General features: G+C 37.4%; 47 protein-coding genes (1 of these 47 running past the window's edge). 36 read left to right on the forward strand and 11 right to left on the reverse strand.

From position 1 onward, the window contains the following. The first annotated feature begins 32 nt into the window (after positions 1–32). The 9 genes from ACE3RB_RS11500 (at position 33) to ACE3RB_RS11540 (ending at position 13,984) form a co-directional block, all read left to right on the forward strand. On the forward strand, positions 33–1,013 hold the full coding sequence (locus ACE3RB_RS11500) for a glycosyltransferase family 2 protein (protein WP_374464341.1): 981 nt from the start codon (positions 33–35) through the stop codon (positions 1,011–1,013). Between the two features lie 7 nt (positions 1,014–1,020). Further along, the gene (locus ACE3RB_RS11505) at positions 1,021–2,166 is read left to right on the forward strand and encodes a glycosyltransferase (protein ID WP_374464342.1); all 1,146 of its coding nucleotides are present in this window, start codon (positions 1,021–1,023) and stop codon (positions 2,164–2,166) included. 11 nt (positions 2,167–2,177) lie between these two features. Then, on the forward strand, positions 2,178–2,732 hold the full coding sequence (locus ACE3RB_RS11510) for a serine O-acetyltransferase (protein WP_374464343.1): 555 nt from the start codon (positions 2,178–2,180) through the stop codon (positions 2,730–2,732). A 405-nt stretch (positions 2,733–3,137) separates the two neighbouring features. Then, positions 3,138–8,177, forward strand: a complete 5,040-nt coding sequence (locus ACE3RB_RS11515) for a T9SS type A sorting domain-containing protein (protein ID WP_374464344.1) — start codon at positions 3,138–3,140, stop codon at positions 8,175–8,177. Positions 8,178–8,764: 587 nt separating this feature from the next. Further along, the gene (locus ACE3RB_RS11520) at positions 8,765–10,255 is read left to right on the forward strand and encodes a phosphoethanolamine transferase (RefSeq protein ID WP_374464345.1); all 1,491 of its coding nucleotides are present in this window, start codon (positions 8,765–8,767) and stop codon (positions 10,253–10,255) included. Positions 10,256–10,570: 315 nt separating this feature from the next. Next, complete coding sequence (locus ACE3RB_RS11525) at positions 10,571–11,239, forward strand: carbonic anhydrase (RefSeq protein ID WP_374464346.1); 669 nt, start codon at positions 10,571–10,573, stop codon at positions 11,237–11,239. Positions 11,240–11,261: 22 nt separating this feature from the next. Continuing rightward, on the forward strand, positions 11,262–11,561 hold the full coding sequence (locus tag ACE3RB_RS11530; protein WP_374464347.1) for a hypothetical protein: 300 nt from the start codon (positions 11,262–11,264) through the stop codon (positions 11,559–11,561). A gap of 144 nt (positions 11,562–11,705) precedes the next feature. After that, the gene (locus ACE3RB_RS11535) at positions 11,706–13,298 is read left to right on the forward strand and encodes a SulP family inorganic anion transporter (RefSeq protein WP_374464348.1); all 1,593 of its coding nucleotides are present in this window, start codon (positions 11,706–11,708) and stop codon (positions 13,296–13,298) included. Positions 13,299–13,348: 50 nt separating this feature from the next. Then, positions 13,349–13,984 (forward strand): carbonic anhydrase, encoded by a 636-nt coding sequence (locus ACE3RB_RS11540; RefSeq protein ID WP_142725240.1) that lies wholly within the window; start codon positions 13,349–13,351, stop codon positions 13,982–13,984. A gap of 93 nt (positions 13,985–14,077) precedes the next feature. On the opposite strand, the gene pth is transcribed toward ACE3RB_RS11540, so the two are convergent. The 7 genes from pth to mfd all read right to left on the reverse strand — a co-directional run bounded on the left by pth (position 14,078) and on the right by mfd (position 22,916). After that, on the reverse strand, positions 14,078–14,641 hold the full coding sequence (gene pth, locus ACE3RB_RS11545; protein WP_374464349.1) for an aminoacyl-tRNA hydrolase: 564 nt from the start codon (positions 14,639–14,641) through the stop codon (positions 14,078–14,080). A gap of 85 nt (positions 14,642–14,726) precedes the next feature. Beyond that, positions 14,727–15,659 (reverse strand): hypothetical protein, encoded by a 933-nt coding sequence (locus ACE3RB_RS11550; RefSeq protein WP_374464350.1) that lies wholly within the window; start codon positions 15,657–15,659, stop codon positions 14,727–14,729. A gap of 99 nt (positions 15,660–15,758) precedes the next feature. Continuing rightward, positions 15,759–16,634, reverse strand: a complete 876-nt coding sequence (locus tag ACE3RB_RS11555; RefSeq protein WP_374464351.1) for a hypothetical protein — start codon at positions 16,632–16,634, stop codon at positions 15,759–15,761. A gap of 152 nt (positions 16,635–16,786) precedes the next feature. After that, positions 16,787–17,524 (reverse strand): hypothetical protein, encoded by a 738-nt coding sequence (locus ACE3RB_RS11560; RefSeq protein ID WP_374464352.1) that lies wholly within the window; start codon positions 17,522–17,524, stop codon positions 16,787–16,789. 8 nt (positions 17,525–17,532) lie between these two features. Then, positions 17,533–18,354 (reverse strand): hypothetical protein, encoded by an 822-nt coding sequence (locus ACE3RB_RS11565; RefSeq protein ID WP_374464353.1) that lies wholly within the window; start codon positions 18,352–18,354, stop codon positions 17,533–17,535. Continuing rightward, entirely contained in the window at positions 18,354–19,175 is an 822-nt protein-coding gene (locus ACE3RB_RS11570) for a hypothetical protein (RefSeq protein ID WP_374464354.1), read from the reverse strand. The genes ACE3RB_RS11565 and ACE3RB_RS11570 overlap by 1 nt, the downstream gene beginning before the upstream one ends. Positions 19,176–19,547: 372 nt before the next feature. Beyond that, positions 19,548–22,916, reverse strand: coding sequence for a transcription-repair coupling factor (gene mfd, locus ACE3RB_RS11575; protein ID WP_374464355.1), 3,369 nt, complete (start codon positions 22,914–22,916; stop codon positions 19,548–19,550). Positions 22,917–23,166: 250 nt separating this feature from the next. Here mfd and ACE3RB_RS11580 point away from each other — a divergent pair, with 250 nt between their 5' ends. The 21 genes from ACE3RB_RS11580 to ACE3RB_RS11680 all read left to right on the forward strand — a co-directional run bounded on the left by ACE3RB_RS11580 (position 23,167) and on the right by ACE3RB_RS11680 (position 49,439). Further along, the gene (locus ACE3RB_RS11580) at positions 23,167–23,562 is read left to right on the forward strand and encodes a hypothetical protein (protein WP_374464356.1); all 396 of its coding nucleotides are present in this window, start codon (positions 23,167–23,169) and stop codon (positions 23,560–23,562) included. Positions 23,563–23,742: 180 nt separating this feature from the next. After that, the gene (locus tag ACE3RB_RS11585) at positions 23,743–23,994 is read left to right on the forward strand and encodes a hypothetical protein (protein ID WP_374464357.1); all 252 of its coding nucleotides are present in this window, start codon (positions 23,743–23,745) and stop codon (positions 23,992–23,994) included. Positions 23,995–24,129: 135 nt separating this feature from the next. Continuing rightward, a complete protein-coding gene (locus ACE3RB_RS11590; protein ID WP_374464358.1) occupies positions 24,130–25,629 on the forward strand; it encodes a GH3 auxin-responsive promoter family protein in 1,500 nt (499 codons plus the stop codon). A gap of 69 nt (positions 25,630–25,698) precedes the next feature. Next, positions 25,699–26,061, forward strand: a complete 363-nt coding sequence (locus ACE3RB_RS11595) for a hypothetical protein (protein WP_374464359.1) — start codon at positions 25,699–25,701, stop codon at positions 26,059–26,061. A gap of 92 nt (positions 26,062–26,153) precedes the next feature. Next, positions 26,154–27,389 carry an MFS transporter gene (locus tag ACE3RB_RS11600; RefSeq protein ID WP_374464360.1) on the forward strand — a complete coding sequence of 412 codons (1,236 nt, stop codon included), beginning with the start codon at positions 26,154–26,156 and terminating at the stop codon, positions 27,387–27,389. A gap of 303 nt (positions 27,390–27,692) precedes the next feature. Then, complete coding sequence (locus tag ACE3RB_RS11605) at positions 27,693–28,298, forward strand: tetratricopeptide repeat protein (protein WP_374464361.1); 606 nt, start codon at positions 27,693–27,695, stop codon at positions 28,296–28,298. A gap of 121 nt (positions 28,299–28,419) precedes the next feature. Continuing rightward, positions 28,420–30,492, forward strand: coding sequence for a T9SS type B sorting domain-containing protein (locus tag ACE3RB_RS11610; RefSeq protein ID WP_374464362.1), 2,073 nt, complete (start codon positions 28,420–28,422; stop codon positions 30,490–30,492). A 99-nt stretch (positions 30,493–30,591) separates the two neighbouring features. Further along, the gene (locus tag ACE3RB_RS11615; protein WP_374464363.1) at positions 30,592–32,739 is read left to right on the forward strand and encodes a T9SS type B sorting domain-containing protein; all 2,148 of its coding nucleotides are present in this window, start codon (positions 30,592–30,594) and stop codon (positions 32,737–32,739) included. A gap of 154 nt (positions 32,740–32,893) precedes the next feature. Then, positions 32,894–34,480 (forward strand): replicative DNA helicase, encoded by a 1,587-nt coding sequence (gene dnaB, locus ACE3RB_RS11620; protein ID WP_002982805.1) that lies wholly within the window; start codon positions 32,894–32,896, stop codon positions 34,478–34,480. Between the two features lie 18 nt (positions 34,481–34,498). Continuing rightward, positions 34,499–34,798, forward strand: coding sequence for a hypothetical protein (locus ACE3RB_RS11625; RefSeq protein WP_374464364.1), 300 nt, complete (start codon positions 34,499–34,501; stop codon positions 34,796–34,798). A gap of 2 nt (positions 34,799–34,800) precedes the next feature. Beyond that, positions 34,801–35,277 (forward strand): ribonuclease HI, encoded by a 477-nt coding sequence (gene rnhA / locus ACE3RB_RS11630; protein ID WP_374464365.1) that lies wholly within the window; start codon positions 34,801–34,803, stop codon positions 35,275–35,277. A 168-nt stretch (positions 35,278–35,445) separates the two neighbouring features. Beyond that, positions 35,446–37,704, forward strand: coding sequence for a T9SS type B sorting domain-containing protein (locus ACE3RB_RS11635; protein ID WP_374464366.1), 2,259 nt, complete (start codon positions 35,446–35,448; stop codon positions 37,702–37,704). A 157-nt stretch (positions 37,705–37,861) separates the two neighbouring features. Next, a complete protein-coding gene (locus tag ACE3RB_RS11640; RefSeq protein WP_374464367.1) occupies positions 37,862–40,120 on the forward strand; it encodes a gliding motility-associated C-terminal domain-containing protein in 2,259 nt (752 codons plus the stop codon). 121 nt (positions 40,121–40,241) lie between these two features. Then, positions 40,242–40,868, forward strand: coding sequence for an NAD(P)H-dependent oxidoreductase (locus tag ACE3RB_RS11645; RefSeq protein ID WP_374464368.1), 627 nt, complete (start codon positions 40,242–40,244; stop codon positions 40,866–40,868). 31 nt (positions 40,869–40,899) lie between these two features. After that, positions 40,900–42,471 carry an L-aspartate oxidase gene (nadB, locus tag ACE3RB_RS11650; protein ID WP_374464369.1) on the forward strand — a complete coding sequence of 524 codons (1,572 nt, stop codon included), beginning with the start codon at positions 40,900–40,902 and terminating at the stop codon, positions 42,469–42,471. Positions 42,472–42,485: 14 nt separating this feature from the next. Continuing rightward, a complete protein-coding gene (locus ACE3RB_RS11655; protein WP_374464370.1) occupies positions 42,486–43,118 on the forward strand; it encodes a hypothetical protein in 633 nt (210 codons plus the stop codon). Between the two features lie 10 nt (positions 43,119–43,128). Next, positions 43,129–43,989, forward strand: coding sequence for a carboxylating nicotinate-nucleotide diphosphorylase (nadC, locus tag ACE3RB_RS11660; RefSeq protein WP_374464371.1), 861 nt, complete (start codon positions 43,129–43,131; stop codon positions 43,987–43,989). Between the two features lie 208 nt (positions 43,990–44,197). Beyond that, on the forward strand, positions 44,198–46,795 hold the full coding sequence (locus ACE3RB_RS11665) for a TonB-dependent receptor (protein ID WP_374464372.1): 2,598 nt from the start codon (positions 44,198–44,200) through the stop codon (positions 46,793–46,795). A gap of 86 nt (positions 46,796–46,881) precedes the next feature. Continuing rightward, complete coding sequence (locus ACE3RB_RS11670) at positions 46,882–47,313, forward strand: hypothetical protein (RefSeq protein WP_374464373.1); 432 nt, start codon at positions 46,882–46,884, stop codon at positions 47,311–47,313. Between the two features lie 66 nt (positions 47,314–47,379). Continuing rightward, a complete protein-coding gene (locus tag ACE3RB_RS11675) occupies positions 47,380–48,372 on the forward strand; it encodes an aspartate-semialdehyde dehydrogenase (RefSeq protein WP_374464374.1) in 993 nt (330 codons plus the stop codon). Positions 48,373–48,431: 59 nt separating this feature from the next. Next, a complete protein-coding gene (locus tag ACE3RB_RS11680; protein WP_131437252.1) occupies positions 48,432–49,439 on the forward strand; it encodes a cation diffusion facilitator family transporter in 1,008 nt (335 codons plus the stop codon). 18 nt (positions 49,440–49,457) lie between these two features. On the opposite strand, the gene ACE3RB_RS11685 is transcribed toward ACE3RB_RS11680, so the two are convergent. Then, a complete protein-coding gene (locus ACE3RB_RS11685) occupies positions 49,458–49,895 on the reverse strand; it encodes an exosortase F system-associated protein (RefSeq protein ID WP_131437250.1) in 438 nt (145 codons plus the stop codon). Then, positions 49,882–50,412 carry an exosortase family protein XrtF gene (gene xrtF, locus ACE3RB_RS11690; protein WP_002982771.1) on the reverse strand — a complete coding sequence of 177 codons (531 nt, stop codon included), beginning with the start codon at positions 50,410–50,412 and terminating at the stop codon, positions 49,882–49,884. The genes ACE3RB_RS11685 and xrtF overlap by 14 nt, the downstream gene beginning before the upstream one ends. Before the next feature lie 226 nt (positions 50,413–50,638). Here xrtF and ACE3RB_RS11695 point away from each other — a divergent pair, with 226 nt between their 5' ends. From ACE3RB_RS11695 to ACE3RB_RS11720, 6 genes are all read left to right on the forward strand, one after another. Beyond that, positions 50,639–51,664, forward strand: a complete 1,026-nt coding sequence (locus ACE3RB_RS11695) for an aminoglycoside phosphotransferase family protein (protein ID WP_374464375.1) — start codon at positions 50,639–50,641, stop codon at positions 51,662–51,664. 53 nt (positions 51,665–51,717) lie between these two features. Further along, positions 51,718–52,134 (forward strand): RNase adapter RapZ, encoded by a 417-nt coding sequence (locus tag ACE3RB_RS11700; protein WP_332388530.1) that lies wholly within the window; start codon positions 51,718–51,720, stop codon positions 52,132–52,134. 70 nt (positions 52,135–52,204) lie between these two features. After that, on the forward strand, positions 52,205–52,918 hold the full coding sequence (locus ACE3RB_RS11705; RefSeq protein ID WP_374464376.1) for an NDP-sugar synthase: 714 nt from the start codon (positions 52,205–52,207) through the stop codon (positions 52,916–52,918). 8 nt (positions 52,919–52,926) lie between these two features. After that, on the forward strand, positions 52,927–53,679 hold the full coding sequence (locus ACE3RB_RS11710) for a TIGR00730 family Rossman fold protein (RefSeq protein WP_185146574.1): 753 nt from the start codon (positions 52,927–52,929) through the stop codon (positions 53,677–53,679). 58 nt (positions 53,680–53,737) lie between these two features. Beyond that, positions 53,738–54,208 (forward strand): DUF6702 family protein, encoded by a 471-nt coding sequence (locus tag ACE3RB_RS11715; RefSeq protein WP_374464377.1) that lies wholly within the window; start codon positions 53,738–53,740, stop codon positions 54,206–54,208. Between the two features lie 182 nt (positions 54,209–54,390). Beyond that, positions 54,391–54,849: a hypothetical protein gene (locus ACE3RB_RS11720; RefSeq protein ID WP_374464378.1), complete on the forward strand. Its 459-nt coding sequence runs from the start codon at positions 54,391–54,393 to the stop codon at positions 54,847–54,849. A 117-nt stretch (positions 54,850–54,966) separates the two neighbouring features. On the opposite strand, the gene ACE3RB_RS11725 is transcribed toward ACE3RB_RS11720, so the two are convergent. Together ACE3RB_RS11725 and ACE3RB_RS11730 are read right to left on the reverse strand one after the other, a co-directional pair. Next, positions 54,967–56,373, reverse strand: a complete 1,407-nt coding sequence (locus tag ACE3RB_RS11725) for a DUF5689 domain-containing protein (RefSeq protein WP_374464379.1) — start codon at positions 56,371–56,373, stop codon at positions 54,967–54,969. A gap of 26 nt (positions 56,374–56,399) precedes the next feature. Then, positions 56,400–57,671 carry the end of a carboxypeptidase regulatory-like domain-containing protein gene (locus tag ACE3RB_RS11730; protein WP_374464380.1) on the reverse strand. 1,605 nt of this gene lie beyond the right edge of the window, so 1,272 of the gene's 2,877 nt are visible here — the last part of the coding sequence; its start codon lies beyond the right edge, outside the window; the stop codon is at positions 56,400–56,402.

Below are 57,671 nucleotides of genomic sequence, written 5' to 3' on the forward strand. Positions count from 1 at the left end.
GAAAAATGGAGTAAAGAAAAAATACTACTGCAATGGGAAAAGATACTTTAGAACAGGATATGCTTATATCTGTCATTATTCCGGTTTACAATTCTGCAAATAGTCTGTCTCAATGTATTCATTCTATATTAGAGCAGAATTATAAAAATTTTGAACTGCTGTTAATAAATGATGGTTCTGCAGATCGTTCTTTAGAAATCATGAACTCATTTGCCGGAAAAGATCAAAGAGTTACAGTCATTGATAAAATTAAGAACAGCGGAGTAAGTGATACAAGGAATATGGGTATTTCTCATGCAAAAGGAAAAATAATCTGTTTTATAGATTCTGATGACTGGGTTGAAAAAAATTATCTCCAGGTTTTCGTTGACCATTATACATCATCGGATACTTTACTTCTTCAGAACATAATACGGGGTAAAGCCAGGGATCTTCATTATAAAACGTATCAAATACAGGCAGATTTTACAGAATTACTGGTGAGAAATAATCTGTTATATTTCGGAGGGCCCGTTGCAAAATTTTTTGAAAGGGAAATCATCACAGAAAATAAGATTACTTTTAACAAAGAAGTAAGTTATGGTGAAGATCTGATGTTCTTTCTGGAATATATGAAACACATTAATGCCATAAAGATCATTGATGCCTCCCTGTATCATTATGAGTTTACTGAAAGCTCACTGAGCAGGTCAAAGCATTCCTTTGAATCTTTATTCAAATTGCATACTGCCATAAAAGATTTTATTTCCTTACACCGGCAGCAATCCGGCAAAAAACTAAAAAAATATGTTTATCAGGTAGACTGGGATATTATTGAATCCGGCATCGACCAGGGCATTATCGGTAAAAACTTAAACAGAAAAGAAGCATATAAAAATTTGGGCTGCATAGCATCATCAATAAACATCAGTCATTTCATATATACAGGGTTTTACAGAAAAGCTTTATTTTTACTTCTTAAAACCAGACAATTTAAGCTGCTTTTGAAACTTAAAAGAACTCTAAATAAATAATTCTCCTTTGAAAAAAAAAATTCTTATACGTATTGGTTCCCTTCGCCATGGTGGTGCAGAAAAAGTCCTTGTTAATTTTCTTAAAAATCTTCCTGAGGACAAATATGAAATAGACCTGCTCATCAACCTGTATACAGGAATGTATATCAAGGAAATCCCGTCATGGGTTAATCTGCATTATTTGCTTAAAGGAGAAATGATTACCACTAACAAGCCTCATGAAATACCGGTAAAGGCATTCAGAGTACTGTACCAGAAAATGTTTTTATGGTTTCCGTCACTTCTTTACAGGTTTGTTTTGAAAAATAAAAAATATGACGTAGAGATAGCGGCCATCCATGGAATGTACAAAGAGCTGCTTTCCAGCCCGCAAAAAGATTCAAAAAAAATAATCTGGATTCAGAATGATATTTTTAATCTGAAAGAATATACACCGGATGTTATAAGAGAGCTTTTTAAATTTGACAGGATACTGGTAATTTCCGAGAAACTGAAAGAGGAAATGCTGAAGGTTGCACAAAATGACCAGGAGAAACAGAATGTGATTAAGATTTTCAATCCGATAGACAAAAATGATACTTTAAGAAAAGCAGATATTGAAATCAACGACTATCCTTTCAGTGATGATCTTCCCACTTTTGTGACCGTAGGAACTGTATATCCTCAGAAAGGGTATGACAGGTTGTTGAATGTTCATAAAAAACTGATTGATGAAGGATTAAAGCACCAGCTGCTGATCATCGGTGACGGCTATGACTTTAATGCTATCCAGGAGCTACTTAATACGTTAAGGCTTCAGGATACTGCAAAAATGCTTGGTTTCAGCAGCAATCCTTACCCTTACATGAAAAAGGCGGATTTTTATATTATGTCTTCGCGACATGAAGGGTTTCCTACAATTATTGCTGAGGCCCTTATTCTTAACAAACCTATTTCGGCAACAGACATTTCCGGAATCAGGGACCTTCTGCAGGACGGAAAACTGGGAAATATCACTCCGAATTCCGAAGAAGGAATATACGAAGGAATGAAAAAGTTCCTTACTGATAAAAATGCCACTGAAGAATACCGGAAACGGATCTCTGAAACAGATCTTCCCTTTGTTTTGGAAAAATCCGTAGAACATCTTCAGAAAATAATTGACGAAGCATAAAAATATTGACAATGGCTGATTATTCTATCATTCAAAAAGACTTTTACCGGGAAAGCGGAAAATGGCTTTCAACATTTCAGATCTGGAAAAAATGTATCAATCCCAATCTCCATTTTATTTATATTTTGAGAAAGGCACAGAAATATCAGAAGAAACCCGTTCTGAATATTTTCTGGAGGATAGTACTAAGACATTATCAGATCAAATACGGATTTCAGATCTATCCTGAAACCCAGATTGGTGAAGGTTTTTATTTAGGCCATTTTGGAAGCCTTGTCATTAACCCGAAAACGATTATCGGAAAAAACTGCAATATTGCCCATGGAGTTACCATCGGCCAGCAAAACCGCGGAAAAAATGAGGGTTCTCCCGTTATTGGTGATGAAGTATGGATAGGCACCAATGCTGTAATTGTAGGAGGCATTACTATTGGCAATAATGTACTTGTTGTTCCTAATTCTTATGTTAATTTCGATGTGCCACAGGATTCTATAGTTATGGGAAACCCCGGAAAAATTTTCCCAAATTCAAAAGCAACACAAGGCTATATCAACAATAAGATATAAACCTGCCAACATCTGAAGATTTTCGAAAACTCCGGCATAACGCACTATAAAACAGAGCCAATCATAAAATTCTGCTATACTATTTGAAATTTATTATTTTTTTCTATTTTTACAAAAAAATGAAAACAGTCATACTATAATTCATTTTAAAAAAATTAAAAACACATAACTATGAAAAAAAACACTCAAATTCAATCGGGTAGTTGAAAAACTACGGCTGCCCATCCTTTTACACTTCAGAAACAAAACAATAACATCTAAAATCAGAACAACTGTAAACACTCATGTTTACGGACTTTGCTTTTTTATTCACAATAAGTGAAGAAAGCAAGCTGGTCTTTTATTGTGAATCTGAATATTTTACAACTCTAAAAAAGACACAACGTTTAATAAATTCTAAACACCATGAAAAAAAAGTCTATGCTCAAAGCTATTGCCGTACTATTCTGTATAGTACCCAGCCAGGCTTTTTCCAGGCTCTCTTCCGTTCCGGCAGAGTACAGTTATGGAAAAGAAAAGCCTCCAGGGGTGAGCCGTTATACGCCGCCTTATATCTATGATCTGGATCCAGGTTTCACCATTCAGCAGAATGTCAACCAGAAAGGACTGGTTGTTATTGAAGGAAAATTCACAAAGCCTTTCACCAGCGATGATGTCCGCATGGAGATCAGGTACCAGACCCCACAAGGCAGCTGGATAACCGCCTGGTGCAAAATTCTGTATTCCTACAATCAGTACAATGAAAACCTTAAAGCTGTTTTTGAACTGCCTGAAGCCACTACAGCAACCTACAACCTGAAGATTGAATTGAACTCCAATTCGAATCTCAGCAACTTCAACAGCGTAGTATGGAACAAATCCGTAAGCCATTACAAACAAGGAGATTATAGCCCCACCAGCTGTGACCTTGACGAAAATGAATACACCATCCTTTTGACCCCCAAAAAAGAAGGAACACTGATCCTTGATAATACAGGAAAAGTTACTGGGATCAAAGACAGGGTAACCTCAGCCCATGCGTGGAACAAACTTAGCAATATCATCATGAACAATAAGAAGGATGATGTTGTATTTTCGCCAAAGAATCCTTCAGATCTCCTTACCGATACCAATGGGAGTAAATCCGTAAAGATGGTGAATACAGGAGCCATAAGTGATACATTGGGTGCCACTCCGGAGTTTATTTACCATGAGATGCCGGGACATCCGATCCCTTATTTGTACAGCTATGATGATCCTGTATATATGTTTGCAGGGAAATTCTCCATCAACGGATTGATGATGAAATTCAGCCAATGGCCGGGAGAACCCAACGGACCGGGTTACCACAACTTTAAGAATCCAAACAGCCTGGAAAGCAGATACTTTAACATGTACAATACCATCCATGAAAAACTATCTGACTTCATGACCGATCAGGAGCCTATCGTGATTGTATCCAGCTATATTACAGGATTCCGGGTATACAAAAGTAACGGATCCTACATTAACATTACCAATCTTACGGCCCACAGTAATTATGGCGCTCCTCATTTCGGTTACACCAACGATCAGGGCAATGCGCGTAGAGGGCCGGGTTCTGAAGACCTGATTATTTCTAATACACCGGAAATGACCTTATATGGCATGGGTGCCCTCCGGAATAGTGTTACCAATTTCTATGACCCCATACGTTCACTACAGGATATTGAATCGGAAATATCAAAATTCATCAACTATGTAGGAATCTTCAATATTCCTTATAATGTTGGAGAATGTGTGAATGCATGTTTTGCAGTAAACTCAGGAGCTCTTCCGGACAATAATGTCATAGACTGGACCAAAGCCCCCAACAGCTACATTTTTACAGGAAAAGATAAAAACGGTAATAATGTGGATGGCCTTTATATTCCTGTTAAAAAAGCATATGAAATGTGGGCAAAAGGAGGCGACCTCATGAAGGATGAACAGAACAACTATACCAGGATTCCGGATGCAGGAGTTGCCAAAGCCGGATTATACTGGGAAGATGAAGTAGGACTGATAAAATCAGTTGCCCTTGAAGGAACCGGAGAAAATGCCAAGATTAAAGTACTTGTCAATAAATTGAAAGAAGGAAACGCTGTGGTTTCTTATCGTATTGATGATAAAATATACTGGACCTGGCATGTTTGGGTTACGGATGACCCAACCAATGGAAGCACTTATCACCAGGGATTTGAGGCTGATAAAAACAATAATCCGGTAACAGACTGGAAATGGATGGACAGAAACCTTGGAGCTACCAATGCCAATCTTGTAGGTCATGATTTCCACAAATCAGGAGGATTGCAATATCAATGGGGAAGAAAAGACCCGTTCCCTTCCAATTATAAAGATCTTTCGATATATACCATCAGAGGAGAAGTTGGGATAATGAAAGGTTCCGTTCCTTCAAAATACAGAGGAAACCTGTATGCACCGGCTGACAATACAGGCTTTGATTCTCCTAATGGAAACATAAGATATTCCATCAATAACCCTATCAACTTAATTATTCCACCGGTTTATGTGTACAAAATAGGGGAAACACCTGTTGATAACGGAGAAAACTACCTGATTCAGGGTCCTGGTGCTAACGACTGGGAAAGAAAAGAGCAAACCACATGGTTTTCAAAAAATAAGTATAAGGTATTCAACACCAACAACCATTATGACAATGAAACCTGGGATTTGTGGGGAGATACCCGTGGCGGAAAATGGGTAAATATGAATACTTCTGACGCAACCGTTGCCAAAGAAAGCAAGCAGTATGCAATGAAATCTTCTTTTGACCCATGCCCATGCGGATGGAGAGTTCCTTCTTTCTACTCATCCGTAGATGCAGAACCGAAAACCAGCCCATGGGGTAAGGCAGGAAGCATGAGTAATGTGGATATCTCACCTAATACCTTAAGTCCACAATATCCTGGAATAAAAGTTTATCCTGGTTATGGCTTTGACTTAAGCAATGTTGCTGACCGAAATTTAGGAATGTTACCCATTACAGGAAACTATGAGTACTACCCTCAGCCAATGACGTTAGCCAACCGTACGAGTGCCCAGATTGATGGATTAAGGGATGCCAACAAGCTATACAAACAGCCATTCATAGGCTTCCAGGATCAGCATAGTGATGGAGCACTGCATGCCTCCACATTCTTCTCTTCCATCAGCCCGGGGGAAACTCCCGTAACAGGAGCAAGAGGACTTTTCCTTATATCAGATGCAGGAAATGTTCCCAACCACTCAAGTGTAGGATGGCATAATATAGCTTATAACCGTATTCTTGAGGGAAATACCTATGAAACAAGGGCAGTACGCTGTATAAAAGATCCTAACAATGCTTATATGTCTGCAGCATTCGAAACAGAATATGTTGCTGCATCCCCGGTACAATATTCATCGGAAACACTTAAGGAATGGACAAAAGATCCCAACAGTTATATTGAATATACCAACACCACGTTAGATGTACCTGCAGCAGATAAAGACATGGTTATCGATATTCCTTTGAGAAAAGCATATGCAATGCATAACCTCTATTTATCCGAAAACAATGAAATGCCAGCAGGAAACATCAAATCTGCTTCTGTACAATGGACAACTGATAAGAACCTGATTGCCAACATGGAAATCATTGGAGACACTATGGAAAATTCCAAATTAAGGATAATTCTCAACCAGGGGCGTACAGGTAACGCAGTGGTAGCTTTTCATTTAGGAAATACCGGATGGATAAGTAGCGGAAATCCTGATCCGGTTCTTTGGAGCTGGCATATCTGGGTTCCCGGCACAGCAATACAGGAAAGCCCCGAATTCACCACAGAATCTATAGCAAATGACGGTATAAAAACAGCGAATGAGCAGTTCGTAAACCCAACAAACAGTTATTATGGAGTTCCATTAAAAACAATATTAATGGATAGGGACCTCGGGGCACAGATGCCATTTATCAACGAACATGTGGAAGGTTCTGCTGATACAGAAACTTCACCACTGGGATACCAGGCCTCTAACCCAACTTCTGTAAACAGTTTACGGGTAGATCAGATCAAGAACAGTGGCGGCCTGCATTTCCAATGGGGAAGAAAAGATCCGATCCCTGTATTTTACAATCCCGGAGGCTTCTATAATTACCCTCAGGTTTGGGTTTCCGGAAAATTATCCAGACCTTTCAACACCTATAATGTTTACAGGCAAAGCAACCTTGTAGGCGGAGTCATCCAGTATGGTGCAGCGGATATTACCAATACCAGCTATATGAGTAATTATACAAAACCTTACAGTACTTACTCCAACAGTTCAAATGCTAATGTATTGCCTACGGACAATACAGCTTTAAAAATAAAAAAAGTTCTAAAGTACTCTGTTAATAACCCGTTTGTATTTCTGTATCAGAACGATGCAGCTAAGTTCGACTGGATTTCTGATGAGAACGGATTATTTACTGAAAGATGGAGCCATGCCGGAACAAAATCTCCATATGACCCATGTCCTGCCGGCTGGAGAATCCCGGATCTACAGGGAACTGCGGTGGACGGTGTAAACATCTTTGATGGCTACTTAAGTTATGCCAAAGGGAACTCTCCATGGTTCTATAATGCCAAGTTTAGCATTCTTCAGTCCAACGGAAGCTATAAAAACTTCTACGGAATAGATCCTACTATTTCAAGCACATTATCAGGAGTACCCAGCTACGCTCCAAATAACAGGGTTCACTTTGAAAACTATAATGTCAATAAAGGAAATTATATAGGAGGATATGCCCGGTCTACCGGCGCAAAAACGAACATCAGATATGGATTCGTCTTCAATAAGCCCGGTTATAACATCGGTAATTTTGCAAACAATGGAATCAGAGGTTTTGCCGGAGGTAATAATATGGATGGTATCATTGATGCAGCCAATGCAAGCTTCTATAAATCGGGGATTTGGACGTCTGCCGCTTTAGGAAACGGATCAGGTAAGGCAGTGGGAATGTATTTCAATTCTGAAGGTGGCCAAACTACCACTTCTTCTCCATTGAATGTTATCTTTTACTTTACGCCGACCTATGATTTCAACCCACAGGCTGCAATGTCTTGCCGTTGTGCCAAGATCCAATATGACGCCGAAGGAAATGAAATCCCAAGATATGATCCTTCAGCAATTCCCGTCCCTAAAAACGCAATGCAGAAAGCGGTCAATACCTTTGCCAAAAAGGATATTGAAAAGATGCAGAAAGACAACAGCAAACTGATTCTTTTCCCAAACCCGGTTAAGAATATATTATACATCAATGCTGATGACAAAGAGTATTATTTCCAGATCTACAGCCTTTCCGGACAACTGATAAAAGAAGGAAAGTTTGAGAATAAGCAGACCGACGTATCTTCTCTGGTATCCGGAGCTTATTTAGTGAGGATCAGCAATGCAGAAGCATTCGTGAAAATCATTAAGGAATAATTATCTCTCACTTTATAATTAAACGATCCCGGTTGGGATCGTTTTTTGTTTAAAAACTATTCTGATATTTAAATGGAAAACGTCAACATGGGATTATATCAGCCGTAAAGTATAGTAACACCAACAGTTAGAGTAAAATTTCACTTGCATTTATCGGTAATTTCGTGTAATTTTGAAAAATGTATTGTTAGATTACAAGGTTACTATATTTTATCAGTGGATGGCACCAATCTTACAATACAACTTGTTCTGAAAGAAATAGCTTAATATTAAAAAACACAACCCAGACTTATTATTAATTTAAAAAAGATAATTTTTGATGAAAAAAATACAGCCCAAATTTTCCCATTCCTTACCTATGCAATCAACTCTATAAACGGACAGCACTCCGTTGCACAAACAACCGTAACAATTTATCTTCAAAAGTTTCTTTTGAGTTGTTGAGGTATCTGTACACTTAAGAAGTATTATCTGAAATTCTTTTTCATACAATAGATAATTCTGATATCCAGCATAACACTTTCGGGAAATATCTAAGGAAGATGATATAAAAATTAATCTTAAAGCATAGAAAAACAAATACAAACATGTTAAAAAAAATAGTTCCGATTCTTCTCATCCTGATCTATCTCACAGGTTTTTTACTTTCCTTCACTTATATATTTGATAATTTATTTGGTGCAGAAAAGCTGGAAAGTATCCGGAATATTTTCGAATACGGAATTATGTTCTGTTCTTTCCTCGTATTCAATGCATTTCTTTTTAAAAACAAATACACCTCAGTTATCGCCGTTATTCTATGTTTATTATTAAGCATTAATTTCCTGATATCAGTATCCTGCTTTTTTATTTACCACTCAGGCTTCAATGTAGGAATGGCAATAAGCATCCTGGAATCTAATGTAAATGAAGCCATGAGCATGTCTTATATGTTTATCCTTCCGGGTATCCTGTTTTTTATTTTTTTTGGATTACTGCTGTATTCTGTAAATTATCTGAAAAAAAGTGTAATTAAATTTGATATCAAATTTTTTATCATCGCTTTATTGTGGTTGCTTATGCCGTTTGCTTTTTATCTCAAACACAGATATGTAAGTAATAAAGGAGGAGGAAGAATGATCAAAAATGTGTACTATCATTTAACGGATTTCGGTATTGCATTAGATATCCAGAAAGATATCAATGCTCTCAAAAATGTTCCAAAATTCGACGTCAAAAAAATACAGCCTGGAATAGAAAACGTAATTCTTATCATCGGTGAATCTGAAAGGAAGCAAAACATGTCCTTATATGGCTACGACAAAAAAACAACACCTTATACAGATCAGCAGGCCGAAAATATGATGATTTTTGACCATGCCGTTTCTCCGGCAGGAATCACCAACCTGAGTGTTCCCATGATGCTATCCAGCATTCATCCGGATGAATTCAGATATCATTATGAGAAGCTTTCCTACAACATCATCAATCTGGCCAACCAAAGCGGATACAATTCTTTCTGGCTCAGTACACAGGCAAGTGCAAGAGGAATTACAGCCATCGCTTCCATGGCTAAAAATAAAAAATGGGTAAACGGCTATGATGAAGTAATTGTCCCCGAATTGAAGAACGTTATTCAGAAGAAACAGGATAAATTTATAATTCTTCACATTATGGGCAGCCATCCCAATCCATGCAACAGGCTTCCTGCTAACTGGAATTCCGGGGATCTGAACTGCTATGACAGCTCCATCAAATACACGGATTATGTCTTCAATAATATTTTCCGCACTTTGAAAAACACCAATTCTGTAGTTATCTATGCTTCAGATCATGGTCTCAAAATAAAGGGAGACAAATTATTGCACATAGACTCTAAAGAATCTACCCAGGTGCCGTTTTTTGTATGGTTTGGAGATAAGGTGCCTGCCAACTACAGAATAACCGGGCATGAAACCAAACTGACCCAAACCACTTATATCTATCCTCTGATCATGAAATATATGGGTCTTGAGCCACCTCAGCATTATAAAAATGAGGAAAATAAATACCTGGACCTCAATATGAGCAGTATGGAATATAACAAGCTTCCGGAATAATCATTCCCGGGACTGCTAAGATTGTTTATTGAAAAATTAAGAATATTTTAATTCACATGCCTCAGATTTTGATTTATACTTTGTAATTTTATACTGTTTTTAAACGTTTGGATTAAACTTATAGACATTAATAGTTGTAAAGCAAAAACATATCCGATATTGAATATGATTTTAAGCATATTTTAATATTAAACTTTGTTAAAAGTGGTTGATTCTTTAACAAAAATTATATTTTTGTACGATTATTGATTTGGTCTATTGATTTTGAAAATAATTTAAACGAAATAAATAATTATAAACCTTAAAATTTAAATTATGGCACAATCGTACGAAGTTATTTTCGAAAACAACAAAAAATGGGTAGAGTCCAAATTAGCTGGGGATCCTGACTTCTTTCATGAACTTGCAAAAACTCAGCATCCGGATTATCTGTACATTGGATGTTCGGACAGCAGAGCCACTGCAGAAGAGCTGATGGGAGCAAAACCAGGTGAGGTATTTGTTTACAGAAACATTGCCAATGTGGTCAACACTTTAGATATGAGTTCCACGGCCGTTATTCAATATGCTGTAGAACATCTGAAAGTAAAACACATTATTGTTTGCGGACACTACAACTGCGGCGGTGTAAAAGCAGCAATGACTCCTCAGGATCTGGGGTTACTGAATCCCTGGCTGAGAACCATCCGTGATGTATACAGACTGCATCAGGCAGAACTGGATGCTATTGAGGACGAAGGCAAGCGTTATGACAGGCTTGTAGAACTTAACGTTCAGGAGCAGTGCATTAACGTGATCAAAATGGCCTGTGTGCAGGAAAGATACATTTTAGAAGAGTATCCTATTGTTCATAGCTGGGTTTTTGACCTCAGAACAGGTAAAATCATTGATCTGGAGATTGATTTTGAGAAAATCTTGAAAGACATCCAAAAGATCTACAATCTTACAAGTTCTGATTGGGTAATGAGCAGAAAGACTAAATAGTTTTTCTAAAAAAGAATGTAAAATGAAATTCTGGAGTATTATTGTATTAACGTTTTTTCTGAATTTTACGGCGCTGCCAGGCATTGCTGCGGTTGCGGGCTGGGATATTGCAAGAACGAATGTGATAATCAACGAAGAAGAACCGCATTCTCACCCACCCTCATTTATTGTTTACGAAAAGACTATTCCGAAACCTTTAGATGTTTTCGATTATCTGAAGTTTTCCGAACCTGATGTTCAGGGCGTGTCTTTTGTTTTGATTGATGATTCCTTTCATCTTTCACCTTTACTTACTATATTTTCTCCCCCTCCGGAAGCGTAACTCCTATAGTTAGATTTTTTTGATACCATTTCCATATCATTTTTTGATATCGGATACACACGTACTTTAAAAAATTATTTTTTCAACTTTTATAATTGGCTTATTTAAAGCAGATAAGCCGGTTATACCTTACAGCTTCACATTATGAAAAAGACATCATTAATAGGAGGAATCAAGGAGAATTTTCCTTCAGGACTCGTGGTATTTTTAGTAGCTCTTCCGTTGTGTTTAGGAATTGCTTTAGCATCAGGCGCCCCACCTTTATCCGGTATTATTTCCGGTATCATAGGCGGCCTGGTAGTAGGAACAATCAGTAATTCAAATATTTCAGTATCAGGTCCTGCGGCAGGTCTGACAGCTATCGTTTTAACAGCAATAACAGATCTTGGCGCATTTGAACTTTTCCTTTGTGCAGGGATTATTGCAGGACTTATTCAATTGGTTTTAGGGTTTGTAAGAGCCGGAAGTATTTCCAACTATTTCCCGAATAATGTCATTGAGGGAATGCTGGCAGCCATCGGAATTATTATTATTTTAAAGCAGATTCCGCATGCATTAGGTTTTGATAAAGACTACGAAGGGCATGAATCCATCTTTGATAACGGCCTGAATTTCGGATATTTCACAGAATTGTTTGGAGCGATCCATCCGGGTGCGGTTGTTATTACTTTAATTTCTGTAGCGATCCTTATCGCATGGGATAAAATCCACGTACTGAAAAGGATGAAAATGCTTCCGGGAGCATTGGTTGCCGTCATTGTAAGCATCCTTTTGAATCTGCTGTTTAAGATGTCCGGAAGCTCGCTGGCTATTGAAACCCAGCATTTGGTTTCTTTACCGGTGCCACAGTCTTTTGATGATTTTAAGAACCTGATTACAACTCCTGACCTTAACGGCTTTACCAATCCTAAAGTATGGATTGTAGGGGCAACGATTGCCATTGTAGCTTCTATTGAAACTTTACTTTGTATTGAAGCTTCAGATCGTCTGGACAGACAAAGAAGGATTACGGATACCAATCTTGAACTTAAGGCACAGGGAATCGGGAACCTTGTAAGTGCACTCATTGGCGGACTTCCAATGACTTCTGTTGTTGTAAGGAGTTCAGCGAATGCCAATGCCGGAGCTACTTCTAAGATGTCCACAATTATTCATGGTGTCTTCTTATTGATCTGTGTACTGTCTATTCCTGTTGTTTTAAATTTAATTCCGTTAGCAACATTGGCTGCGGTGTTAATTCTGGTAGGATATAAACTGGCAAAGCCGGCAACATTCAAACACTTCTGGCATTTGGGAAAATTCCAGTTTATTCCGTTTGTGGCAACGGTGGTAGCGGTAGTGGCAACAGATCTTTTAAAAGGTGTGGGAATTGGTCTCGCGATCTCCATTTTCTATATTCTTCAGGGAAATATGAAAAGAGCCTATTATTTAAGCAGAGAAAGGCTGGATGATGCAGATGGAATCAATATCAAACTGGCTGAAGAAGTATCGTTTTTAAATAAGGCAGCCATCAAAAAAACACTTAAAAACATAAAACCCAACTCTACGGTGATCATTGACGCAAGAAACACTTCCTACATTGCAACAGATGTACTGGAAATGATTCAGGACTTTGCCAATATCCGTGCAAAGGAACAGGACATCAATGTAGAACTGATAGGCTTTAAAACTTCATACAGGGATTACGAGAGAAGTGAGGATTCCCATATCCTGGTTACTCACAAAAGAGCCATGTAATCTCAATAATTAATTAATTTTTTAACTTTAAATTCGAAAACAATAAAAATATGAAAGCACATACATACGAAACCCAATCTACTATTACTCCTGAGAAAGCATTAGAGTTCTTAAAAGAAGGAAACCAGAGATTCGTAAACAATCTTAAGGCAAACAGAGACCTTCTTGAACAGGTGAATGCAACCCGTGAGGGACAGTGGCCTTTTGCAGTAGTATTGAGCTGTATAGACAGCCGTACATCTGCAGAGCTTATCTTTGATCAGGGATTAGGAGACATCTTCAGTATCAGGATTGCCGGTAACTTTGTGAATCAGGATATTCTGGGATCTATGGAATTTGGGTGCAATGTGGCAGGTTCTAAACTTATTGTCGTATTAGGACATACCAAGTGCGGAGCTTTGAAAGGAGGTCTTGATGCTGCAAAAATTGAAGGTCTGGGAATGGACAACCTGAATCACCTTATCAATCACTTCAATCCAATCATCAATGAAATTATTGAAGAGAATGAAGAACGTTCATCCAGCAACAGCTCTCTTCTTGAAAGGCTTAATCAGCAAAATGTAAGAAGTGCGATTGAAGATATCCGCAAGCAAAGTTCAACACTTAAAAATCTTGAAGCTGAAGGTAAAATTAAAATCGTTGGCGCCAATTACGATGTTGAAACAGGTGCTGTAACCTGGTTATAATAAACAATTCATTTAATTCCAATTATAATTTACAGAAATGCCATCGGAATCCGATGGCATTTATTATACTGGTATAAGACTATTGTTACTTTATTATTTTCCGTTAAAAGCAGACATCGTATTATTCAATCCGGCAAAAACGAAAGAAAGAGCAGCCTTGGAAAAGGTTTCAATTCTTTCGGTAAGCTTTTCAGCTTCTTCTTCATTCCAGGTTCCTAGTACATAATCTACCTGCCGTCCAGCAGCAAAATCTGCAGAGATTCCAAAGCGTAACCTTGCGTAATTTTGAGTCTGTAGTACTTCATTGATATTTTTAAGTCCGTTATGCCCTGCATCAGATCCTTTTCCTTTCAATCTTAACTTTCCGAAAGGAAGGGCCAGGTCATCGGTAACAATAAGCACATTCTCCAAAGGAATGTTTTCCTTCTGCATCCAGTATTTCACTGCATTTCCTGAAAGATTCATATATGTATCGGGCTTAAGGACAAAAACTTTTCTTCCTTTATGTTTTCCTTCTGCCAGCCACCCGAAATTCGATGTATTAAATGATACCTCAAGGGTTTCCGCTATTTTCTCAGCTACTTTAAAACCTATGTTATGCCGTGTATTTTCATATTCTGAGCCTTTGTTCCCAAGCCCTACGATTAAATATTTCATCAGAAATTTTTTGCAAAATTAAGGGATAAAAAATAAAAAACTCAATCTTAGGAAAGATTGAGTTTGAATATTGTTAAAAAATTCTTTATTGTGGTTTGTAGATGTAATTAACGCCATATCCTTTTGTCATGTAAGTCTGAGGATCGTAAACGTAATTTGTACTCTTAACGATCGGCGTCGGAATTGGTGGCGTAAGATCTGTTACCGACCATCTCTTAGGGTTATTTGGAGAAAGAATAAGACTTTCTTTATCATTGATTATAGTAGATAATAATCTTGAAATTTTATATACATGCGGCAACAATGTGAATGGGCTCATCTGCTCATCATAAGCATAATATTCGTAGCTATATTTTCCTGTAACAGCTCCAAATGCACCTCCTGACATTGTTCCGTAATATCTTACAACTTTTGATACGTTATCTCCTACGTAGCTATAACCTGTTTTAGAATAATCCGTGAAAGTAAGAGGAGCTCCCGGAACATCCGGTCCGTTTCTCATAATGATAGAATCCAGTTTTCCTGTAGAAGCGCTGTACTTAATATCATAAGCCGCCTTTTCTTTTCTAAGCAAAGTCTGTGGCCCCGGAGTCGTTGCAGGTGGAACAGGAGGAGGTCTTCTGAAGATTGAACGGCTTTCAGAAATAAGCTGCAGTCTGTTGTTATTTGCGTAAGTAAATAATTGAGTGTAAGATACACTGTCTTTATCCAGCTTCCCGTTTCCGTCAAGATCAAGAAAACCATTGAAGTTGATCTGGCTGATTTTATCACCACTGTACATAATATCAGTAACGGAAGCACTGTCTGTGATTACTTTGGTCACAAGCAGTCCGCTGTAGCGATATTCTGCGATAGTATCTTTATCTGTAATTTCTCTGTATAATGCTCTGGGACCGCTTAATCCTCCTGTATTGTTAAGATCCAGCAATGGATTCCCATCCTCATCCAGCATGTCCTTGCAGGAATGTATTGAGGAAAAACCTGCGATCAGTAAAATAAAATAGAAAATTTGTTTCATTTCCTTGTAATTGATTATTTTTTTGACAAATATAATTTTTTTTTGCCTAAAAATTGTATTATTATTTATATTATGGTAAGATTAATAACTATATTTTTCCTATAAATTTTTATAGGTAAAAGTTAAATTCTGGTTTTTTTCAACAGTTACATACCCCTGATTATCATAAGAATAACTTTGGGCTGTATTTACAGGAGCAGCCGGTGACGGCAGTTCTATGAACATTGAAGTAGGATTGTTCGGAGATATTTTATAGAACTGGGCCGGATTGATCAGACTTCGTGTGATAAAATACACTGAAGGGAGTGTTGAATACGGGCTTTTCTGAGCATCATAGTTCTGGAAGTTGTACTTGCTTATTACAGCTGTGCTCATATTCGGGTTTCCATTGATATCCAGTATACCTTTAGAACAAACTACCTGAATAACATTATCACCATTATACACAAAACTATAGTCAATAAATCTGTTATAGGCACTGATTCCTCCTTCTTTTCTCTTCTCAAGAATTTTGGTAAGTTTATTGGTCGTTGCACTATAGGTAAATGCATAGTCACTTACAACAGATGCAGACGGGGTTGCCCCTGTTGCTGTAGAAGTAGCATTGTAAATCTTTTTACCGGTAGCATCAGGAACAATGTTGAATTCATACACAAGACTGGATGATGCTGAACTTACATATTTAATTTTAGTGATATTCTTATCCGTATAGGTTACTGTTCCGGTAAAATAAGCACTTCCCGAAGCAAACTCATCTTTAGACACTGCAGTCTGTAAGTCGCCGGTTACCGCTGTAGTAGTGTATTCTTCCTGAGTAACATTATTGGAACTAACCTTTGCCAAAATCTTTTTAGGCGGCGGGCCATCATCAGGATTCGGGATGGATTCTGTAGGATCCGAGGTTGTATTACATGCTGTCAGCAGCCCAAGAAAAGCAATACCGGCAAACATTTTAAAAAAATAGTTTTTTACCATATAGAATTTTTTTAGCTTGTCCAAATATAATTCAATTTTCGATAATACACTTTACTTTATCCGAACAAATTCACAAGAAATAGAGTTAATAAACAAAAAAAATCTAAAAACATAACGTTTTTAGATTTCCAAATATTGTATTGTTATGAAAATTAATAAGGCTGCAATATTGATGTTGTCAAGACAGACTGTGACATATCACTATTGAGGAAAGTAGCGTCAACCGCTCTTCCTATTCCAAGCACTGTTCCTGCAATAGCTCTTTTTATACAGGCTACTTTAACAGAATATTGATTTTGAGGGGTAAGATTGGTAAGGGTTGCATTAAGGTTAAAAATCTTATAAGCACCGCTGTCTCCCAGAAGCACATCTGTTCTCACCGCTCTGAGTGCATCATTTATAAAAACACCACAGGCAAAACTTGCAGAATTTGTACCTGTCTTCTGAACGGTTGTCTGAAATGAAAAAGTAGCTTTGTTTGTACCGTTGGTAACAGAAAACGTATCTACTGTTCCGGGGATTACAGTCCAGCCTCCCGTCAGAGCGTCTCCATTACTATAAGGACTCGTAGAACCATTGGCTCCGGAAAAGCTGATTCCGGTTTTATCCGCAACGGTATTGATGGAAAACAAAGACATACTTCCCTGCCCGTCAGCAATTTTGATAGCTTTCCAGTCATTTGTAGTTAAATCCGTATTATTATGTAATATATCACCGGCTGTACCGGCAGAACCTTTCAGTAAATCAGTTCCTCCTGTTCTTAATTCTTTTCCAATATTAAGATCTCCGTTCACATCCAGCATATTAGTCGGATTAGGAGTATTGATACCCACCTGGGCATTTGTTGCAACAGCTAATAAAAGAGATGTAACAAATAATATTTTTTTCATAATCCTTCTTAATTTATAATAGAGTTAAATACTTCCGGAACTTCATACACGTCTATTTTAAGAGAAGACTGGGAAATAAACTTATTGATATTGTCAAATAGGTTTATTCCTATACTCAGTGTATTTCCTGATCCTCCATAAGAACCTAATCTTGTACATGCAACACTTACCGTATGGTCCCCTTTGGAAAGATTATCTACAATCCCGATCTGGGTGTGGGTAAGGAAAGGATATGTAGTAGTAATGGCCTTCAGATTTCGCTGTCTCAGGTTGACCAGTTTGTCATCCACAAAAATTCCACAAGCATAATCTATTGAATTATCTGTACTTCCTGCTCCCCCAAAATCTGCCTGTACAACAGTTTCAAACTGAAAATAAGCTTTACTTTGAGTACTGAATACACTGATTACATGTGAAAGCCCGTCTATTTTTTTGAAGTTCGTAAGCGTACTATATTGTTTTCCCTGTGTAAATGTTCCTCCTCTGGAAGTAAGACTTACTGAAGAATTTTCCGAAGAGGTAAAGGTAATTCCTGTATCATCCGAGAAAGAATTGTTATAAATCAGGTAAAATTTATTAGGTTCATATTCAGGAATTCGAAGTGATTTCCACATCGGCGGAAAACCTTCCCCCTGAGAAACCAGCAGCTGGTCATTATTTCCATGGAAAACGGAGTTATCAGCAGAATTAAAAACCCCGATTTTATTTCTGAAATTAACATCTCCGTTTACATCAAGTTTTGCTTTTGGAGTCTCTGTTTTTATTCCTACCTGAGCTGATATTAAAAGTCCCGTGGTAAGAAGCAGCGTTGATAATAGTTTTTTCATCATTAGTTGTTTTTATAGCTCACGTATTCGATAACATCCATTTTCATTGTAGATTCCAGAGTAAATGCGCTGGAAGCCCCATTTGAAGACTGTACATTACGTCCGATCGCAAATTGCGAAGCAGAACTTGAAGTATCAATCTTTCTGCATGCAATGTCAATATTATGAACTCCTACAGGAACGTTCTGCTCAGTATAGTTAAGTGTAAAGATATAATCCTGAATCCCTGCTTTTCCGCTGTTGTTATTGGAAGCAATTCTGTCCGGACGTACAGCTACCAGTGTTCCGTTTCTGAAAACACCGCAGGCAAATCTGACACTCTGTATGGTAGTAGCTGTGGAAGCCTTCATTTCAACACCGGTCTGGAACTGATAGGTAAGCCTGTTTTTCCCGTTTTTGATGGTAAAAGTATTGCTAAGCCCATTTATTTTTTTCCAGTTCCCTTTGGTGATATCAGTGATATTATCCCCAACATTGTTGGTATAGACGCCATCACCTGCAACTCCATCAGTAAGTGATATAATACCCGTTTGATCCGACGACAGATAAGAATTGATCAGCTTATACTGCCCCTCTTCCATAAAGGAAACATTCAAAGATTTCCACACAGGAGGCAAACCCTCACCCTGAGAAACCAAAATCTGGCCGTTCAATCCGGCTTCTCCAGCCTGAGTTGAAGTCCCGCCTACTCTAAGTTCTTTTCTTAAGGTGGTTTTTCCGTTTACATCAAGAACAGACTTCGGTTTAGCAGTACCGATTCCCACCTGTGCGTTGGCATAGAAAGATAGAAATCCAGCCGCGCAGCAATATATAATTTTTTTCATAATAAGGACTGCAAAGGCACATAATGAAGTCCAAAAAATTCCAGTTATATATCGGTAAACCTATAGAAATAAACACATTAGAGAATAGAATTAATCACACATAAAAGTAGAATTATTTCTACATAACTCCACTTTTTACATTTAAAAAATAATATATAAGGTCTCAAACCCTTACTGTGCGGGAGTTTACAAAACTTCTTTACTCATTAAAGAGTGATTTTATACCTTTAGAAAAGGTCTTAATTCTCTTTAACAGGAATATTACAAAAGAAAAACATGATAACAATCACAAAAAAACGTATAAAAATTTAAGGCTTTTATACGTTTTTCACAATTTTTACAAACTTGTTCCTAAAGAACAAAAAGTAAAATTTAATTATGCTCAATAATCGCTTTCAGCAGTAGATTTACCTCATCTACATTTTTAACCTTTTCCTTTCTCATCATCAGCTGATTGCCTTCTTTTCCTGATTTCTCCTTCAGCTGAGCCTCAGCAGGGTTTCGGGTCAGATAATTAATAATATGCCTGAATCTGTCAGTCTGATAAAACTTATCCTGTGGATTTCCCGGGAAGTACCCTAAAAACACCCCGTTTTTCATGACAATTTTTTCAAAACCGATATCTGCTGCAAGCCATTTCAGGGAAACACTCTTCAATAGATTTACTGCTTCTTTAGGCAACGGTCCGAAACGGTCAATCAGCTCCAGCTCAAACTGATGAAGATCCGCCTCATTATTGATCTCGGCAATTTTCTGATATAATAACAGCCTTTCTTCTGTATTGGAAATATAAGAATCCGGCAGCATCAACTCTAAATCCGTATCGATATTGACATCCTTTACAGATTTGAAAAGCTTCTGCCTGTCTTCTTCATTTTCAAAAAGGTTTTCAAAATCAACATCATCTTTTAATTCTTCCAATGCTTCCTGCATTAGTTTCTGATACGTTTCAAACCCCATCTCATTGATAAATCCACTTTGCTCAGCACCCAGCAGATCACCGGCACCACGGATTTCCAAATCTTTCATTGCAATCTGAAAACCACTTCCAAGATCAGAAAACTGCTCTATCGCTTCCAGACGTTTTCTGGCATCGGAAGTCATCATGTCATAAGGAGGAGTAATCAGGTAGCAGAACGCCTTTCTGTTGCTTCGCCCCACCCTTCCTCTCATCTGGTGCAGGTCTGCCATTCCAAATCTTTGCGCATCATTGATGAAAATGGTATTGGCGTTGGGTACATCCACCCCACTTTCTACAATGGTGGTAGACACAAGAACATCATATTTCCCTTCCATAAAATCCAGCACATTTTTTTCAAGCTGTTTCCCTTCCATCTGTCCGTGCCCTGTAATCACTCTTGCATCCGGAACCAGCCTCTGGATAAGCCCTGCAATATCTTTAAGGTTTTCAATCCTGTTATTGATAAAATAGACCTGTCCATCTCTCTGAAGCTCATAAGAAACAGCATCACGAAGGGTTTCTTCATTGAATCCGATCAGCTGTGTCTCTACAGGCTGCCTGTTGGGCGGTGGAGTTTTGATCACGGATAAGTCTCTTGCCGCCATTAATGAAAACTGTAAGGTTCTCGGAATAGGAGTTGCCGTAAGGGTAAGGGTATCAACATTATTCTTCAAAGTTTTCAATTTATCTTTTACTGAAACTCCGAATTTGTGCTCTTCATCAATAATCAGCAACCCAAGATCTTTAAATTTCACGGAACTGCTTACCAATTGGTGTGTACCAATAATAATGTCTACCTTCCCGTTCTTCAGCGCTTCCAAAGTCTCTGATTTCTGCTTAGCTGTCCTGAACCTGTTTACATAAGCAACATTTACCGGGAAATCTTTAAGCCTTTCTTTAAAGCTCCTGTAATGCTGGAAAGCAAGAATAGTTGTAGGCACCAACACAGCCACCTGTTTGCCGTCTGTAGCCGCTTTAAATGCTGCTCGGATTGCGACTTCTGTTTTTCCGAAACCAACATCTCCACAAACAAGTCTGTCCATCACCGTATCAGCTTCCATATCTCTTTTTACATCGATGGTCGCTTTTTCCTGATCCGGAGTATCTTCGTAAATAAAGCTGGCTTCCAGCTCATTCTGCAGATAAGAATCCGGTGTATACGCAAAACCTTTGGCTGTTTTTCTCTGGGCATATAATTTGATAAGGTCAAAAGCGATCTGCTTAACCTTCGCTTTCGTTTTCTGCTTTAAAGATTTCCAGGTCGGAGATCCGAGCTTGCTCAGCACAACTTCCCTTCCATCCGGTCCGTTGTACTTCGAAATTTTATGTAAAGAGTGAATGCTTACATATAATAAGTCTCCGTTTTTATAAGTCAGTTTAAAACATTCCTGGATTTTCCCGTCGTTGTTCACTTTTACCAATCCCATAAATTTTCCGATTCCATGATCGATATGGGCGATATAATCTCCGATTTTCAGAGACATGAGGTCTTTCAGGGTAAGCTGTTCAGATTTGGCAAAAGTATTTTTAGCTTTGTACCTCTGATAACGGTCAAAGATCTGGTGATCCGTATAGACCATCAGTTTATGCCCGTTATCAACAAATCCTTCATGAAGTTCAGATTTAAAGCTTTTAAAAGGTAATTCATGTTCAAGCTCTTCAAAAATAGATTCCAGTCTTTCTTTCTGTTTTTCTGTGGAAAAAGAAATCCAGGTATCGAATCCATTGTTCTGCTTTTCCTCAATATCTTCAATCAATAATTCAAAGTTTTTATGAAAGGATGGCTGTGGAAGCTGATCCATTTTTACTTCAGTAACTTCTTTCAGGCCTTCAATCACCACTCCTCCAAAATCAACTGTTTTGAATTTTTTATAATCAAACAGGAACTCCTGGTCAGAAATAAAAAGTTCCTGCGGAGTTCTGTGAGCAATATCTTTACTCAGCGCATCATACTTTTCCAGGGACTTTTCATAGAATGTCCTGATCTTCTGCATTCCTACCATTCCGTTTTTAGAAATGACAAAGCTTTCATGAGGTAATAACTGCAGCAAAGACACTCTGGTTCCCGTCACTGAAAAGTTCATATTGGAAACCAACTGGAAATCCTTTACCTTATCTACTGAAAGCTGTGTTTCAATATCAAAAGTTTTAATGCTTTCCACTTCATTACCGAAAAACGTAATCCTATACGGCTTTTCATGCGAATAAGAAAAGACATCTACAATACCACCTCTTACAGAAAACTCACCCGGTTCGGAAACAAAATCAGCCTGCTGGAAATGATAATGATTAAGCAGTTCATCCACAAAATCAAAGTCCAGCTGATCACCCACTTTAATATGATGGGAAATCGCTTTAAAGTCCTCTTTTTTCAAAACCTTTTCAGACAGAGCTCCGGCATATGCCACAATAACTTTCGGAGATCTCCCGGAATTGATTTTATTTAAAACCTCAGTTCTTAAAACCAGATTGGCATTCTGTGTTTTTTCTACCTGATAAGGTTCAAGATGGGTTGCCGGAAAATATAATACTTTATCCTTACCCAAAAGATCCTCCATCTCCGTATTGGCATACAAAACATCCTCTTTATCATCTACCAGATAAAGAATATTTTTCTTCCGGACCAAAAAAAGCTCAGCCACAAAAATAGAAACCGAAGAGCCTGCATTTCCTTTTACGGCAATATGCTGATTATTTTCTAGCTGGGTAAAAATTTCTTTTCCAAATTCTTTCTGCAAAAGGTCTGGAAGGAACTTTTCATTGATGGATTTTAACTGCATAATTAGTAATAGTATAAACGACAAAAGCGATTTCGGGAGTTTTCCGAAACCGTTTATGATATACAAAGGTACGGATATTTTTTTCTTTGTTTAAGGAACAGAATGACTCCGGATTTTAAATGAATTTTATCACTGAAAAAATCTTAATTTTTTAGAAATTTATTTAATAACCCGTTAAAAAAATATATTTCTTTTGCTCATGGCACAGTGTTTGGCTTTTAAGTCAAAACCAAACATTAAGAATAGTATTATGAAAAAAGCAATTAAAATCCTAGGAGTTATGATGCTGTTGGTATTTACAGCATTATCTTTTTCGTCGTGCAGCAAAGATGACGACCCTGTTAACAATGAATTTTTTGCAGGCACCTACAAAGGGAAGATTTCTTATAATGATGGAGGCTCTACCAACATCAGCACGGATAACGGAAGTGTATTTGTAACAAAGATCGCGAGTGGCGCCAAGTATAATTTTGCTTTCTCAAACAGCATTCCGGACATTAATGGAGTAGAGTTTAATCAGGAAGGAGATCATACGCTTGTGATGGTAGGTTCTACTGCGACCTCTTATATCAGAATTGACAACAATACTTTAAAAATATTATTTGCAAAAGACGGCAAAACGTGGACAGCCAACTGTACACGCTAGATTTGTCTATTTATATATTATGCAAGCCTGTCTCCTCTATTGAAGACAGGCTTTTTGATTGTAAATGAAGTGTTTTAATATTTTTTTAAGCTGTAATAAACTTTAGTTAAGTTTAAAAATCCTAATTTTTTAGCCTGCTTTTTGTATATCTTTATTCAACAAAAACAAACAATAATTCTTATGAAAAAATTATTATCTGCAATGTCATTGATCCTTGGACTAGGACTTGCAACTGCCCAGCAGACTGCTCCCGCTAAAAGCACAACAGCACATCCACCTGTAAAAGCAACTGCTGTAAAGGCTGCTGCTAAACCGGCAGAAGTAAAAGCTGCCAAACCTGCAATGGATGCAAAAGCTGCGAAGCCTGCACAACCAGCCGCCAAAATGAAAAAAGACGGTACTCCTGATAAAAGATATAAGGAGAACAAATAAGCATAACATCAACATATAGTTGTTATTTTCATAATCAAATTTCGAAAAGCCGGTGGAACCTGTTCCATCGGTTTTTTTATATGATGCTTCGTAAAAAATGATTCCAGATTCTCTACTTATTTATAAATTTGACCCATGTTAAACTTCTTCAAGAAAAATGCAGCACTGATCTGGGCAAAGAAACATGTCCGAAAAGCAGAGGACTTCAAAAAAAATGCTGAGAAAGACCAGGAAGATTTACTCCTTTCTCTTGTGAACACGGCTCAAAAAACACTTTTTGGGAGGGAACATGATTTTGAAAACATCCATACTGTAAGAGAATTTCAGGACAGAGTTCCTGTAGCCGATTATGAAGATCTGAAACCTTATATTGAAAGAGTAAAGAAAGGGCAGGCAAATATTCTCTGGACAGAAACTCCTGAATATTTTGCCAAAACTTCGGGAACAACTTCAGGTTCTAAATACATTCCTATTTCCAAAGAAGGAATGCCATTTCAGATTGCCGGAGCGCAAAGTGCCCTTTTCCATTATATCAGCAAAAAAAACAATGCAGATTTTGTAAACGGAAAAATGATTTTTCTTCAGGGCAGCCCTGAACTGAAAGAGGTATTCGGAATAAAGACAGGAAGACTTTCCGGCATTGTAGCCCATCATATTCCCAATTATCTTCAGAAAAACCGCCTGCCAAGCTGGGAAACCAATATCATGGAAGACTGGGAAGCCAAGGTAGACAAAATCATAGAGGAAACGGAACATGAAAATATGACACTGATCTCCGGAATCCCGCCATGGCTGATCATGTATTTTGAGAAGCTAACGGAAAAACATAGTAAAAAGATCAAACAGCTGTTCCCGAATCTTCAGCTTATTGTTACCGGAGGAGTTAATTATGAGCCTTATCGTGATAAAATGGAAGAACTTTTGGGAGGTAAAGTAGATATTATCCAGACCTTTCCGGCGTCTGAAGGATTCTTTGCTTTCCAGGACGATTATACCAGAGAAGGTCTTCTGCTGCTTACTAATCATGGAATTTTCTATGAATTTATTCCTCTGGAAGAATATGGCAAACCCGGAGCAAGGAGATTAACATTAAAAGAAATTGAGCTGCATAAAGATTATGCACTGATCCTTACGACCAATTCCGGGTTATGGGCTTATTCCATAGGAGATGTTGTAAGATTTATCAGCAAAGATCCATACAGGATTCTGGTAAGTGGAAGAACCAAACATTTTACTTCTGCTTTTGGAGAACACGTGATTGCTTTTGAAGTGGAAGAAGCAATGAAAGCAACCCTTGAAAAATATCCGGCACAGATTACAGAGTTCCATCTTGCACCACAGGTAAACCCGGCTGAAGGACTTCCTTACCATGAATGGCTGATAGAGTTTGAAAAGGAGCCTGAGCATTTAGATGTATTCAGAAAGGAGCTGGATCAGCAGCTACGGGCAAGAAATACTTACTATAACGATCTGATTTCCGGAAATATTTTACAGCAGCTACACATCACGAGGCTTAAAAAGAATGCTTTCCATGAGTATGCCAAATCCCAGGGAAAATTGGGAGGCCAAAACAAGACTCCAAGATTGGCTAATGACAGGAAGATTGCAGATCTCTTAGAAATTTACAAACTTTAATCATATTTTTTCAATTCCAGAAACGTATATTCGAAAAAAATTATAAATTTGAAAAACTAAAAGAAAATAATGAAAGCATCTGTACTGTTGAAATCATCCTTACTAACGTCTTTATTTGTTATTACGTCTTGTGCTACGACAAAATACAGCGAAGATATTTCAAAAAACAATTACTCTAATCTTGAAGCCGGAAAAATCTACAAAGTCACCATGAGAGATGGTTCTCCGAAACAGACAATTTTATTCAGAAACGTCGTTGGTGAAAATCTTGTAGGTACAGCGGATAAAAAAGATAGTACAGAGGTAATTATTCCTAAAGCGAATGTAGCCGCTGTAAAAGACAGAAGAAAGGCCAGAATTGCTGCGGGTGCTACTCTTATCGGTGCTGCAGGTGTTGCTGCAATTGTATTGAGCTCTACAAGAGCCGACTAAAATAGATTTTATCTTTTGGGATATATTTAATATATCTTTTAAAAATCAACATATGAATAGTCCTAAATAAATTTTTAGGGCTATTTTTGTTCATGATTTCCTTTACCCCGTTACAAACATTACAAAATGTTGAGTTCAGAAATCTTCTCGCCGGGAGATTTTTTATTGTTTTAGCTTTCAGAATGCTTGCCACTTTATTGGGATGGTGGGTATATCAGTTAACAAAAGACCCTTTTTCAATCGGCCTTATCGGTCTTTCAGAAGTAATTCCTGCCGTAAGCTGTGCGCTGTATGCAGGACATGTTATCGATATGAATGAGAAAAAGAGACTGCTTCTCATTTGCAATTATGCTTATATTTTTCTGATCGGGCTTCTGCTGATTCCTGCATTTTTTAATGTGGAAATGCATTTTACCGGCCATCAGATCACGTATTTTATTTATGGCGTTATATTTTTTACAGGAATTGCAAGAGCTTTTATCGGCCCTATTGTTCCTTCCATGATTCCAAAAATTGTAAAGAAGGAAAATCTTCCGAATGCAGTAACTCTGAATCAGGCCACGTTCCTGATATCTTCTGTTTGCGGGCATGCTATTGGCGGTGTCCTTATTGGGTTTATCGGAGTAAAATGGACCCTGGTTGCTATTTTATCATTAATATTTGTCGCTTCATTATTCTTCTGGCAGCTTCATAAGCAGCATTCAGAATACAAAAAAGAAACGGTAAATGTTGTGGAAAGTATGCGTGAAGGAATTTCTTATATCTTTAAAACCAAAGAAATCCTGGGAGCACTATGCCTTGATATGTTTGCTGTACTTTTTGGAGGGGCAGTGGCTATGATCCCGGTATTTGCCACAGATATTTTAAAGTCGGGAGCGGAAGGCTTCGGATTGCTTAACGCAGCCTCTGATATCGGTTCTATGTGTATCATTACTATTTTATCTATTGTTCCGCTTAGAAAAAATCAAGGAAAGATCCTACTTGCTGTTGTTACCGGATTCGGGCTTTGCATCATTGGATTTGGTCTGTCCAAAATATACTGGCTGTCTTTTATGTTCCTGGTGATGAGCGGAATGCTGGATGGGATTTCCGTTGTTATCCGCGGTACCATTGTGCAGCTTAAAACTCCAGATCATATAAGAGGCCGTGTTCTGAGTGTGAATTCGATTTTCATCATGTCCAGCAATGAAATGGGACAGTTTGAAAGCGGGCTTATGGCTAAATTACTGGGGGTTGTACGCTCTGTTGTATTTGGAGGATGTATGACTGTTTTAGTTGCATTGATAGTAGGAAGCACCAATCCTAAACTGAGAAAAATGCAATATTAAATTATTGTTTATCAATTGTTTTAAAATCCTGACATATAAAAAATCAGAATTCGAAATACTTAAAATCAGAATAGAACGTTTTCTATTCTGATTTTTATTTTACAGCTGTTTTTTTTAAGCTAATAAAAGAATTCAATCTCAAAAATTTATCAAAACCACCAATATCTTTACGATGTCTGCATAATTTAATCTCAGGAATAAAATACCACATTTAAAACCAATACATTACTTTCATTAAATATATCTCAAAATCTTTAATTTAACGTTAATAATTTTTTATATTTGCCTCATAAACTATCCCCTATGACTAAACTTTTATTAATTTTGAGCTTTTTCATAACAGGTTCTCTGATGAATGCTCAATTTTTTTCAGATCAAACCTTACAGCAAAGTGCTTTGCAACTCGATAATGCAAAGACAGACAATGACTACGATACTCTTTTCAAAACATTTTCTGAAGCAAAAACTTCAGAGAAATGGAAAGCCAATTACTACGCTGCTGCTGCATTGTATCTTAAAACCGATTTTCTTTTGAAAAACGTCCCGAACAGCTCTCTTGGAGAACCTAACGAGTCTGCAAGAAATCTGGCGATGCAGGTTCTTTCTTCTGAAAAGAACAACGGAGAAGTGAACCTTCTTCTTGCTCTTATCCATTTTCAGAAAATCAGAATAAAGACGTCTGCAGATCCTCAAAAGGAGCTGAAGACAGTTACCGGCTTCATGACAAAAGCAGAAACCTCCTTAAAGGATAACCCCCGACTTTCTTTTCTAAAAGCTGAAATTGCTGAAAGACAGGGAAACAAAACGGAAGCTGTAAAGCTATACCAAAAGGCAGCCAAAGAATTTGAAACATCAAATGCTTCGTCCGGTTCACCTACCTGGGGAAGGCAGCTGATCGGAACAAATTAATCGTAAGAAAATGCATGATCTCCTGAACAATCGGGCGATCAGTTATTATTTGATATCTTCAAATAAGGAAAGCATTTTTAGTATTTAAAAAATTTAATATTTGTTTTTAAAATCGACTCTTATGAAAAAAACATTACTTGTTTTCTTAATCATATTTTCACATATTTTATTTGCCCAATCAGATTGTGCGACTGCAATGGCAGTCTGCGGTAACTCTGATATATCCTATACTCCCAACGGGCATGGAGACATTGCAGAAAACCTGGGCGGATGTTTATCTTCCAATGAAAAGTTTTCTGTATGGTATTCTTTTACAGTGGCTACAGGTGGAACTCTTACTTTTGAAATCATTCCTAATGACCAGTCTGATGATTATGACTTTGGTGTTTATGGCCCTAATAAATCATGTAATAACCTGGGAACTCCAATTCGCTGCTCTTATTCCGGACTAAGTGGAAACACGGGTCTTAATATGACTTCTGTTGACCTAAGTGAAGGTGCAGGAGGAGACAAATGGGTGAAATACCTTGATGTATTACCTGGTGAGACTTATTATTTAATTGTAAACAACCACAGAGAAACAGCTAACGGGTTTAAATTATCCTGGGGCGGAACAGCTACTCTTTCTTCTCCATTTACAGATCCTGCTATACAGCCTTACCCATTTATTCCACCGGGAATTCCGGGAGCCAACCCCGCTGATCCAAGAGAAGTAGTTGTATGTTCAAATCCTGCTACTTTTGATTTTGCATCATTATCAGCCGGAATTCTTAATGGTAACCCTAATTTCAGCATCAGCTATCACACCAGTCAAAACGATGCTTTAACAGGCAACAATCCTCTTATCGGCCCTCAGACAGTTACTCCTGTTGGTGTATATTTCTACAGTATCAACTATACTGATCCTGCCAATCCTAACAGCCCTATTAATAAATGTAGACAAATCGGTAAATTCAAATTTAAAGATGGGACGATTAAGGCTACCAATGTTACGCTAACGAGCTGTAACAACAACAATGCCGGTACAGCAACCTATGATCTTACCACTGCAGCTGTTTTTGCAGATCCTACCGCAACGAAAAAATATTACTATACATTATACGACCTGAATAACTCAATCAATGAGATTACCAATATTTATCAGTTTGTTTCTGCAGAAGGAAAAATATATGTAAAGGTTACGTCTGTATTCGGATGCAGTGATATTGCAGAGATTACTCTTAAATTCTATCCACAGATTATTGTAAAAGATGCTGAATTAAGATCATGTTTCATAGAATCTAACCCTGCTACCGCTTTATTCAATCTCGATAATGCAGCTGTGATTACACCGCAGGCCGGTATCACGAAGAAATATTTCCCTTCTCTTACTGATGCAATAGATGGGACGAATGAAATTTTAAATGCAAATTACGTTGCACCAAACGGTTTGGTATATGTAAGAGTATCTGATACCAGAGGATGTTATGTAATTGCTAAAATAGGCTTAACGGTCATTCCTCCTGTACAATCTAGTGTTCTGAAAGACAAGATCATCTGTATAGAAGACACGACAACTTTAGATGCCGGGCCTGGATTCAAAAGTTACGAGTGGAGCACGGGAGCTACTACCCAGTCTATCAAAGATGTAGGCGTAGGAAAGTATTGGGTAAAATTAAAAACAGGAGAATGTATCACTACCCAAACTGTAACGGTGTACCCTTCTGATCAGCCGGTTGTTACTAACATTGAAGTTTCCAACACCACATTAACAATCAATGTTATCGGAGGAACTCCTGACTATCAGTACTCAATGGATAAAATCACATGGCAAAACTCAAATACGTTCACCAATATTGCCAGAGGCACTTATAAAGTATATGTAAAAGATGCTTATGACTGTGAGCCTATTGAAGTGACTGTAGTGGTTCCAAACCTTATCAATATGATTACGCCTAATGGTGATGGTGTGAATGATGTTGTAGATTATTCTGCGATGGCAGACAAACAAAATCTTATTTTGAGTATCTTTGACAGATACGGAACAAAAATCCACCAGGGAGACAAATCAAATGGTTACAAATGGGACGGAACGATTGCAGGGAAGAAGATACCAACAGGTACATACTGGTACTCTGTAACATGGAATGAGAATGATAAAAAGAATACTCCTTTCAAGTTTTCAGGTTGGATTGTGGTAAAAAACAGAGAATAATCCTTTAGATAAAAAGCCGCTTTGGCGGCTTTTTCTTTTACAAATAATGATAAAAAATTTATTGATTTTCTAACTTGTTTAACAAAAATAGTTTTAACAATGAAAAAAATATTACTTCTTTTTATTTTATTGATAACTCAAATGGCCTATTCACAGTCAGACTGTGTCACAGCGATCCCTATCTGTGGTAACTCTGACATTTCTTATACCCCGTCAGGCCCGGGGAACATCATAGAAATTCTTAATCAACACGGAGGCTGCCTTAGTACCAATGAAAGATATACTGTTTGGTATACCTTCACTGTGTCTACACCTGGTACATTAGCATTTACAATAAAGCCTAATGATCAGAGCGATGATTACGATTTCGCGGTCTATGGCCCAACCACTAACGGCTGCGCTTCTTTACAGGACGCAAATCATGTTTTCATACAGCCAATAAGATGTAACTATAGTGGTACTCCGGGAGATACAGGTCTGGATCTTGCCCTTGCTCCTCCTGCCGTATTCCCAACCAATCCTCCTGGTGCTACAGCTGACATGAACAATGGAAAATGGAGTCCTTATATGAATGTACTGGTAGGTCAGACCTATTATCTGGTTATTGACAACTTCAGCAGATCCGTTAATGGTTTTTCTTTAGAATGGACAGGTACTGCAAGCTTAAGTTCTGCATTTAACGATCCTGTACTTTCCCCTAACCCATTTATCACTCCGGGAATTCCGGGAGCTAATCCTAATGATCCAAGCCAGGTGATGGTTTGTTCATTACCTACTCAGTTTGATTTCACAACACTCACAGCATCTATTATTAACGGTAACAGTTCCAACTTCTCCGTTACTTATCACAAAACAACCAACGATGCCCTTACAGGCGCCAACCCTCTTACAGTAACTACTGTAGACGGAACAACAACATACTATTACCGAATTGTATACCACGATCCAAGCAATCCGAATAATCCTATCAACGGATGCTTCATTACCGGGAAGTTCAAGTTTGTCAATGCTGGCATCACAGCCAATTCAGCCACTTTATACTCCTGTAATAACAATGGAGCCGGTACCGCAAAATACAATTTAACAACAGCCAATATATTCGGAGGCTCCGGAGCAACAATTAAGTATTATACTTCGGTTGCCGATATGAACGCAGATATCAATGAAATTACTGATCCTGCCAACTACGTTTCTGCCGAAACAACCATATATGCAAAAGTTGTTTCCAACTTCGGTTGTATTGCAACTACTACAATCAGATTGTTATTCTATCCAACGGTTGTATTGAAAGATGCTGTACTTCAAAACTGTTATATTGAAAACGATGTTACCCGTTCAACATTTGATCTTTCCAAAGCTGATATCGGGGTAGCTGTTCCAACTCCTACAGGAACTATTATTAAATATTATACCTCGATAGCTGATGCTAAAGCTCAGACAAATCCTATTGTAGAAGCATTAAATTATCTTTCAGAAAGCAAAACAGTATATGTAAGAGTAGACAATGACAAACAATGTTATTCAATAGCCAAGATTGAACTGGTGGTATTGCCTCCGGTAAAATCAGCTGTACTAAAAGACAAAACGATTTGTGCAGAAGCCAAAACCACTCTGGATGCAGGACCTGGATTTGTAAGCTATGAATGGAGCACAGGTGAAACTACACAAGCTATCAGCAACGTGGGAGTTGGTGTTTATTGGGTAAAACTTCAGACCGGGAAATGTTTCACACTTCAGGAAGTACGTGTGCACCCAAGCCTTCAGCCGGTAATTTCAGGAATAGAAATTACCAACAACAATATCACTGTAACAGCTACAGGTGGAGTTCCTCCTTACAAGTATTCTGTAGATGGTGTTACATGGCAGGATTCCAATATATTCACAGGACTTCCGAGAGGTGAAAATACAATATATGTAAAGGATACTTACAACTGTACTCCTATTCAGGTGACTGTGACGGTTCCTAACCTTATCAACGCCATTACACCAAACGGAGATAATGTAAATGATGTTATCGACTACTCTGCATTAGCCTACAAGAAGAACCTTGTCTTCATCGTGTATGATAGATATGGGAACAAGCTTCATGAAGCCAACAAAATGAGAAACTTTACCTGGGACGGAACAGCCTTCGGTAAGAAAATTTCAACCGGAACTTACTGGTACACGATCTCATGGAATGAAAATGATAAAAACAATACCGAAACCAAATATTCAGGATGGGTATTGGTAAAAAACAGAGAATAAGCTCTCCTAAATCTATTTTATAAAATCACCTCAGACTGAGGTGATTTTTTTATCAACAGATTCAACCTCCTGTTTACAGCATTTTCCGAAAGACTGCTAATAATTTGTTGAATACTATTTTTTAATTATTTTTTAAATAAACTATCTTTGCACCATGGCGCAGAAAGAAACATTATCATCCCTGACACACGGAAACTTTGCAAAAGAATTGTCTATTGCGGATGGAAAAATGCCTCCCAATGCAGTGGACTTTGAAAGACTTGTTATCGGAACTTTTTTGATTGACAAAAAAGGTCTTGACCATTCCATTGACCTCCTTACTCCGGAGGTATTTTATGACCCCAGACATCAGGTCATCTTTTCTACTATCCTGAAGCTTTATGAAGGAAACCACCCGGTAGACCTAATGACGATTATTCAGGATTTAAAAAAAGAAGACAAACTGAGTCAGGCAGGTGGAGATCATTACATCATTGACCTTACGATGGGAGTAAGCTCATCTGCTCATATTGAATACCATGTACGCGTTATTCTTGAAAAATATATTTTAAGAAGCCTTATCAACGTTTCTGCCAACGTTATCGATTCTTCCTACAAAGAATCAACAGATGTTTTTGAACTTCTGGACAAGGCAGAGCAGTCTTTCTTCGAGATCACCAACGGAACGATTAAGAAGGGATTTGACACTGCCAATTCATTGGTAAAGCAGGCTATCGATACCATTAAATCTTTAAAAGATAAGCAGGGGCTTTCAGGAGTTCCATCAGGTTTCAGAGATGTGGATAAGGAAACCGGTGGATGGCAGAACTCTGACCTCATCATTATTGCAGCCCGTCCGGCGATGGGTAAAACGGCATTTCTTCTTTCCATGGCAAGAAATATTGCTGTAGGCCACAAAATCCCTATGGCGCTGTTCTCTCTCGAGATGGCCTCCGTACAGCTTATCACCAGAATGATTGCTTCGGAAACAAGAATCTCCTCAGAGAAATTAAGAAAAGGAACACTGGATGATGAGGAATGGCAAAGACTGTTCTCCAACGTATCTGAGCTGGAAAACGCTCCTTTATATATTGATGAAACTCCTTCTCTTTCGATATTTGATTTCCGTGCGAAATGCCGAAGACTGGTAATGCAGCATGGCGTAAGACTTATCATGGTCGACTACCTTCAGCTGATGACTGCCGGCGGTGGCGGTAAAGGAGTCGGAAACCGTGAACAGGAAATCTCCATGATTTCACGTTCATTAAAAGCGATTGCAAAAGAACTTAACGTACCTGTGATTGCTCTTTCCCAGCTTTCAAGAAGTGTGGAAGCCCGTCCGGGGAAAAGACCTCAGCTCTCAGATTTGAGGGAATCCGGAGCGATTGAGCAGGATGCGGATATTGTATCTTTTATCTTCAGACCGGAATATTATAAAATTTCTGTTTGGGATAATGATGAAGAAGGACAGGAAACTTCTACTGAAAACCAGGCTGAGCTTATTATTGCAAAGCACAGAAATGGTGCTACGGCAGATGTCAGATTATCATTCTTAAAACATTTTGCAAAATTCGGTGATATAGAAGCTGCATTTGATGGCGGTGCAGGAGGAGGATATCCTTCCAATTTCGGGGAGCCAAGCGGATTTGACAGGATCAAAACTACGATTCAGCCAGGAGCAGCATTTGACCTTCCGGACAGTTCTAAACTTTCCGGGTCATCAATGAATGATTTTGATGATGATGATGATTTTCCGTTTTAAGTAATAACTCTTATTAACATGAAAATACAAACCTCAAGATTAAAACCGATAACAATCAAATCTATAAGAGATTATATTTTAGATAACGAAGTTGGAGTTGATAAAGTAATTATTTTAAACAAATATAATTTTGATGATATTATTCTTGAACATTTAGAGTTCTATAAATCTAGCGCAACATTTCCTTACAAAATTATTGGGGTACTTATAGAAGAAGATCCTTTTGAAAAAGTATCATTAAACAGTATTGGAGTCATTAATGATTATGATTACGACTTTAATTATAATGAAGACTCTGAAAATTTTAACTATTATTAAACTTGAAAATCGAAATTTATACGGACGGCGCTTGCAGCGGAAACCCCGGGAAAGGCGGATATGGAATTCTCATGCGCGTTCCGGAAAAAAATTACCAGAAAACATTTTCAAAAGGTTTTCGAAAAACCACCAACAACAGAATGGAACTTCTGGCTGTTATTACTGCATTGGAAAAACTGAAATCTACAGAAAACGACATCCACATTTACACCGACAGCAAATACGTATCTGATGCGATCAACCAAAACTGGATTGCAGGTTGGATTAAAAGAGGATGGAAAAATGTAAAAAATCCGGATCTCTGGAAAAAATTTGTTGAACTTTACAATAAGCACAACCCTAAAATGCATTGGATAAAAGGCCATGCCGGGCACTTTGAAAACGAACTTTGCGATAAATTAGCAGTTGCAGCTGCCAATTCTTCTGACCTCGAAATTGATACTTATTTTGAGAGTCTGGATAATAATTCCTTATTTTAATTAATTAATTAATACAAATACGTAATCACTACTATAATATTAACCATTATATCATAATAAGCGATAAATTTTTAAAAAATTATTAAAATTTTAGCAAAATTAACATTAAATACATATTAATTGATTGGGATTTAATATCTTTACATATTAAAATAAGTCCCATTATAAATGAATAAAAATCTATTATTGTATTTATCTGTTTTTTTACTCTGTATAGCCGGGAAGTCCTTTGCCCAGACTTATCAGCTTGTCGGAAACCCGGTAACAACTACCGGCTGGACAATGATTTCTCCCACCCAGGTAAACACAGATTTTATTCAGCTTACTCCGGATACCAACAACCAATCCGGCTCTATCAGGCTGAATGATCCTATCAATCTAAAATATTGCGATAAATGGAGAGTGGAATTTGATTTCAGAATGGATTCCAACCAAACTTCCAACGGAGATGGAATTGCCTTCTGGTATCTTACCAATCCGCCTGTTGCCAGCGTATTAGGTTCCGGTCTTGGTGTTTCCCAGAATGCAGTTGGCCTTATCGTAGGGCTGGACACTTATAACAATACCACTACAGCTACAATGAGTAAAGTACATGTAGCTTACGGGCAGGTTCAAAATACAACAGATACCAATAACGTTGAATTCTTCAATGTTCCCGGAAGCTCCTTTCACTCACCGGATTTAAATACGACACAGCCTTTTCAGGGAACTACCTTTAAACACGTTGAAGTAACGGCACAGGTAGATCCTGCTGCTCCAACCAGCTGGATTATAAAAATAACAATAGATGGTAATATAATATGTAATCAGTCTTTTGCCCCTTCCGGAACGGCTGCTGCAATGACAGTGGGATATTTTGGATTTTCAGCATCTACAGGAGCTGCAAGATCAAGACATTCCATTAAAAATGCAAAAATTTATACGGATAAAGTTCCTATTTTACAGAATTCAGCAACCCAGTCGTTCTGCCCCAATCCCACTACAGGATATGGCTCCGTAAACCTGACTTCTTTCAATTCGCAGTTTGTCAGCAATCCTTCCAATTATACATTCACTTACTATCCTTTTGGAAGCTCAACGCCTATCGCGAACCCTGCCAATTATCAGTTTAATGCCAACACCACCGTTACCGTTGTTGTTAAAGATAACGCAGGACTGCTCTGTGATAACCCGGATGGGAAAATATTACTGGTTCTTGCCCCTTTCAAAGCTGAAGACAAAACGATTACGGCATGTAATAACAACAAAGCCGGAACCGCTACATTCAACCTGAATACCGCGAATGTCACGGATGTTCCCGGCGTCATTAAAAAATATTATAAAACGCTGGCTGACCTCAATGCTGACAGTAATGAGATTCAAAATCCAACCAATTATATATCTGCACCGGGAGTTGTTTATGTAAAAGTAACAACACCTCAGGGATGTACAGGCACAGCAAAAATCACACTGGCATTTTACCCTGACACCCCTGTGAAAGAGGCTACCCTGAGATCATGTTTCATTGAAAATAATATTAACAGTGCTATTTTTAATCTGACTACTGCAGATGTTACCACTTTGGGAACAGGAGCTGCAAAAAAATATTATACTTCAATAGCAAATGCTTTAGACGGGACCAATGAGATCATGAATCCTCTTCAGTATTTATCAACAAGCACAGCCGTGTATGCAAAAGTAACAGATGCCAACGGATGCTTTAATATTGCTAAAATCAACCTTATCGTATTACCTCCTGTAACATCCTCTGTTCTGAAAGACAAAATCATTTGTATTGGTGAAAAGACTGACCTGGATGCAGGTCCCGGATTCGATGGTTATGAATGGAGCACCGGAGAAACAACCTCATCTATTAAGGATGTAGGCGTTGGGCCTTATTGGGTAAAGCTTAAAACCGGCAACTGTATTACCACACAGATTGTCAATGTAAAAGCATCTGCAAACCCTGTGATCTCCAGCATCAATATTGACAACAACACAATCACTGTAAATGTAGCGGGCGGAACCCCTCCTTATCAGTTTTCTGTGGATGGAGTTAACTGGCAGACCAGCAATATATTCACAGGTCTCGCAAGAGGAGAGGTAAGAGTTTATGTAAAAGATGTTTATGACTGTACACCTGTTGAAGTTCAGATTACAGTACCTAACCTTATCAATGCCATCACGCCAAACGGAGATAATGTAAATGACTTTATTGACTACTCAGCACTTGCCTATAAGAAAAACCTGCTGTTCATTGTTTATGACAGATATGGCAACAAACTTTATGAGGCTGGAAAAATGAGAAACTTCACATGGGACGGAACTGCTTCCGGTAAAAAAGTCCTCACAGGAACTTACTGGTACACCATCTCATGGAATGAAAACAACAAAGACAATACTGAAACCAAATACTCAGGCTGGGTATTGGTAAAAAACAGAGAATAAAATTTACTATTTGAAACTACCTCCTTTGGGGTAGTTTCGGTATTAAAGGAGACTTTATCCTATCCGAAATTGAAACCATACATTACGTTCGTAATTAATATAAACATAAAAGAAACAATTTATAACCAAGAACAAATAACATCATAATCCATCCACTATGAAAAAAGATATACTCATTTTATTTTTGGCTATCTTACTCTGTCTTCCGGGAAGATTATTTTCACAAACCTATCAATTAACAGGAAACCCTGTAAATACAACGGGCTGGGATCTGGTCTCTGACGCTGTGGTAAGCGGAGACTTTGTAAGACTTACGAGTGATCAGACCAGCAGATACGGGGCTATAAAACTATCCACTCCAATCACCCTGAGCTACTGTGATAAATGGAAAGTGGAATTCGATTTCAGAATTGATGGGAACGGAACCGCACAGTTTGGAAGAGGAGACGGCTTTACTTTCTGGTACCTTGCCAATCCGCCAACAGGATTCGTCTCAGGAGGAGGATTGGGTATTCCAGCCAATGCCTCAGGACTGATGGTTGGTTTTGATATCTTCAACAATACAACTGAAGGGCAGATGAGTAAAGTTCATATTCTTTACGGCACCAACAATACAGCAGGTAATAATATCGAATACAACACGACTCCGGGAAGCACTTTTCACTCACCGGATCTTATTGCTACCAATCCATTTGTAGGAGATACTTACAGACATGTTGAAGTAAACGGAGAAACAGATCTTACCAATCCTACCAACTGGATTATCAAAGTAAGAATAAATGGTGCTCTTATTGTAGATCAGTCTTTTGCTCCTTCCGGAGGCGCTGTGGGAATGTCACAGGGATATTTCGGTTTCTCTGCAGCAACGGGAGGCGCCAGCGCAAGACATTCCATTAAAAATGTTAAAGTTTTTGTGGATAAAGTTCCTATCTTAAGCAATACCGTAACACCGTTCGTATGTACCAATCCAGCTACCGGAAATGGGGTTGTAGATCTTACTTCTTACAATTCTCAATTTGTAAATAATCCCGGCAACTATATTTTCACTTATTATTTACTGGGAAGCTCTACTCCTATTGCCAATCCTACAAGCTTTCAGTATTCGGGAAATACTACAATCAAAGTAGTAATCAAAGATCCAACTTCTACTCTTTGTGATAACGGCGACGGAGTCATCCAGCTAAATCCTACTCCATTTGCAGCAACAGATGCCAGTCTTACCGGATGTAACAACAACAATGCAGGGACAGCAACCTTTGACCTTAACACTGCTGCCGTAACCACTGTTGCAGGAGTTACCAAGGAATTCTATCCTACTCTATATGATCTGAATAATGGAACGAACCAGATTACCAATCCTTCTGCTTACGCATCAGCAGCAGCAACAATATACGTAAAGGTAACCACTCCTCAGGGTTGTGTAAGTACAGCTAAAATTACATTGAATATTTACCCTGTTGTGGTTGTCAATGATATTGAAATCAAATCGTGTTTTATTGAAAGCAATCCGTCTATGGCATCCTTTAATCTCGTAGGAGCCGTCGTTTCACAGGGTGGGCTCACAAAAGAATATTACCCTTCATTGATTGATGCTATCAGTGGAACTAATGCCATCTCTACTCCGGCAGCATACATTGCGCCTAATGGAGTTGCCTATATTAAAGTATTCAGTGCAAACGGCTGCTATTCTATTGCTAAAGTTACGTTAACCGTAATACCACCTGTTTATTCAAGAACTTTACTTGACAAAACAATTTGTATAGAAAACACAACCACTTTAGATGCAGGCGCAGGCTTCAAAAGCTACGAATGGAGCACAGGAGCTACTACGCAGTCTATCAAGAATGTAGGAGTAGGCACTTATTGGGTAAAACTTAAAACGGGCGATTGTATAGCGACACAAAAAGTAACGGTATATCCTTCCGATAATCCGGTTATTACTACGATTGATATTGCAGGAAGCACTGTAACGGTATATGCCAATGGCGGAACTCCTCCGTACCAGTATTCAATGGATAATATCAACTGGCAGGACTCCAATGTCTTCACCAATATTGCAAGAGGAGAAGCAAAAGTATATGTAAGAGATGGTTATAACTGTGTCCCTGTTGAAGTCAATATCACAGTACCTAATCTGATCAATGTAATTACGCCAAATGATGACGGCAAGAATGATTTTATTGATTATTCAGCGCTTGCCAATAAACAGAATCTGGAAATAGCAATTTTCGACAGATATGGTTACAAAATGTTTCAGGCAGATAAAACCAATGGTTACAAATGGACAGGAACCACTAACGGAAGCAAAAAAGTTCCTACAGGAAATTACTGGTATTCTATTTCATGGAACGAAAATAATAAAAACAGTACTCCGATAAAATTCTCAGGCTGGATAGTTGTAAAGAACAGAGAATAATTACACTTTCCAACACATCAAAAGAATCACTCCGCTGGCCGGGGTGATTTTTTGCATTAACGGAGAGGAGATATTTCATTTTAAAGACTCTTTATTCATATTCAATTCTTAAATTTGTCCTATGAATTATTTGGAAGCTTTAAGCAGAAGATATTCTGTAAAAAAATTCAATCATCAGATTATTCCTCAGGAAACTCTTCACAACATTCTTGAGTCAGGAAAGCTGTCTGCCAGTTCTTTGGGACTTCAGCCCTACAAGATTATCGTTGTTGAGAGTGAGGAGATGAAACAGAAACTGATTCCAGCCTTCTATAATCCATCACAGATTTCCACCTGTTCTCATCTTATTGCTATTATTTCAAAGAAAACGATTGAAGAGAATTATATCCGTGGTTATTTTAATCATATTTCTGAAGTACGGGATACTCCCATTGAAAAACTGGATCCCTTCAGAAACAGCATTAATCAGCACATCAACCAGAAAACACATGATGAAATTTTCAACTGGGCAGAAAAGCAGTCCTATATAGTATTGGCCAATCTTATGTATGCCGCTGCTATTGAAAATATAGACTCATGTCCCATGGAAGGCTTCCGTCAGGATCTTATAGAAGAAATCCTGGATATCAATCCTGAAACAGAAAAAGTAACCGTTACCCTCGCTTTAGGCTACCGTTCTGACGAAGACCATTTCCAGCACATGAAAAAAGTAAGAAAACCAAACGAAAAATTGTTTAAATTTATTTAATATTTTAAACGATTGTACCTAAAGCCAGCATATGATAAAAGCGGATGTATTAGTAATCGGTTCCGGCATTTCCGGACTTTCCTATGCCATTAAAGTTTCTGAACAGCTCCCTGATGCCAAAATCATTATTGTAACCAAGTCTGATGAGGACGAAAGCAACACCAAATATGCACAGGGCGGTCTCGCTGTCGTTACAGATTTTCAGAATGACAATTTCCAGAAGCATATTGATGATACGATGCGTGCCGGAGACGGAGAAAACAAACGCGATGTCGTAGAAATGGTAGTAAGAGAAGCTCCGGCGAGGTTTAATGAAATTGTTGAATGGGGAGCTCAGTTTGATATGAAGAATGGTAAATTCGCTTTAGGAAGAGAAGGAGGCCATACTGAAAACAGAATCGTCCATCATAAAGATATCACAGGTTTTGAAATCGAAAGAGCTCTTTTGGAAACAGCCAATAACAGCCCGAATATTGAAATTTTGGATCATCACTATGTTATTGACATCATTACACAGCACCATGTTCCGGGAAAAGAACTTAATGAAGGTGACATCCACTGTTATGGCGCTTACATTCTGGATGAAAAATCCAAAACCATCAAAAAAATTACTTCGAAAATAACACTGGTAGCCACAGGAGGCGCCGGACATGTTTATAAAAATACTACCAATCCTACGATTGCAACAGGAGATGGAATTGCCTTTGTAGCTCGTGCCAAAGGAAAAGTTTCCAATATGCAGTACTACCAGTTCCATCCAACAGCTTTATACAGCAAAATGGATGGAATGCTGTTTTTAATTTCAGAAGCAGTACGTGGAGACGGAGCCAAATTAAGAACCAAAAAGGGTGAAAAGTTCATGCATAAATATGATGAACGTGAAGAATTGGCATCCAGAGATATTGTAGCAAGAGCCATCGACGCTGAAATGAAAATTACCGGAGATGAATTTGTTGGCCTGGATTGCAAGGAAATGAACCATGAAAAATTCTTAGAACATTTCCCCAATATTTATAAAAAATGCAAAGACGAAGGAATTGATCCTTTTACTCAGCTGATTCCTGTTGTGCCTGCCTGCCACTATCTGATGGGAGGCATTGAAGTAGACAGGGACGGGCAGTCTTCCATCAGAAACCTTTTCGCCGTAGGAGAATGTACCAACTCAGGACTTCATGGTGCCAACAGACTTGCTTCAAATTCACTTCTTGAAGGCTTGGTTTTCGGCCACAATGCTGCCATGAAAACCGTAGATCTTCTGAATGAAAACAACTTCAACTTCGATGATCTGAAAGCCGTTCCTGAATGGGATGAAGAAGGAATGAAAATTATGGATGAAATGGTCATTATCAGCTATCTGAGAAAACAGCTTCAGGAAATGATGAGCGACCTGGTAGGTATTGTAAGGAGTAACCGCCGTTTGAATATGGCTCTGCAAAAACACCAGGAGATTGCCGCTGCCGTTGATGAAATATACCACTACTCTATTCTTTCCCCGCAATTGTCAGAATTAAGAAACTTAACAACCGTTGCGCACCTCATCATTACCCAATCTATGGAAATGACAGAGAATAAGGGAGCGTTTTATAATAAAGATTTGGTTTAATTTTAATTAGACAAGTGAAAACCCTGAATCTAAATATTCTTACAACAGTCAATATCTTATTCTATTCAAGAATGATACTTTCATTGACTTGTGCTTTAGTATTATTAAATTTTTGGAAGCAAGATAGAAAAATTGATACTTTTTCAAATATAGCCATCCTTGCAGGAATAATACTTTTGGGAGTTTTCTTTGGATTATATGGAGTCACATTATTAAAAAAGATTATTGTTCCCAGATCCAAATACCCTTTGGTTTTAAATCTGTTATGCAATATAAAAGGGTTAGGAAAACCAGACTATTATGGGAGCTTAAAATTCGATTTAAACAATATAATTAAAGATAATAGGCTGCGCTTAACTTTATATTATATCAATAATCCCCAATACCCAGTTTTAACATTCAATAGAGAAAAAATCACTTACTACACTCAAGAATATAATTGGGATAATTTTAAATGGAACTATAAAATCATACCACAAGGACGAAACGGAAAAGAGGTATTGGAGTTTCAAAGCATTAATCAAAACAATGTACAAATAAAAGACAATATAGATTTTGAAAAAATAGATGCAAAGGAAAATGAAGTTCTTTTGCTCTTCATTATTCACGATTTATTATTCGGAAAAAGATCTTCCTTTTATTACTAAAATCAAAATTATGAAAAGACCAAGCTACGTTACAGATAAAGCATTAAAGACATTTATAAAAAATGCCCTTGAAGAAGATATTCAGGATGGAGACCACTCTACCCTGTCTACCATTCCACAGGATCTTGTACAAAGTGCAAAGCTTTTGGTAAAACAGGACTGTATTCTTGCAGGTGTTGAACTGGCAGAAATCATTTTCCACACTTTTGACAAAAACCTAAAAGTTGAAGTTTTTATTAAAGACGGAACTCCTTGTAAAGTCGGGGATGTAGCTCTTATTGTAACCGGAAGTGCAAGATCTATCCTTTCCACTGAAAGGTTTGTTCTTAACTGCATGCAGAGAATGAGCGGTATTGCGACTCTTACCCACGATTGGGACTCCAGATTGGTAGGTACAAAAACTAAACTTTTAGATACAAGAAAAACGACTCCCAACTTCAGAATGTGTGAAAAATGGGCAGTGGCTATTGGCGGAGGAACCAATCACCGGTATGGCCTTTATGATATGATCATGCTGAAGGACAATCACATCGATTATAACGGAAGCATTACTAATGCAGTAGCTATGGCGAAAGACTATGTTAAAAAGAATAAGAAAAAGTTAAAAATAGAGGTTGAAACGAGGAATCTTGAAGAAGTTCAGGAAGCCATCAACGCTAAGGTTGACAGAATTATGCTTGATAATATGGATGTGAAAACCATGAAAGAAGCTGTAAAAATGATCAACGGCTCCTGTGAGTCTGAAGCTTCAGGTGGAATTACCCGTGATATGCTGAAAGATATTGCTGCAACAGGCGTTACTTACATCTCCGTAGGAGCCCTTACACACTCTGCAGAGAATATAGATTTGAGTCTCAAAGCAGTGAAATAGCGTTGAATTTTTAACAAAAAGACCCCCATTTTGTTAAAAATTCAATAACATGACTTTTTTCATACAAAAATTCAATTTTTAGCCATAATGCTGATTTTTAACACCTTAACATTATTAAGACTGATTAAAAATTAACATTGAGTTAATAATAGTTAAATTTAATTTTGCGAATTTTGCAGAAAATTAAATCTAATTATTACTAACGATTATGAAATTAATCAACAAATCAATACTAACTGCGGTAATTACATTATCTACAGCTAGTGTTTATTACGCTCAACAAGTTCAGGACACAGTACAAACTAAGTCCAAAGATATTGAAGAGGTAATCTTAAGAGGTGTTACGGATATCGCTAAAGATAGAAAGACACCTGTTGCTGCATCTACCATTAAAGCAGCACAACTTGCAGAAAGATTAGGTAACCAGGAATTACCTGAGATTTTGAACACTACTCCATCTGTTTATGCTACAAAATCCGGAGGTGGTTTTGGTGATGGAGGTCTTACAATCAGAGGTTTCGAATCAAGAAACATCGCTGTAATGGTAAACGGTATGCCTGTAAATGATATGGAAGGTGGTACTGTTTATTTCTCAAACTGGACGGGATTATCTGATGTTACAAGTACACTACAGGTTCAGAGAGGTTTAGGTTCATCTAAATTAGCTATTGCTTCTGTAGGAGGAACAGTAAACTTCCTTACCCGCTCTGCAGATATGAAAAAAGGAGGGGTAATCAGATTAGGTGTTGGAAATAATGATTATTTAAAAACTTCATTTTCTTATAATACAGGAAAATCTAAAGATGGAGTTTCTGCATCATTCTTAATGAGCAGACAAGCCGGAGGTACTTATATTGAAAATACAGATTATGAATCTTATGCATATTTCTTTGCATTAGGTTATGAAATCAATAAAAAACATAACTTACAGTTTACCATAACTTCTGCTCCTCAGTGGCACGATCAAAGAACTTTTGCTCCAACAATTCAAAATTACATCAACTATAACCCTGAATATGATGGAAAAAGTCCTTACAGAAGATATAACTCTGACTTCGGATATTATACTGATGCTTCAGGAAACAAAGTTGCTTTAGCAAACAGATCTAACTATTATTCTAAGCCGGTAATGATGTTAAACTGGGATTGGACGATGAGTGAGAAGTCTAAGTTAAGTACAGTTTTATACATGTCAAATGGTAGAGGTGGTGGAACAGGTGATTTAGGTAAAGTAGGAGGAAAAGGAATGACTGATTTCTATGATACAGCTGGTCACTTTAACTATGATGCTATTTTCGCGGCTAATGCAGCTGTTAACTTAAATACTGCAGGTGCTGGAAGTACTCTAATTCGTAGATCAAGTATCAACTCTCACAACTGGTATGGTATCTTGGCAAACTTCCAACATAAAATCAATGACAACTGGAATTTCTCAGTAGGAACAGATGATAGATATTACTATGGTTACCACTATCAGGTTGTTAGTGACCTTTATGGAGCAGCAGGATATAAAGACAAAGCGAACCAAAATTTAGCTCCAAGAATCGTAAGCAATACTTATGATTATAAAAAGCTTAGCTGGAATCCTTTTGGAGGTAAATTAGCTCCATCTGAAGACCAGATTGGATATAGCAATGACGGAGAAGTTCTTTGGTACAGTGGATTTGCGCAAGTAGAGTATACTAAAGATAACTTATCTGCATTCTTACAAGGTTCCGTATCTAACCAAGGTTACCAGAGAATTGATAACTTCGTAGTAGACGGAAGCACAGTAAAAGGTCAGACAATAAACACTAAAACTGGATTTAAAAATATTTTCGGATACAATATTAAAGGGGGGGCTAACTATAACATTAATGAACAACATAATGTTTTTGCTAATTTAGGTTATTATAGCAAGCAGCCATTCCTTAACACTGTTTACCCAAGTAACCAACAGCTTATTAACCCTTATCTAACTAATGAGAAAATTTCTTCTGCTGAAGTTGGATATGGATTCAGATCTGCAAAATTCACTGCAAATGTTAACGTATATAGAACACAGTGGAAAGACAGATGGTTAAGAAAAACAGGTCAGACTTTCACTTTAGCAGACGGTTCAACTACTACAGGTTATTCTGAAATCAATGGTATTACCGAAATTCACCAGGGAGTAGAATTTGATGGAGTATACAGACCTAACCGTTTCTTGGAAGTTCAGGGGATGTTCTCTTGGGGAGATTACTATTATAAAGGAAATGCTAGTGTAGCTTCTTTCGATGATAACAACAACCCTATTACTTTAGCTGGTTCAGCAGGTAACGAACTATACTTGGATAAAGTAAAAGTAGGAGGTTCAAGCAATAACAGTATTCCTCAGATGACAGCATCATTAGGTCTTACAGTAAAACCGGTAAAAGATCTTAATATCTTCGGAACCTGGAGATATGTGGGTAAACTTTATTCTACTATTGATGCTGGAACATTTACTAACGTTTCTGCACAAGATAGAGGAGTATTGAAATTACCTGACTTCAACTTATTCGATATAGGTTTCTCCTACAAAATCAGATTGCAAAACGAAGCTCAGTATTTCACAATCGGAGCTAACGTTTACAACCTATTTGATACTGTATATATTTCTGATTCTGCTACAAGTGTATTTGCTGATGATAAACCAAAATATCTGGCTGATGGAAAAACACTTAATTCTCAAAATCAGACTTACGAACAACTTGGTATGATGTACAAAGGTCTAGCAACCGGTAACCGTGCTTATTTCGGTTTCGGAACTACCTGGGCAGCAACATTATCATTCAACTTCTAATAATATAACAATATTAGATTTTCTCAATATCAATCCCGGCTTTGAGCCGGGATTTTTGTTATCTTTGTGTACAAAAAAATAGGATTATGGATTTTTACAACATTTTACATAATGCCCACAAAGGATTCGGGTATCTTGAGATTCTTTTGGTAACATTATTTATCATTGCACTTTTAGCTACCATGTTTGGTTTCAGTGGAAAAGTGAACAAGTTTTTGAAGAAAACGACTCTTTTTACAATGATTTTCTTCCATGTTCAGTTTTTATTGGGAATCATTATGCTGATCACCACTTTCAGCAAGGGATTAAATATGGGAGAAGTAATGAAAAATGCAGCATTGAGATTCCAATATGTTGAACATCCATTCTCTATGCTTATTGCTGCGGTTTTGATGACCATTGTCAACAAAAAAGTAAAATCCAACGATACTATTTCTTTAGGAGTAGTTATTATGGGACTGATTGCAGTAGGTTTATTTGCATTCGCATTCCCTTGGACAAGAGTCTTTGGGGCTTAAAAAGATAAAGAAATTATATGCATTATAATTTATAAATAGTTTAATCTTAAATTTTTAATTAAATCAATGAAAGTAGCTGTAGTAGGTTCAACAGGAATGGTTGGACAAGTCATGCTTAAAGTTTTGGAGGAGAGAAACTTCCCTGTAACAGAATTAATTCCGGTAGCATCCGAAAAATCTGTAGGCAAGAAGGTGAAGTATAAACAGAAGGAATTTACGATTGTAAGCATGAAGGACGCTATAGCTGCCAAACCGGATATTGCCATCTTCTCTGCAGGAGGTTCTACTTCCCTTGAATTCGCTCCTCTGTTTGCAGAAGCAGGAACAACAGTAATTGATAATTCTTCTGCTTGGAGAATGGATCCTGATAAAAAATTAGTCGTTCCTGAGATCAATGCTGATGTTTTAACAAAAGAAGATAAAATCATCGCCAATCCGAATTGTTCTACCATCCAATTGGTAATGGTTCTTGGGCCATTGAACAAGAAATATGATTTAAAAAGAGTAATCGTTTCTACGTATCAGTCTGTAACAGGAACAGGTAAAGCTGCTGTAGACCAATTAAACGGTGAGATTAGTGGAAATGAATCTACTGAAAAAGTATACCCTTATGAGATCTTCAAAAATGCATTGCCACACTGTGATGTATTTGCTGATGATGATTACACGAAAGAAGAGATCAAACTGATGAAAGAGCCTAAGAAAATTTTAGGAGATGATACTTTCAACCTGACAGCAACTGCTGTAAGAGTTCCTGTTCAGGGAGGACACTCAGAAAGCGTAAACATCGAATTCGAAAATGAATTTGAACTGGATGAAGTAAGAAAAATCTTATCTGAAACACCTGGTGTAATTGTAATGGACGATGTAAAAAACAACCACTACCCTATGCCTCTGTACTCAGAAGGAAAAGACGAAGTTTTCGTGGGAAGAATAAGAAGGGATTTATCACAGCCGAAAACGCTCAACCTCTGGATCGTAGCAGACAACCTGAGGAAAGGAGCGGCAACAAACGCTGTACAAATCGCAGAGTACCTTGTAGCAAACAACTTAGTATAAACTAACAAAATAAAAAAGAGTCTCAGAATTGAGATTCTTTTTTTTTATCAAACACATTTATGAATACCCAGAAAAATGCCCATCAGGAGAAAATAGGATTTCAAAAGCTCATTGCCATATTTGGAATCATCCTTTTCGTCGGAAAAATTATTGCATGGAAGCTTACCAGTTCTGATGCGGTCTTTTCCGATGCCATGGAAAGTATCGTCAATGTCATTAGTGCGTTCATGGGACTTTATTCATTGCACCTTGCCGCCAAACCCAAAGATGAAGACCATCCGTACGGCCATGGAAAGGTAGAATTTGTAACATCCGGTATTGAAGGTGCCCTTATCGCTATTGCCGGTGTTATGATCATTTATGAAGGAGTTCATAGCCTTATTGTGGGAAAAACGCTAAGCAAGATTGATCTCGGAATCTGGATTATTGCAGGAACCGCGGTTGTGAATTATCTTCTGGGATATATCTCCATAAAAAAAGGAGAAAGAGAAAATTCTCTGGTTCTTATTTCATCCGGAAAGCATCTTCAGTCCGATACCATTACAACGCTTGGTGTGGTTGCCAGTTTAGTGATTGTTTATTTCACTAAAATCTATTGGCTGGATTCCGCAGTAGCACTAAGTTTTGGGCTTTATATCATATTTGTAGGCTATAAAATCGTACGAAAGTCATTAAGCGGTATTATGGACGAGCAAGATCCTGAAATATTAAATCAGATCATTAAAATCCTCGAAGAAAACAGACATACAGAATGGATTGACGTACACAATATGAAAATACAGCAGTTCGGTTCTTCTTTGCATATTGATGCTCATATTACCCTTCCCTGGTATTATGACCTGCGTGATGCACATAGTGAAATGGAAAACGTCATTCTACTTCTTGCCGGAAATATAAAACGCAGTATTGAGTTCAATTTCCATATGGATGACTGCAAACCAATCTCATGCCCGATCTGCCAGATCAAAGAATGTCCTGTCCGGGAAAAAGATTTCATTAAACGCGTCGAATGGACTCCGGAAAATGTAACCAGTGTGGATAAGCACACAGCAACTAAAGGTGAGTAAGAAATAAATCGGTCTGGTTCAGCTTTCTTTACTAACCATTTGTTTCCTGTAATAGAACATCGGTACAATGAGAAGTATGATTAACGGCTGGATTACGAATCGCCTCATATAAAAAGAAAAAAGATACCCTACTTCAAATCTGTCATGAATACAATACAGATAAATAGGCAATGTAATGGCAAAAACAACAGTCATCATTATTGCTCCCTGTATTGTCCATCCCTTATTTTTAAATAAACCGTAAATAATCAGACAGGAAAAAAATAAGTTTAAAATAAATCTGAAAACATGTCCGGCAATCAGTTTGCCCCATTCAAATGCAGGAAAATCAATATTCTTATTAGCTTCATGAAAGTAATCAAGGAAAGGATCATAAAAAATAGTTCCTTCCAGGATTCTTACACCTATCAAACCGCAGATCCCTGCGATAACCAGAAGCCAGTTAAGAATTTTCATGTTTTAAAGCAAAAAATTTAATCCAGATCAGCCAAAGAACAACAACACTCCCATAAATAACAGCAGGAAAAACAAAATCATGGAATATTTTTCCATACTCTTTATGATCGGTCATCACGATATTTAATCCCATAATTCTCAAGAGATTCATAATATACAGGATAACCAATCCTGCACCCACAAAAACAAAAGTCTTTATCCCTTTATAAAAAGCAAACACAAAAGACACAAACAAGATGATGACAGAAACAGCATTACACCCTTCCACCATTCTTGTCGCATAATTTTGCTTAACATAAAACCAAACCTGTTCGTTTTTTACATCATCATAGATTTCTGTAGGATATCCTATGGCGTTCTGCAGGGAAGTCACCTGATTGGCAATCATCCTTGAAAACAAATCCAGCCCGGAATCTTTCCCACTGTTCAGATAAAACTGATAAGCGAAAAGCAACACCAGATAAATAACAATAAAGCGCAATAAAATACCTAAAACAGGTTTAAAGTCTTTCAGCATAATGCAAAGATAAAAATTAGCATGTAATATCCTGAATCTGAATCAGGAAACTTAAGAATAATAGAATAAAGTCTACAATTATGGAGTTAAAAGGAAAAATTCCCGCTATAACATTCAGTAAAAGTAGTATCCTACAGATTTATTATAAGAGGCTTCCGGTTTGATATTCAATTCTTTAAACTATAATTTCCAACTCATGTTAATTTAGTATATTTGTTTCCATATTATGACTTCTGAAAACGCAAAACGATTTTTTGAGAACCAGTTAGGTAAAAAATCTTCTGAATTCGTCACATTAGCTCAAAGCGGCTCTGCGAGGGTAAATTTCCTGGCCACTGCCGGTACAGAAAAATACATCATTACGTACAATGAAAATATTCCGGAAAATGAAAGTTTTCTTTACTATTCTGAAGTATTTTCGGGCCTGAATCTTAATACTCCTTCTATTCTTGCCGTTTCAGAAGACCGGAAGATGTATATCCAGGAATTTTTAGGACAGCATACGCTTTCTGAAGTGATTGCAAAAGAACAGTTGTCCCCCGCTGTAAGATCTTTGGTGCAGCAAACGTTAGAAAAGCTTTACCAACTGCAGATCCAGACTCAGGGGAAAATTGATTTTTCAAAAACCTTTGAGTATGAATGTTATGATGAACTTCCCGTGATTCATGATCTTTATTATTTTAAAAACTTTGTAGCAGATTTTCTGGAGCTTGAATACAATAAGTCATCTCTTTTGAAAGAATTCAAAAAAATAGCAGTCCTTATTGAGAATCTTGAACCTAAAGGAATTATGATCCGTGATTTCCAGGCAAGAAATATCATGGTCAATGAACAGAATGAAGTCTCTTTTATAGATTATCAGTCGGCAATGAAAGGACCATTAATGTACGATGTGATCTCTTTCCTTTTTCAGGCCAAAGCCAATTTTCCTGAAGATTTCAAACAGGAAATGCTGGATTTTTATATTGAACAGTTTGATGATCCCGCAACAAGAATTCAGTTGAAAAATGCAGTGATGCCTATTCAGATGATGAGATTTCTACAAGTTTTAGGTGCTTACGGATTCAGAGGTTTGATACAGAGGAAACAGCATTTTATGGCCAGCCTGGAAAAAGGAATCCGGAATATTATACAGTTTTCAAATTCCTGGGAACACATGAAGGATTATCCTGAACTGACTAAGGTTATTCAGCAATTGGCATCGGAAAAGGCACAACAAAAAATTGAAGAAATTATAAATTCGAACCAATAAGAAGCTTTAAGTTATTAAGGACTTATTGGTCTAAAAAAATTAAAAACATATAAATGCTACACATCGAGATACACAGTTTTTCTTACAAAAAAGGAGGAATTCCCAAAGATAATTCCGGAAATGGAGGAGGTTTTGCCTTTGACTGCCGTGGAATTTTAAATCCGGGAAGAATTGAAGAATATAAAAGCCAGACCGGAAATGATATAGGAGTTCAGGAGTATCTGGAAACAAAAACCGAAATGCCAAAGTTTCTGGAACTCGTAAAATCTCTTGTTTCAATTAATATCGACAATTATTTAGAAAGAGGCTTTGAGCATCTGCAGATCAATTTCGGGTGTACCGGCGGACAGCACAGATCGGTATACTGCGCAATAAAAATCGCTGAATTTATCAAAGAAAAATATCCTGAAGGTACTGAAATCACTCTTCAACATGATGAACAGCCACAACTGAATATTAGTAATCAGTAATGAGCAATAAGTAATTTTCTTATTACAGCTATTCATTACTCATTATTCATCACTCATTACTTACACTATTATGAAAGCTCTAATTTTCGCAGCAGGGAAAGGTACCAGACTTAAACCGTTTACCAACCATCATCCTAAAGCACTGGCAAAAGTAAATGAAGTTCCGCTTCTGGAAAGAAATATCAATTATCTGAAAAGTTTCGGAATAACGGATTTTGTGATCAACATCCATCACTTTGGAGATCAGATTGTTGATTTTTTAAATAAAAATAATAATTTCGGATGTAAGATCGAAATTTCGGATGAAACCAACGAACTTCTTGAGACCGGTGGCGGCTTGATTTTTGCAAGAAAATTTCTTGATCACGGAGAAGATTTTTTAATCATGAATGCTGATATTCTGACTGACCTGAATATCAATACTTTGGTAGAATACCACAAAAAGATAAAAGATTTTGCTACTTTAGCGGTTTCGGACAGAGAAAGTTCGAGAAAACTCCTTTTCAATGATGATATGGTATTAAGAGGCTGGCTGAATGTCCAAACCGGAGAACAAAGGCTTGCAGAATTCAACAAAGGCTTTAAAGCACTAGCTTTCAGCGGCATCCATTGTATCAATCCTATCATCTTTGAAAAAATAAAAAGAACAGGCAAATTTTCTGTTATGGAAGAATATCTGGATCTGATGCAGACCGAGCATATACATGGCTTTGTGCATGACAGTATTCTTATTGATGTCGGAAGACCTTCATCCATAATAGAAGCCGAAAAACATTTTAAATAAATTTTGCAATGGAAATTGATGGAACCAGAGATGAAAGTTTGGTAAATCCAGAACTTGATATTAACGAAACAAAACTACACAATAGCTTCAGACAAAAAACATGGGATGAAACGATCACTAAAGACAGCTGGATGGTCTTTAAGGTCATGGCTGAATTTGTAGACGGTTATGAAAAACTGGCTAAAATTGGTCCGTGCGTTTCAATATTTGGTTCTGCCCGATTGAAGCCGGAGAACAAATATTATGAAATGGCTGTTGATATTGCTGAAAAAATTACCAAACTTGGCTTCGGAATTATTACCGGAGGCGGGCCTGGAATTATGGAAGCAGGAAATAAAGGAGCTTTCAATGCTAAGGGAAAATCTATCGGACTTAATATTGATCTTCCGTTTGAACAGCATTTTAATCCTTATATCAACAAATCCTATTCTATGAATTTCGATTACTTTTTCGTGAGAAAAGTAATGTTTGTAAAATATTCCCAGGGGTTTGTGGTAATGCCCGGAGGTTTCGGGACACTGGATGAACTGACTGAGGCTATGACTCTTATTCAGACCAATAAAATCGGGAAATTCCCGATTGTTCTTGTAGGAAGTGAATTCTGGGGAGGATTGCTGGATTGGTTTAAGGCAACTCTGCTAAAAGAAGGAATGATTGCTGAAGATGATCTGGATCTTTATCGTGTGGTAGATAGTGCTGACGAGGCTGTGGCACATATTAAGGCCTTTTATGATAAATATTCTGTGAATGTAAATTTTTAATTGGCATATTATTTGTGACTTATAACTAACAAGTATGATTGTAAATCTATTAATTAAGATGAAAAAACTTATATATATATCAGGAATTTTAACATTTTTTGTGTTAATGAGTTTTATGTATGTAGACTTTTTCTCTTCAATGACCAAAGTTGACTATATTGATGGAAGCAAGACATTGAAGTTTACCACAAAAATGAATACAAGCCATATCTCTGATGCTATTAAAATAAACCCTAACACGGCTGGATTTGAAGCGGAAGTAAAAAAATATGTGAACAATAATTTTGATGTATTTGTCAATGGGGCTCCTAAAACGATAACCTTCACGGGAAGTCAGGTCAGTGGAGAAACTGTATGGGTGTATTTTGAAACCGGAGGCGTTTCAGATATCAACACCTTAAAGATTAAAAATACGATCCTTTTAAGCGCTTTTCCTAAGCAGATCAACATTGTTAATATCGCCTATAAAGGCAGCCAGAAAACGATGAACTTTCAAAGAGGAAAAGAAGTGAATGAGGTTTCTTTTTAAAATGTAAATTAGATTTAACCATTATAAATGGGTACCCTGGAAAGTTAAATTTTTCAGGGTATTTTTTTTAAATAGGTGAACAATAATTTTAATATATTTCTTAATGGAACTCATAAATGATTACCTTCACAGGAAGTTGCTAACAAAATTCTTACATCAGGAAGTAAAATAATTTTTATTCAATGAAGAGAGAGAATAAGGTTTTATTAATAATCATAATCTGTGGTATAGGCTGGATCATCTATTTTTTAAAGTATAAGGCTATAAGCCCACCAACGGCATTAATACTTAAAAATGCCAAATATACTGTGGGAGAAATTACTTCTGTTTATTATGGTGACAGAGCACATGGAAAGGGAAATGATTTTACATTTAGTTATAAAGAAGGCGTCATTAGAAAAGCACATCAAGACGGAGAATTCATTTATGGACGAAAGTATCTCGTTGCTTATGATTCTGTGAATATTAGAAATGGATATTTGATATTAGACAAATTTGATATTACTGATTCTTTAAATAAATATCACATTTATAAAAATTATGATCATTATGATGTTGGATGGTCATTATCTGAAATACCATTTAAATGTGATAAAAGTGACATTGAGCAAGAAGTAAAGATGCATCTGAGAAGTGAATAAGTCTATAGTTTGATAAACCCAAAATCCTCAAAAATGATAAAAAAGGCTGTCTTCAATTGTGAAGACAGCCTTTTTATTTGGAACTAATCAGTCGTTTTTAATAAAAAAACTAATGTATTACTCAATTTTGATATTATCAATCTGAACATCATACACTCCACCATTTCCGGTTTTGATAGCAAACATATCTTTTCCGGCTGTAGTGTTAATATCTGCAATCCCTGTAAGGGTAAGCTCAACCAATCTCCACTGCCCGTTTGTATTGATAGAACCGTTGTAAGAGTTAGCACTTTCTACTCCTAAAGTAGCTCCGGTAGAGAATGTACCTAAGTTAAATACGTAGAAACCTCCACCTGCTTTATATACGTTGAAAGACAGTGATTTTCCTGTTGCAGTACCTTTGATATACATTGTAATTCTTTTTGGTACAGCTGGTATTCCTGTAGCAGCAACAGATGTAAATACATAATCGTTAGCTGTAGGAGTACCTTTGATCTGAAGTGAATTTGTACCATTATATCCTAAACCAACACCTTGTGTAGCGTAAGGCTTAAGTCCGAAACTGTTTACACTTGATAAGAAAGTTGCCCAGTTTTCAAAATCTGAACCTGCGAAAAGGTTTACAGCAGAAGCAGAAGGAGCATCTGGTTCACCTGGATTGAATCTTGGGTTCGGGAAGTTAATATCATCAAGAGTTCTGATATAAGCCTGATCTGTGAAAATAGTTGCGTTACTTGAACTTGTAAAACGGCTCAAAAGAAGAACGATATCACCACTTTTTTCATATTTAGGAGAGATCGGAGATTTCGCAAAGGTTGCATAGTTACTGAAACGAAGATCCAATCTTCCTGCTTTTTTATCCGTAATATAACGGTCACCTGTAGCTGATTCGTCAGCAAAAGTTTTTGTCAGTTCCGGTTCTTCAAACTGAACGTTTTTAATTTTTACAAGCTGATTGATGTGAGCACCATTTTTAAGAGCATCAGCAATAGAATTAAACTCTAATGGCTTTATTGCAGTTACTACAGCCTTTTGTCCGTCACAAACTCTTGCCATGTAATTGGATAGTTTATTAGGGTTGATTCTACCGATAGGATAGTTAGGATCAAAAGAACCTACTTTAATATTCCCATTAACCCCCTGAACGATCAATCCTTTCAGGTTGATTCTTACTAAAGATCCTGTAGGATAATCAAGGTACTGATTTCCACCATCAATATCAATCTCGATACCTTGTGTTGGATTCTCAGGTTTATCCTGAAGGAACATCATTTTGTAAATATTCCCTGATTCATCGCTTGAGGAAACATATGCTTCAACGATGTAATCTTCTTTAATGATATCAGCTTCAGTTGGCTTTGCTTTTGCAATAGCAGCAAGGTCCGTTAGTGGGTGATTTGCTGCTGCAAATTTGTTTGTACACTTGATTTCTGGGATCTCATAATCATCAGTTTTTACACATGATGAGAATGACAGCATTGAAATAGCACTAAAGATCGCCGCTTTAAAATATATATTTTTCATTGTTTTCGATTTTTAATTTTAATTTTTTAGAATCTGAATTGAAGGTTAACAAAATAAGATCTACCCTGATTATACCAATACTTAGGCGCGAATACCATATTTCCGCTGTCATAATCATTAGCATAATCAATATAGTTAACGTTTCTGGTCTGTTCAAATCCTCCTGTAATATAATTTCTGTTATTAAGGATATTATTGACAGATGCAGACACCAACACATAATACTTACCAATCATCCACGATTTCCCTGCATTTACATTGAAGAAGAATGCTGAAGGCAGTTTTGTAGGCGTAAGAACTCTTGCAAGTTCTTCATCATTTACCTGGTCATAAGGCTCTCCCGGCGTGTTAGGATTTGTATAGAATCTTTCTGTTCTGGTTACAGGAGACGGATCAAGGAATGAATGTCCGAAATAGTTCCATGTTGCTCCTAACCACCAGTATTTAGGGCTGCTGTAACGAAGACCTAGCGTATATGCCTCCTGAGGAGTTCCGCCCTGTCTGTAATTCTTAAGAGTAGCTACTCCCATGTTGGTATAAGATCTTGAAACGATATTTCCGTTCCCGTCCAGCTCTCTGAAAGTTCCAACAGCATCAGATGCAAAATAAACGGTAGGGTTATTGGTATAAGTATACTGTCCCAAGCTTAATAATCCGCTGGCGGTTAAAGTAGGAGTAAGTTTCACCTGTGCACCAAGCTCAACACCCATATTTCTTTTGTTGGCACCTGCCAGAACCTGTGTAATAAAAGCCCCGTCCTGAATAGGAGCCTGATCTCCGCTTTCAGTAAGATTTGTCAGTTTAACTCCCTGTGCGAAGTATCTTTGTACACTTGTTTCATTTTGTGTATTAACAAGATAACCTGTCAGTCTAAGTTTAACAATCGGAGTGGAAATTACATAACTCAAATCATTGGCATCAATAACAACGTTTTTGATCCCGGGAGTTGTAACACCACTTACTCTTGTATTAAAATAAATATCATTCAGGAAAGGAGACTGTGAGAAGTAAGCCCCGTTATAAACCAGGAAGTTTCTACCATTGATTTTATACGTAACTTGCCCTTTAATACCTGCATTCCAGAAGTTTTGATCTCCACCTTTTCCATAAGAAGATTCATACAGATAGTGCTGAAACAATCCTTCTCTGCTGTTCGTAGTATACCCAAATAACCCGGAAACAAACACATCAAATTTTCCTGTTGAGAATTTAAAGGCTGGATTTATTTTGAATTCCTGTCTTCTGAAAATATAGCTGTACCCGATTTTATCCCCTTCTCTTTTTGCAACATCAGTATC

The organism is Chryseobacterium sp. (assembly GCF_041914225.1).
Classification (GTDB): domain Bacteria; phylum Bacteroidota; class Bacteroidia; order Flavobacteriales; family Weeksellaceae; genus Chryseobacterium.

Excerpts from the sequence above, each read along its gene's own strand:
- ACE3RB_RS11500 (WP_374464341.1), top strand. The coding sequence starts at position 33 with ATGGGAAAAGATACTTTAGAACAGGATATGCTTATATCTGTCATTATT.
- ACE3RB_RS11510 (WP_374464343.1), top strand. The coding sequence starts at position 2,178 with ATGGCTGATTATTCTATCATTCAAAAAGACTTTTACCGGGAAAGCGGA.
- ACE3RB_RS11515 (WP_374464344.1), top strand. The coding sequence starts at position 3,138 with ATGAAAAAAAAGTCTATGCTCAAAGCTATTGCCGTACTATTCTGTATA.
- ACE3RB_RS11520 (WP_374464345.1), top strand. The coding sequence starts at position 8,765 with ATGTTAAAAAAAATAGTTCCGATTCTTCTCATCCTGATCTATCTCACA.
- ACE3RB_RS11525 (WP_374464346.1), top strand. The coding sequence starts at position 10,571 with ATGGCACAATCGTACGAAGTTATTTTCGAAAACAACAAAAAATGGGTA.
- ACE3RB_RS11530 (WP_374464347.1), top strand. The coding sequence starts at position 11,262 with ATGAAATTCTGGAGTATTATTGTATTAACGTTTTTTCTGAATTTTACG.
- ACE3RB_RS11535 (WP_374464348.1), top strand. The coding sequence starts at position 11,706 with ATGAAAAAGACATCATTAATAGGAGGAATCAAGGAGAATTTTCCTTCA.
- ACE3RB_RS11540 (WP_142725240.1), top strand. The coding sequence starts at position 13,349 with ATGAAAGCACATACATACGAAACCCAATCTACTATTACTCCTGAGAAA.
- pth (WP_374464349.1), bottom strand. The coding sequence starts at position 14,641 with ATGAAATATTTAATCGTAGGGCTTGGGAACAAAGGCTCAGAATATGAA.
- ACE3RB_RS11550 (WP_374464350.1), bottom strand. The coding sequence starts at position 15,659 with ATGAAACAAATTTTCTATTTTATTTTACTGATCGCAGGTTTTTCCTCA.
- ACE3RB_RS11555 (WP_374464351.1), bottom strand. The coding sequence starts at position 16,634 with ATGGTAAAAAACTATTTTTTTAAAATGTTTGCCGGTATTGCTTTTCTT.
- ACE3RB_RS11560 (WP_374464352.1), bottom strand. The coding sequence starts at position 17,524 with ATGAAAAAAATATTATTTGTTACATCTCTTTTATTAGCTGTTGCAACA.
- ACE3RB_RS11565 (WP_374464353.1), bottom strand. The coding sequence starts at position 18,354 with ATGATGAAAAAACTATTATCAACGCTGCTTCTTACCACGGGACTTTTA.
- ACE3RB_RS11570 (WP_374464354.1), bottom strand. The coding sequence starts at position 19,175 with ATGAAAAAAATTATATATTGCTGCGCGGCTGGATTTCTATCTTTCTAT.
- mfd (WP_374464355.1), bottom strand. The coding sequence starts at position 22,916 with ATGCAGTTAAAATCCATCAATGAAAAGTTCCTTCCAGACCTTTTGCAG.
- ACE3RB_RS11580 (WP_374464356.1), top strand. The coding sequence starts at position 23,167 with ATGAAAAAAGCAATTAAAATCCTAGGAGTTATGATGCTGTTGGTATTT.
- ACE3RB_RS11585 (WP_374464357.1), top strand. The coding sequence starts at position 23,743 with ATGAAAAAATTATTATCTGCAATGTCATTGATCCTTGGACTAGGACTT.
- ACE3RB_RS11590 (WP_374464358.1), top strand. The coding sequence starts at position 24,130 with ATGTTAAACTTCTTCAAGAAAAATGCAGCACTGATCTGGGCAAAGAAA.
- ACE3RB_RS11595 (WP_374464359.1), top strand. The coding sequence starts at position 25,699 with ATGAAAGCATCTGTACTGTTGAAATCATCCTTACTAACGTCTTTATTT.
- ACE3RB_RS11600 (WP_374464360.1), top strand. The coding sequence starts at position 26,154 with ATGATTTCCTTTACCCCGTTACAAACATTACAAAATGTTGAGTTCAGA.
- ACE3RB_RS11605 (WP_374464361.1), top strand. The coding sequence starts at position 27,693 with ATGACTAAACTTTTATTAATTTTGAGCTTTTTCATAACAGGTTCTCTG.
- ACE3RB_RS11610 (WP_374464362.1), top strand. The coding sequence starts at position 28,420 with ATGAAAAAAACATTACTTGTTTTCTTAATCATATTTTCACATATTTTA.
- ACE3RB_RS11615 (WP_374464363.1), top strand. The coding sequence starts at position 30,592 with ATGAAAAAAATATTACTTCTTTTTATTTTATTGATAACTCAAATGGCC.
- dnaB (WP_002982805.1), top strand. The coding sequence starts at position 32,894 with ATGGCGCAGAAAGAAACATTATCATCCCTGACACACGGAAACTTTGCA.
- ACE3RB_RS11625 (WP_374464364.1), top strand. The coding sequence starts at position 34,499 with ATGAAAATACAAACCTCAAGATTAAAACCGATAACAATCAAATCTATA.
- ACE3RB_RS11635 (WP_374464366.1), top strand. The coding sequence starts at position 35,446 with ATGAATAAAAATCTATTATTGTATTTATCTGTTTTTTTACTCTGTATA.
- ACE3RB_RS11640 (WP_374464367.1), top strand. The coding sequence starts at position 37,862 with ATGAAAAAAGATATACTCATTTTATTTTTGGCTATCTTACTCTGTCTT.
- ACE3RB_RS11645 (WP_374464368.1), top strand. The coding sequence starts at position 40,242 with ATGAATTATTTGGAAGCTTTAAGCAGAAGATATTCTGTAAAAAAATTC.
- nadB (WP_374464369.1), top strand. The coding sequence starts at position 40,900 with ATGATAAAAGCGGATGTATTAGTAATCGGTTCCGGCATTTCCGGACTT.
- nadC (WP_374464371.1), top strand. The coding sequence starts at position 43,129 with ATGAAAAGACCAAGCTACGTTACAGATAAAGCATTAAAGACATTTATA.
- ACE3RB_RS11665 (WP_374464372.1), top strand. The coding sequence starts at position 44,198 with ATGAAATTAATCAACAAATCAATACTAACTGCGGTAATTACATTATCT.
- ACE3RB_RS11670 (WP_374464373.1), top strand. The coding sequence starts at position 46,882 with ATGGATTTTTACAACATTTTACATAATGCCCACAAAGGATTCGGGTAT.
- ACE3RB_RS11675 (WP_374464374.1), top strand. The coding sequence starts at position 47,380 with ATGAAAGTAGCTGTAGTAGGTTCAACAGGAATGGTTGGACAAGTCATG.
- ACE3RB_RS11680 (WP_131437252.1), top strand. The coding sequence starts at position 48,432 with ATGAATACCCAGAAAAATGCCCATCAGGAGAAAATAGGATTTCAAAAG.
- ACE3RB_RS11685 (WP_131437250.1), bottom strand. The coding sequence starts at position 49,895 with ATGAAAATTCTTAACTGGCTTCTGGTTATCGCAGGGATCTGCGGTTTG.
- xrtF (WP_002982771.1), bottom strand. The coding sequence starts at position 50,412 with ATGCTGAAAGACTTTAAACCTGTTTTAGGTATTTTATTGCGCTTTATT.
- ACE3RB_RS11695 (WP_374464375.1), top strand. The coding sequence starts at position 50,639 with ATGACTTCTGAAAACGCAAAACGATTTTTTGAGAACCAGTTAGGTAAA.
- ACE3RB_RS11700 (WP_332388530.1), top strand. The coding sequence starts at position 51,718 with ATGCTACACATCGAGATACACAGTTTTTCTTACAAAAAAGGAGGAATT.
- ACE3RB_RS11705 (WP_374464376.1), top strand. The coding sequence starts at position 52,205 with ATGAAAGCTCTAATTTTCGCAGCAGGGAAAGGTACCAGACTTAAACCG.
- ACE3RB_RS11710 (WP_185146574.1), top strand. The coding sequence starts at position 52,927 with ATGGAAATTGATGGAACCAGAGATGAAAGTTTGGTAAATCCAGAACTT.
- ACE3RB_RS11715 (WP_374464377.1), top strand. The coding sequence starts at position 53,738 with ATGAAAAAACTTATATATATATCAGGAATTTTAACATTTTTTGTGTTA.
- ACE3RB_RS11720 (WP_374464378.1), top strand. The coding sequence starts at position 54,391 with ATGAAGAGAGAGAATAAGGTTTTATTAATAATCATAATCTGTGGTATA.
- ACE3RB_RS11725 (WP_374464379.1), bottom strand. The coding sequence starts at position 56,373 with ATGAAAAATATATATTTTAAAGCGGCGATCTTTAGTGCTATTTCAATG.